Below are 57,671 nucleotides of genomic sequence, written 5' to 3'. Positions count from 1 at the left end.
ATAAAAAATTAAAAATAGGATATGGAGAAGTAAGGAAAAAAATGTCGTCTCTTACATCAAATATACATAGTACTCTACGGGTAATATTTTTTATAAAAGATAATGCTTTAGAAGATGAAAAAATAAAAAAATTTAACAAAAATAATAAGAAACTTTTAGATATTGAAAATAAAAATGTATTTAATATTTCTTCTCTTATATCTGGAATAAATTTTTATAATCAATTTACTCAGTTATTGGTTATATTTGTTGGTGGTTATCTCCATATAAGAGGAGAGATAAGTTTTGGAATTATGGTAAGTTTTATATTGTTAATAAATAGATTTAGAATATATTTACTTAGACTGATGAGTTTAGTTGATACATTTCAAAGAGGCGCATCTGGAATTAGTAGATTTATAGAGATTACGAGCATGGAGTCTCCAAGTACAGGAAGTATTATTTTAAGTAAACCTATAGAAAGTATATCAATAAAAAATTTAGATTTTTATTATAAGGGGGATCAGATTTTAAAAAATTTATCGTTAGAAGTGTATAAAGGTCAAAAAATAGCCTTTGTAGGTGCAAGTGGAGTTGGAAAAACAACTTTATTTTCTTTATTGAAGAAAAATTTAGTTCCGAACAATGGAAATATTTTTATAAATGGAGAATGTTTGCAGACTTTGAATAGTAATGATTATTTGGCTCGAGTAGGAATTGTAGATCAAAATGAACACTTGATAGATGATACAATATTAGAAAATATTAAAATTATAAATAGAGATGTAAGTGATGAAAAATTACAGCAATCATTAGAATTTTCATATATCAAAGATTTAATACAAGATTTAGAATTAAAAGAGAATACGAAATTAGGAGAAAATGGAATAAATTTAAGTTCTGGACAAAAGCAAAGAGTAGCATTAGCTAGGTTATTTTTAAAATCACCCGATGTAATTTTATTAGATGAAGCAACATCAGCTCTTGATAATATTTTAGAATCAAAAATTATAAATAATTTAAACAATGAATTTAAAGATAAAATTATAATCGCTATTGCACATAGATTAAATACTTTGAAAAATTTTGATAAAATATTTGTGCTAGGTAAGGATGGAATTTTAGAGAGTGGAAATTTTGAAGAGCTTTTAGATAAAAAAAGATTTTTCTATAATATGTACACTGGAATAAACACATAAATAAAAAAAACCAAGAATATTAATCCTTGGTTTTTTATATCTTTTTAAAACTTTTTAGTTCTAGCAATTCTTGAGTTATTTCTGATAAAGTATTTTTGCCATCATTCATAGCAACAGCAATGATTAATCCTTCTACTATCGGAGCATCTGCTATAACGACTTTCTCTTTATTATAGTTATCGCCTAAAAATTCAATGGCAATTTCTGAATTTAAGATAGAACTTCCTAAATCTGCAAATATCAAAACTCCATTTTCAGAATAAGCTTTTTCAATAGCACTTTTTATGATTAAAGGATCTGAACCTAAATGATCTCCTTCAACCCCACTGCCATTTATAACTTCGAAGTCATATTTTTTCATTTCATTGCATAATTCTATTATTTCGTGAGCTAACTTTTTACTATGAGAGACAACTACAATTCCGACCATTTTTTCTCCTTTTAAATCTCTTCTTTTATTGTTTCTAATATTAAGTACGACGAGACCGCTCCAGGATCTAAAGTTCCAATACTTCGATCTCCTAAATAGGAAGCTCTACCTTTTGTAGCTTTTATATTTTTTGTATATTCCATGCCTTTTTTTCCAGCAATATAGGCCTGTTGAAAACATTCTTCTAAATTACATCCTTTTTCAGCTGCCATATTAAACGCTTCGGAGGCTGGAACTAATGTATCTAACATAGTTTTCTCACCTACGGTTGATTTTCCTCTTTCTTCAATACCTTTAATCATAGCTGAAAAAGTTTCTCCTATAGTTTTTTCATTAATTGTATCGCAATTTTTTAAATAACTTGCACCTCTCATAAGGGCCGTTGAATAAAGTGCTCCAGAAGCACCGCCTACATTGGACAATAAAAGCATGGCTATTTTATTTAAAACTTCATATTCTTTAAGGTTTTCAAAACTGGAAATGTTTTCTTCCAATTTTTTACCACCTCTTGATAAATTGACACCGTGGTCTCCATCTCCAATTTCTCTATCTAAATCGGTTAAATAGTCTTTATTAATTTCTATTTTATCTACTATTTTATTAATAATCTGCACTAATTTATTCATTATAATCCTCCTAGAAAGATTTGAACGCTATTGTATTAGATTTTGAATTTAAAAATTCTTTGGTCTCATTATCGAGTTTTAGGATACTTATAGAGAAGCCACCCATATCAAGTGATGTCATATAATTTCCAACGTAAACATTTGTACTTTTTACACCCTTTGAATTTAATATATCAATTACTTTATTATTAATAATACAAAGTTCCATAAGAGGAGTTTCTCCAAGACCATTTACTAAAACAGCAACTTCGTCATTTTCTTTTAGTTGAATTTCTTTTAAAATTTTATTAAGCAAATCCTCGGCATGTTCATCGGCAGTTTTTAATTTCTCTCTATGAGTACCAGGTTCCCCGTGTATTCCAAGTCCAATTTCTACTTCATCCTCTCCTAGTGTAAAGGATTCTTTTCCAGTAGTTGGAAGTATACATGGTTTTATTGCCATACCCATAGTTCTTAAATTATCAGTTACTTTTTTACCTAATGTCTTTAATTCATCTAATGAATAACCTTTTTCACTTGCAGCTCCGATTATTTTATGAACAAATACTGTTCCAGCAATACCTCTTCTTCCGATTGTATAAGTACTGTTTTCAACAGCAATATCATCAGCCACAATTAATTTATCAACTTTAATATTTTCCATGGCTGCCATTTCTTGAGCCATTTCAAAATTCATTATATCTCCACTGTAATTTTTTATAATAAGAAGAACTCCTTCTCCAGTATCAACAGCTTTTATAGCCTCGTAGACTTTATCAGCACTAGGAGATGTAAAAACTTCTCCAGCCACAGCAGCATCTAACATTCCATATCCAACAAATCCAGCATGAGATGGTTCATGTCCACTTCCACCACCACTAACAAGTGATACTTTTCCAATTTTTTTATCTTTTCTAACTATAATAGGTTGTTCATCTAATTTTTTAACAATATTTCCATGAGCCTTTGCTATTCCATTAATCATCTCTGTTACGATATTTTCAGGCTTGTTTATAAGTTTTTTCATTGATTATCCTCCCTATAGTATTTATTTTCCCATTATTGATATATACTTTTATAATTAGTAAATGTCAATATATAAATAAAAAATGATATTAAAAATTTGAAGGAATTAATGGAATTTGTTATAATATATAGTAATAATAATTTTTATTAGGGTGAAACTATGAAAAGAAAACTTTCAATCATACTTTTGATATTCACATTAGCAATTTTTGGAAATTTTAAAGATGAATTTCAACAAAAAAGTTATATGTATCAAACTGAGAATTCCATAATAAGAGAATCAAAATCAGAAAAAAATAACGAATATATCTCTATAACTTCATTAGATAATCAGACATTTTTAAAAACAAATCAAAATCAAAATAACAGTAATTACTTAAGTTTTAACCTTTCTCCGTTAATAAAAGTAATTAGTTTTAATGAAACTGTAATAGATATTAGCTACAAGATTTCTTTTATCTATTCAATTTTAGAAAGAGATGCAAAACGTGTGCTTAGAAATTAGAAACTTCCAGATATAAATAAGATTAAAAAGTATTTGTAAAATGGAGGAATTGATTATGGAGAAGTTATTATTGAATGATGAAGGTTTTGAGGATAAAGTATTAAAAGTTGTATGCATATATTTTTTAGTTGGATCATATACTTTGTTTGGTCTACTGATGGCTTATAAATTTTTTGAATATATTTTATAATTGGTTAAAAGCTGTTGACAAAAGAAATTTGTCAACAGCTTTTTTTTATTTACCCATAAACATTGACATTTAGAATTAATAAAGTATACTTGGTACTGAAAATTAAAAAATAATATAAAATAGCAGAGAAGAAAGAGAGCGCTATTCAATAAAAAAGTTTTATATTTTTTTTGAATCTCTCTTTTTTTTTATAAAAAAATTAATTTTAGGAGGGGATTGTATGAAAAAGGGGATTTTAAAAGTTTTAATGTTAGTTCTAAGTATTTTTTTAATTGGATGTGGAGGGGACAAAGAAAAAAAAGATGGTGGACAAACTAAAGCACCTGAAAAAAAAATAATAAAAATGAGTATGAAATTTGTTGATGATGAACAAACTGCTAAAACATTACATGAGGTAGCTAATAAAATAAATGAAAGATTAAAAGACAATCTTGAAATACAAGTATTTACAGGAGGGCAACTACCTATAGGGAAGGATAGTATGGAGCAAGTTGTTGGAGGAGCAAACTGGATATCAGTAGATGGAATAAATTTCCTAGGAGATTATATTCCTGATTATAATGCTGTAGTTGGTCCTATGCTATACAATACGTTTGATGAATATTTAGCTATGACTAAGAGTGATTTAGTAAAAAATTTAAATACAGAAGCGGAGAAAAAAGGTATTAAAGTTTTATCGTTAGATTATTTATTTGGATTTAGAAGCATGTTAACAGAAAAAGAAATAAAAACTCCAGAAGATTTAAAGGGATTAAAAATTAGAGTTCCTAACAGTCAGTTATATATGTTAACTTTAGAGGCTATGGGTGCAAATCCAACTCCATTACCATTTACAGAGGTATATAGTGGAATTCAACAAAAAGTTGTAGATGGATTAGAAGGATCTTTAATGACAATATATGGAACTAAAATTTATGAAGTAAGAAAACAAGTTTCTTTAACAAATCATCTTTTAGGAGTATCTGCGATAACTATATCAAATAAAGTTTGGAATGAATTAACTGATGATCAAAGAAAAGTTATTGAAGAGGAAATTTATAACGGAGGTATTTATAATACTAGTGAAACTGTTAAGTTAGAAAAAGAATATCAAAAAAAATTAGAGGAATTGGGAGTGAAATTTAATGAGGTTGATTCAGTAGCTTTCAATAAAGCAATTGAAAAAATTTATAGTCAATTCCCAAAATGGACTCCAGGAATTTATGACCAAATAATAGTTGAGTTAAATAAAATCAGAAATAAGTAAATTTGCTAGTTTGGAGGCTTACATGGAGAATGAGTTCTTAAAAAAAATAAAAGAAGTAGAGTTTGAAGCTTTGATTGGAAGTATAGCCATCAGTATAACTGTAATCCTTGTAATAGTAAATGTATTCCTAAGATATTTCTTAGGAATACAATATTCTTGGATAGAAGAAGTTTCAGTTGGATGTTTTATATGGACAGTATATTTAGGGGCAACAGCTGGATATAGAAAGAAAGGACTTATAGGAGTGGATGTTTTAACAAAAATTTTACCTCTTAAGGGAAGAAGAATTTTAAGGGTTATAACAAATACATTACTTTTAGTTTTATCGGCATCAATGTTTTATTTAAGTTATAACTACACAGCTTCATCAGATAAGATAACATCGGCACTAGAAGTATCATATGTATATATAAATAGCTCTTTACCAGTGGCATTTGGATTAATGACAGTTTATTCAGTTTATTTTTTTATCTATGATATTATTAATTTCAATGATTTAGAGATAGAAGCTATCGAAGAAAAAGAGGAATTTGAGTGTCAGATAGAGGATGTGATGATGTAATGGAGCCATTTATACCAGTTATTATTTTATTTGTATTATTTTTTCTAAATATTCCAATTGCTTTTGCTCTTATAGGGGCATCGTTATATTATTTCATATTTCAAAATAGCATAATGTCGGTTAATATGGTTATTCAGCAATTTGTAACTTCGGTTGAATCATTCCCATATTTAGCGGTTCCATTTTTTATAATGGTTGGATCTGTTATGAATTTTTCAGGAATTAGTTCAAGTTTAATGAAGATGGCAGAAGTATTAACAGGGCATATGATAGGTGGATTAGCTCAAGTAAACGTTATATTAAGTGCCATGATGGGTGGAATTTCAGGGTCAGCAAATGCTGACGCAGCAATGCAGTCAAAAATATTAGTCCCTGAAATGGTAAAAAGAAATTTTTCGAAGCCTTTCTCAGCAGCAGTAACAGCAGCATCGTCTTCAATAAGTCCGGTTATACCTCCAGGAACAAATTTGATAATTTATTCGTTAATAGCTAATGTGTCAGTTGCGAAAATGTTTTTGGCAGGTTATACGCCTGGAATTATGATGACAATAGCTCTTATGTTTGTTGTAAATATAATTTCTAAAAAAAGAGGTTATGCATCAACAAGAGATAAAAGGGCAACAATAAAAGAGATTTTATTTCAAGTAAAAGATTCTATATGGGCACTATTAATTCCTTTTGGAATTATTTTAGGGATGCGTATGGGACTTTTTACACCCACAGAAGCGGGAGGAGTTGCGGTTCTATTCTGTTTTGTAGTTGGAGTTTTTGTATACAAAAAACTTAAATGGGAACATGTTCCTATAATTTTAAAAGATACTGTATATGGAACAGGATCAGTTATGTTGCTTATAATAGGTGCAAAAGTTTTTGGATATTACTTAACACTGGAAAGAATACCACAAATGATAACAAATTTATTGGTAGGATTTACAGATAATAGATACATGTTATTGTTTATTGTAAATTTATTGTTACTTTTTGTTGGAATGTTTTTAGAAGGAGGCGCAGCTTTAGTAATACTTGCACCACTTTTAGTACCAGCAGCTTTAAAGGTTGGAATAGACCCAATACAATTTGGAGTCATATTAATTGTTAATATTATGATAGGAGGGATAACACCACCTTTTGGTTCAATGATGTTTACTACATGTACTATAGTTGGAGTAAAACTCGATGAATTTATAAAGGAAATTATGCCTTTTATATTAGCTCTTTTAGTGGTTTTAGCTATTTTAACTTATTCGGAAACAATAGCACTATATATACCAAATCTATTAATGTAAACTAAGGGGGTATTAAATGAAAGCGAAAACATTATTAGCGTTAACTATGGTAGGATTATCTTTAGTTACTTTTTCAAAAGATGAAAAAAAGATTATTATAGCCCATAGAGGAGCTAGTGGATATTTACCTGAACATACGCTTGAATCAAAAGCTTTAGCCTTTGGACAAGGCGCAGACTATCTAGAACAAGATTTGGTTATGACTAAGGATAATAAAGTAGTTGTGATTCATGATCACTTTTTAGATCAACTATCAGATGTGGCTAAACAGTATCCAAATAGAGCTAGAAAAGATGGAAGATACTATGTAATGGATTTTACTTTAGATGAGATAAAAGGTTTGAATATGACTGAGAATTTTACTACAAAAAATGGGGAAGAAAAACTTGTATATGAAGGAAGATTCCCTTTATGGAAATCGTCATTTAAGATTCATACTTTACAAGAGGAGTTAGAATTTATCCAAGGATTAGAAAAAACTACGGGAAAAAGAATTGGTATATATCCAGAGATAAAAGCACCTTGGCTACATCATCAAGAGGGAAAAGATATAGCTAAAGAAACTTTGAAAATTTTAAAAAGTTATGGATATACAAGTAAAGAAGATCCAATATATTTTCAAGTTTTTGATTTCAATGAACTAAAAAGAGTTAAAAATGAGCTTATGCCAGAGATGGGAATGAACTTAAAGCTAGTTCAATTGGTTGCTTATACTGATTGGAATGAGACTATGGAAAAAAATAAAAAAGGTGAATGGGTAAATTATAACTATGACTGGATGTTTACTCCAGAAGGAGCAAAAGAGATATCTAAATATGCAGATGGAATTGGACCAGCATGGTATATGTTAATAAATGAGAAAGAATCTAAAAAAGGAAATGTAAAACTAACTCCGTTAGTGGAATATATTGGACAAAATAATTTAGAATTACATCCATATACAGTTAGAAAAGATGCTTTGCCAGATTATGTAAATAATATTGATGAGATGTTTGATGTTATATTTAATAAAACTAACTCAACAGGTGTATTTACAGATTTTCCAGATTTAGGAGTTAAATATTTAGAGAACCAAAATAAATAAAGCTGAAATGAGGTTATAATATGAGTGGGTTGGGGTCAACAGAAATATTATTTAGATTAATAGTTTCTTCAATATTGGGGGGGTGTATAGGACTAGAAAGAGAATTAAAGAATAAATCAGCAGGATTTGTAACTTTAATTTTGGTATGTTTAGGTTCTACAACAATAGCACTTTTACAAGAAGAACTATTAATCAGACAAATAAACTTAATAACAGCTCAGCCTAATCTCATAGAGAGTTATAAATTGGATATAACAAGACTGTCAGCTCAAGTTATAACGGGAGTAGGATTTATAGGTGGAGGAGCTATAGTTTATTCAAATGATAAAGTTTCAGGAATAACAACAGCGGCTACTTTATGGATAACGGCAGCTATTGGGCTAGCAGTAGGTTATGGTTTTATTTTTCTATCCACAGTATCTTTTTTAATAGTAGTTTTAACTTTAATAGGTATGAAAATATTAGAAAGAAAAGTTATAACAATGGTGAAAAATAAAAAAGCAGTTAAATATAATTTGGAAAAAGAGGGGCAAAAAATAGATGAAAGATTATAAAGGATATCTATTTGATATAGATGGAACATTACTTTTGGGAGATGTTTTAATATCTGGTGCCAAGGAAAAAATAGAGGAGTTAAGAAAAAAGGGAAAAACGATAGGTTTTTACACAAATAACTCATCTAAAAATCCGAAAAGTTATATAGAAAAATTTAAAAAATTAGGAATCGATATTGAGTTAAAAGAGGTGATAACAGCAGGAGTAGTATTAGCTGATTATCTAAAGAATAGTTGTAAAAATAAAAAGATATTTATAGTAGGAACAAAAGATTATAAAAACTATTGCAAAAATTTGGATATAAATATAGTTGATGAAAATGATGAATTTGAATTTTCTGAAATAGATATAGTTGTTGTAACATTAGATTCTGAATTAAATTATAAAAAATTAGAAATTGCTTGTGAACTTTTACATGGTGATGTAGAATATTTAGCAGCGAATGAAGATTTAGTATATCCAGTTCAGGGAGGGATATTCTTACCTGATTGTAGAGCTATCTGCAATATGATAGAACTATGTATAAAAAAAACACCTAAGTATTTTGGAAAACCTAAAAAAATTATGCTAGATTACGCATTAAAGAATTTAAGTTTAGAAAAAGATGAAGTGGTAATAGTGGGAGATAGACTATACACTGATATAGCTTCAGGGAATATAAATGGTTGTAATACTATCTTAGTTTTAACAGGAGAAGCAACAAAAGATAGTGAAAGTATATATAAACCAATGTATACCATAGATAGTGTTGCTGAGATAAAAATATATTAATGATATGGAACTAATATTTGCTTTTATTTTGAGAGGGATCTTAGATTTATTCTAGGGGTCCTCTTTTTTAATTTTAAATATTTAATAAATATTTAATAAATATAAAGGTATTAAAATAGTTCCGAAAAAAGTGAAATGAAATTATAGTTGAACAAAATAAACTTTAAAAGTATAATTTTAGATATAAAATTATAAACTTGGGAGGAACAATGTCTGATAAAATCAATAAAATAAGCGGTTGGGAATTTTTCCAAAATTTGGGAAAAACTTTCACATTACCAGTAGCGTTATTAGCTGCAATGGGAATATTCTTAGGAATAGGATCAGCATTTACAGGTGGAAAAACTATTGAAATGTTTCCATTCTTAGGGAATTCATTTTTACAACTATTATTTAATTTTATGATAAAAATAAGTTTGGTTGCATTTAATTTTTTACCTTTAATGTTTGCGGTAGCTATTCCATTGGGACTTGCTAGAGAAAATAAAGAAATAGCTGCATTTTCAGGACTTTTAGGTTATATATCTATGCAGTTAGGAACAAATTTCTATCTTTCTAGTAAGGGAATAATGGCTGTTACAGATACAAAGATGATAATGGGAATACAAAGTATAGATACAGGAGCTTTAGGTGCTCTTATCTGTGGAATTTTAGTTTTCTTAATACATGAAAAATTTCAATATGTTGAATTACCAGATGCTTTTTCTTTCTTTGGAGGAACTAGATTTGTAGCTATAGCTACAGTTGTATTGATGTCAATAGTTGGTTTAGCAGTTCCACTTATTTGGCCTTACTTTGCAGCTGTTATCAACCAAGTTGGAGCAATTATACAAAAATCTGGAAATTTTGGACCATTCTTATTTGGAGATGGAGAAAGATTATTATTACCGTTTGGACTTCATCATATTTTAGTTGCTACGATGAGATTCACAGAGGCTGGAGGAAAAATAATTACAGAATCTGGAGAAACTATAACAGGAGCACTAAATATATTCTATCATCAATTTTCTAAAGGGCCTGAATTTGTATCTCCAGAGTATACAAGATTTCTTTCTCAAGGAAAGATGCCAACGTTTATTTTTGGTCTTACAGGGGCAGCACTAGCTATGTATAAGTCAGCTTTTGCAGAAAATAAAACTAAAGTAAAAGGGCTTTTAATTTCAGCGGTAGTTGCAGCAGCAGTAGGAGGAATAACAGAACCTATTGAATTCATATTCTTATTTATTGCACCTGCTCTTTATGTATTCCATTCAATTATGACTGGACTTGGATTTATGGTAATGGGAATATTAAAACTTATAATTGGAAATACAGATGGAAATATAATTGACTTTTTAATATTTGGAGTTTTACAAGGTACTTGGACAAAATGGTATCTTGTACTTCCAGTAGGAATGCTTTGGTTCACTGTTTATTATGTAGTATTTAAATGGTATATTGAAAAATATAATATTTTAACTCCTGGAAGAGATAATTCAGAATTAGCTAGAGAAGCTGTTAGCAGTGGAGATATCGGAGGATATACTGCTAAAATTATGTTAGAGGCTCTTGGTGGAAAAGATAATATAGTGACACTTGATAATTGTATAACTAGATTAAGACTTGTTGTGAAAGATGCGAATCTTGTTGATACAGATGCCGTAAAAGCAGCTGGAGCAGTTAATGTAGTTAAATTAAACGATACGAATGTTCAAGTAATAATTGGAACAAAAGTTCAGATTCTAAAAAAACAACTGCAAAAATTAATTTAAAACTTTAAAAAGGTGGAAAAAATGGATTTTAATAAAGTAATAGATAGAAGAGGTACTTTTTGTACTCAGTGGGATTATATAGAGGACAGATTTGGTAAAGGAAATGGAGATTTAACTCCATTTTCTATATCAGATACAGATTTTCAAGCTGCTCCTGAAATATTGGAAGAGATTGTAGAAAGAACTCAACATGGTATATTTGGATATTCTCGTTGGAACCATACTGAGTATAAAAGTTCTATTCAAAGCTGGTTTGAAAAAAGATATGAAACTATAATTAAAGAAGATTGGGTTATATATGCTCCGTCAGTTCTTTATTCTATAAATTTACTTTTAGAAATTTTATTGGACAATGATAGAAAAGTTATGACACACACACCTAGATATGATGGATTCACAAAATTTTTATCTAATTATAATCTTTATGAGATTGAGTTAAAAGAGATTTCAAAAGGGAATTATGTAACTGATTTTGAAAAAATAGAAGAAGGATTTAAAGATGGAGTTTCAGCATTTTTACTTTGTAATCCAGAAAATCCTGTGGGAAAAGTGTGGACAGAAGATGAACTTATAAAACTTACTAAGCTTTGTAAAAAATATAAAGTATATTTGATATCGGATGATATTCATATGGATATTACAAGAAAGAAATATACCCCTGTTTTAAAAATTGACTCTGAGTATAGTATAATTTTAAGTTCTACATCAAAAACTTTTAATATACCATCTCTTGGAGGATCATATGGAATAATTCCTCAAGATGAAATTAGAGAGAAATTTTTACATCATCTTAAGAATGTAGATTCAGTTTCTTCACCAACAATATTCTCAGTTTTATCTACAATAACAGCTTATAATAAATGTGAATATTGGGTAAATAGTTTAAATGAATATATAGATAAGAACTGTGAGTACGTTATGAAGGAGCTAGATGGATATAAAGGATTAGAAGTTTATATACCAGAGGCTACATATCTTATGTGGATAGGATTTAAAAATTTAAATATTTCTCAAGAACAATTTCAAAAGGCCCTTATAGAAGAAGGGAAAGTTGCAATAATGTCAGGTGAGATGTATGGAGATAAGCATAAAATAAGATTGAATGTTGGATGTCCTATGGAAAAAGTAAAAGTCGGAGTAAATGGTATAAAGAGAGCTATTGAAAAACTAATGAATTAAGGTTATAATAATTCTAGGTGATGACATGAGTTTAAAAAGAAAAGATATCGATGTTTTGTTAAAAATAAATAAAAATTTAATATCAGTGAAAGAGCTTTCTATAGCTACTGAGATTAGTGAAAGAAACCTGAGATATATTGTAGAGAACTTAAACCATTATTTAGAAAAAATACTAAATAAAAAAATAGTAAAAGAAAAAATGAAAATGTCCATCTCCTTAAGCCAAGAGGAAATGGACATTTTTTTGAATTATGTTTATAACGATATATATGTAATGGAACAAGAGGAGAGAATAGAAGATATTTTATTGATTTTTTTATTCAAAGATAAAGTTACATTAAGTTCGATAGAAAGAAAACTGGATATAACTAGAGGAACATTAAAAAAGGATATTATTCAGCTTAATGAAAATATTGAAAAATATCAAATTAAATTGGAGCTAAAAAATAATTATTTTATGATTTGTGGAAATGAAAAAAAACTGAGACATTTAAAAATGATGAAAATCTTAGAACATTTCCAAATAAACAATTTATTTATAAAAGAGAGGAAAACTTTTGATATAAATCATAAAAAGAAATCAGGAATAATATTTGACTGGATAGAAATATCAAATTTAGCACAGATAATAAATACTATAGATATTGTGGAAAAATCATTAGAATCAAAATTTGAAGAGAGTTTTAAAGAAATAATGATTTTTTATCTTTTAGTAACTTTAGAAAGAATAAATTCTAAAAAATTTATTGAGAGAAAAAATAATCAAAATTATTTAATAACTCTACCTCAATATGAAATTGTAAAATCTTCATTAAAGGACCTAATATCAGAGAAACTAACCTTCGAATTATTACATCTAACAGAATATTTTATAAGCGGATCACAATCAAAAAATCTGCAAGAAGAAAGACTCAATATAGAGTTATTTACAAAAGATTGTTTAAAAAAATTATCTGTAACATTAAATACCAACTTTTTAAAATATGATGGATTGGCAGATGAAATAATAGAATACTTAATTCCAGCAATTTACAGAATGAAGAATAATTTCACTTTAAATCTAAATCTAATAAAAAATAAAATATATCCACATTTAAAACAGATAGCTAATGCCGATAAATATTTGAGTGAAAAATTCAGAGATGAAGAAATCTTATATATTTCTAATCTTATTCAAAGATATGATGAAAAATATTTAGATGAAAAGATAGATTTAAATGAATTTTTAAAAATAATTGAAGAAAATTCTAAAAATCCGTCATTAGATACTATTAAAGAAATTTTACTAGAAAAATATAATAGATTCTTTAGATAAAAAAAGGAAGGATATTCAAAATTAATTGAAATATCCTTCCTTTTTTTTATTTTCCTAAAAGAACTTTTTCTGCTGTTATTGGTAAGTTTCTAACTCTTACTCCAGACGCTTTATAAACTGCATCAGCTATAGCTGGAGCGGGAGAATTTATAACAATTTCTCCAATTGACTTTGCACCAAATGGTCCTGAAGCTTCATAAGAATCTACAAATTCAACTCTAATACTTTTAAAATCTTTTCTCGATGGAATCTTATATTGCATAAGTGTATCTGTCATAAGTTTTCCATTTTTATTAAATTGAATATCTTCAGTAAGAGCAAGGCCAATTCCTTGAACAGTTCCTCCTTCCACTTGAACCTGAGCAAGATTTGGATTAATTCTTGTTCCACAATCTACAACTGAAAGAAAGTCTAAAACTTCTATTTCACCAGTAAATGTATCTACTTCAACTTCAGCAAATCCTGCTATAAATGGAGGAGGAGATTTTGGTCCACCCCAAGTTCCTGTCGTAGTTATTTGATTCATTCCTTCATAAGAAATAAGTCTTTGTCCTAAATCCTCTAAAGAAAGATCTGAATAATTAATTTCATCTTCTGGAATATTTAAAAGCTTACTTGTGCCTTTTAAAATTTCATTTTTCATTTTTTCAGCAGCAATTATTACAGCATTACCTGTTACGTAAGTTCCACTTGAAGCATAAGCTCCAGGATCATAAGGTGAAATATCAGTGTCAGCTGAATGGATTATTATTTTTTCTAAAGGAACTTCTAGAATTTCAGCTGCCATTTGACTTAAAATAGTGTCGCATCCTTGTCCCATATCAGTAACACCAACGAAAAGGTTGAAGTCACCTCTATCACTAAACTTTATAGTTGCAGCAGCAGTATCAATACCACCGATACCTGAACCCTGCATAGTTACAGCCATTCCTGCTGCTCTAACTTTTCCATTTCCCATATCTCTGACTTTTGATTTTTCTTTCCAGTTGAAACTTTCTTTTCCAATTTCAACACATTTTTTAATATCACCACTTGTTACATATTTTTCTGGAGATGGTTCTACAAGATTTTTCAATCTTACTTCAGTTGAATCTAACTTTAACTCATGAGCAAGTTCATTTATTGCGGATTCAACAGCAAAAGTCCCCTGTGTTGCTCCATACCCTCTAAAAGCTCCACCAACTGTAGTGTTTGAATAAACTATAGTTGCATTCAATCTCATAGGTACTTTGTCATACAGAGGGAATGTTTTAAAAGCTACAAGAGGTGTAACTGTTGGAGCATGTTCTCCATAAGCTCCCGTATTTGATAGAGTATTAATATCGATTGCTTTAATATTACCCTGTAAATCAGATCCAATTTTTACTGTTATTCTCATAGCATGTCTAGTTGTTGTACAAGTATGAGTTTCCCTTCTATCATATATAATTTTTGAAGGTTTTCCTGTTTTTAGAGTAACAAAAGCAGAGTATATTTCAGTAGCTGCTGTTTGTTTTCCTCCGAATCCTCCACCTATTCTAGGTTTGATAACTCTAATTTTTCCTGCTGGAATTTCAAGAGCTCTAGCTAAATGTCTTCTCACATGGAAAGGAATTTGAGTAGAAGAGATAACTGTTAATCTTCCATTAGTATCTAAATAACTTAAAGAACGATAAGTCTCCATCATAGCATGAATTTGAGGTTGAGTGTAGTAAGTTCTTTCAATAACTACATCACTATTTTTAAATCCATCTTCTACTCCAGGTTTCTCTTGAAAATATTTTGAAGCTATATTTTTTTCCTTCTCTAATCCAATATCGAAATTTGTAAAAACATCTTCAGGATGCACTATAGTTTTAGATTCTGTAGCTTTTTCATAATCTATAACAGCGTCCAATATTTCGTATTCAACTTTTATTAATTTCATGGCTTTTTTGGCAGATTTTTCATCTTCAGCAGCTATTATTGCTACAGCATCTCCAACATATCTAACATATTCGTCTAATATTCTTCTGTCATATGGAGACGGCTCAGGATAACCTTGTCCTGCAAGAGTAAATCTAGTTTTAGGAGTATCGAAATGAGTGAATATAGCTTCAACTCCTGGAACTTTTTTAGCTATATCTGTATTTATACTTTTTATTTTTGCAAAAGCATGGGGAGATCTCAATATTTTTATTATAAGTGGATTATTATTTAAACATAAATCATCAGTATATGATGGTATTCCAGTAATAACTCCGATACTATCGACTTTTTTAATAGATTTATTTACTATTTTCATTGTTTTTTTCTGCCTCCAAGAAATTTCTAATTGCTCTAAGCTGAGATACATATCCGCTACATCTACATAGAGTTCCATTTAAATAATGTAAAATTTCTTCATCTGTTGGATTTGATAATTCCTTTTTCATAGATAGAACTGTCATTGTAAAACCTGGAGAACAAAATCCACACTGTTCAGCTCCCTCTGTAGCCATAAAATTTGCAAATTTTTTAGCTTCTTCTTGAAAAGCTTCTATTGTTTCAATTTTTTTATTATTAGCTCTCATAGATAAAGTACTGCAAGAAAGGATAGGTTTTCCATCTAATACAACTGTACAAAGTCCACATGATCCAGTATCGCATCCTCTTTTAACGCTTAAATAACCTGCTTTTCTTAATGTATCAACCAAGTACTCATCAGCAGAAACTATTAGTTCTTTTTTTCTTCCATTTATTGTTGTAGTTAAAATCATATTATAGTACCTCCTGAAGGGCTCTTTTAAGCATTACTTTGCAAATTGCACGACGATACTCTTCTGAAGCTCTCATATTGCTTTCGAAAACGATTTCATTGCTTAAAGTTTCAAATAATGTATCTGAAATCTCTTGAGTAGAGTTTAAAATATCCATAGTTTTTTTAGCTAAAACAGCTTTTCCTGGTCTTGCACCAACGGCTATTTTAAATTTATTTTCAGAGTTTTTAGTTAGCACTAAATTTAGTACTGCATAATCACTTTTAGTTCTTCTTATAGTTTGGAAGTTTCCAATAGAATTAGATTTTTTTATTTTTATTTCTACAAGAATATCTCTTCTGATAGTATCTTCTTTTAAGAAATCTTCCAGTTCTATCTCTCCTCCACCTTGTAGAACAACAGTTGTTTCTAAAGCTAAAAGAACCGGAATTAAATCTGAGAATCCATATTTAGAGAATACAGTAGCTCCAACAGTAACGTTATTTCTAAACTGTACTCCTAGGATATTTTCTACACATTTAGAGATGATTCCACTAAAATGGCTTTTTAGAATTGGATTTACTTCTAAATCACGAAAAGATGTCATAGCTCCTATATGTAAAAAATCTCTTGCCTCATTAATATAGGAAAGAGATAAATTACTAAGATCTATGGCCGTATTAAATTGAGTGTCTCCCATTCTTAAATAAGAAGTACCACCCAAAATAATATTTTTTTTATTTTTTACAAGCTCATTGTAAGCTGAGTCTAAAGAGTCAGCTAAGAGATAATTAGAAAATTGTAACAAAATAAGACCTCCAGATATATCTATTTTAATTTTTATTAAGCTTCTTGATTTTTTAATTCTTTAAAAGATTTTGTTTCTTTTATCTCATCCTTAGGAAGAATAAGATTTAAAATTACAGCTATAGCTCCAGATACAACAATTCCAGAACCTCCAAATATTAATTTAACTCCTTCAGGGAAAGTTGCCAAAGCATCAGGAACATTTCCTAATCCATACCCTAATCCAAGAGAAACCGCTAAAATAATTGTATTTCTTCCAACTAATGGTTCTTTAGTTATAAGATTGATTCCACTTATAGAAATCATTGCAAATACCATAACTAAACTTCCACCGATAACACTTGAAGGAACTATAGTAAAGATGGCTCCAATTTTTGGAATGAACGCTCCAAGAATTAAGAAGCAAGCTCCAATTCCAACAACGAATCTACTCATAATACCAGTCATTGCAATAATTCCTGTATTTTGACTAAATGAAGTAGTTGGTAGTACTGAGAAACATGCAGCAAGAGCACTTCCAAGTCCATCCGCTAAAATACCACCAGATAATTCTCTATCAGTAGTTTCTCTTCCAGCTCCTCCCATTGTAACTCCAGACATATCTCCAACAGTTTCAACAGCAGATACTATAAACATAAGTACCATCGCAAGGATAGCATCTAGATGGAATGAGAATCCAAACATTAATGGTCTTGGGATACTTAATAACGCTGCATCATTTAATGGTGCTAAGTTTACCTTTCCCATAAGTAAAGCTACAATGAAACCAACGATTGTACCAATAAATATTGAACCAGTACTAAGTATACCCTTAGTAAATTGTTTGAAAAATACTACAGTGACAAGAACTACTGTTCCTATTGCTAGGTTTTCAAGAGAACCAAAATCTGGTGCTCCAACTCCACCTGCAAAACTTTTAATTCCAACAGGAAGTAAAGATAAACCTATTGATAGTACAACTATTCCTGTAACAATAGGTGGGAAAAATTTTCTAACTCTTTTAATTATAAGTCCTAGAAGTCCTTCGAAAAGTCCTCCGATTAGAGCAGCTCCAAGAACACCCTCAAATCCGTACTTTACACCAATAGAAATTGCTACAGGGACAAATGCAAAGCTAGTTCCAACAACAATAGGAAGTCTTGCTCCTATAGGTCCAAGTGTATAAGCTTGTACAAGTGTATTTAATCCAGCCACAAACATAGAGGCTTGAATAAGTAATGTCTTTTGTTCAGCAGAGATTCCTAAAACTCCTGCAACTATTATAATTGGAGTAATATTACTTACAAACATAGCTAAAATATGCTGTAGACCAAGAGGAATTGCAGTTTTTAAACTAGGGATTCCGTCTAAATCATAAGGGGATTTGTTTTTTATCATGTTATTAAAGCCTCCTAAAATTTGGCTCATACTAACCCTTATATTATCGAGAGTTATTTGTAGAAAACAAAAAGGATTATCTCCCTTCATTTTCTACAAGTGAAAGAAAATAATCCTATTATACAAAATAATAGAAATCATTTTTAATCACTCATAGTGGTTAATTTAAAGGTTAACCGTAGAAACTCCCGACCATATTCCGGGTATATATGAGCAAATATTTATAATTTTTTATGTTAATAAATAGTATCATAATTTTAAAATCATTTCAATAATTTTTTAGAATAAGTTTCTCAAATCGTAATGAATAATATTTGAAAATTTATTTTTTAGAATAGTTTTAACTATATCTCTTTCATCATCATAAAATGTAGTAGAGTTATTAGTTTCTGTTTTAAGAGTATAATTTTCACTAAATTCAAAATACTTAATAGCAGGAATTGTATTTTGAGAATAGACTTTATAGTAGCCACTAACAGTAATTCGTTTCTTTACTATAAAAATCTTATGATTATCTTTTGTCTCTTCTTTAGTTTCTATAACTCTGATATAAACATTAGAAAAATTAAAATCAATGAAATAGTTATTAAAGTTAGGAGATATAAAATCATTATAACCTTTGAAAATAATATAATTTCCTAAGTTTCTATTTGGATTCATATCAGAAGCTTGCATTAAACTGTTTGTTACAAGAGAATCTAATCCAGAAAAACCTCTAAAAGATGAGGTGATATAAAGGTTGATAGTTACATCATTTTGTAAATTTAATATAATATTATTAATGAGATAGCTATTTATATATTTGTTTAATTTTTTATAAAAGTTAATATTATCTATTTTTTGGTTACGACTAATATTTAATTTTTCATCTTTTGATACAAAATTTTCGAAAATTTTTATGATTTCAAACTTGGATCTATTAAAATCATTATAATCAATTGCTATAGTAGGAATTTTTGGCTGTATTTTTCTAAATTCTTCGATTGTTAGAAGATATAGATTTAAAGCATTTAAATCTTGTTGATTAAAATTTTTCTTTTTTACAATAGTATTTTTAAGTTGAGTTATCTCTAAATATTGTTTTCGGTATTGATTTATTCCAATTTGAGATTCGGGATAATATTCTAATCCTGAGATAAGTTGTAAAGTTCCGTCAGAGGTAAGCCCACGGGTGCTATAGATATTAATAGCATCATCTACTTTGCTATTTCCGATAGAAGTCATGAGAGCACTACAACCAGTAATAAATACAAGAAGAAAATAAAAGATTCCTTTTTTTAAAAAAGATGGGATTTTCATAAAATACTCCTTCTAATAGAAATATAATTTCATTTAATTGTAACATATACAACAAAAAAAATAAACAACCTCAGTTTCCTAAAAAAAGGACTTCGGTTGTTTAAGATTCGATATTATTTCTATTTCATTTCCATTAATTCTAAAACTACTCCGTCCCTAAGGATAAAAGCAATTGTACAGTTTTCATTTAATACTGTGGGTTCCAATAAAACCTTGTCACAAGTCGCTAAAATCTCATTTATATTATCAACTTCAACTGCGATATGAGGTTGTGTTTGAATTTCCTTTGCCATCCAAGAATCTTTTTCAAATCTTAAATATTCAAATTTAAATTCATCTTTCTCCGGGTCTGAAATCCATAACTTCATATCTTCACAGTACTCTTCTCCGGGCATTTTTTTGTCAGTAGGAACTCCTATATGAACAAATTTTTTAAACATTTTATTCCTCCTTATCAGTTATTTACAAAAATATGGTGTCTTTGCAAAAGAGTTCCAATACTTCAATAGCTCATCATCCATTCTAGCTATAAACATCTGGAATCCAGCTTGTTCTTGGACAGTTAGAATTTCTCCAACCATGTTTGCAACAACCTCTATTTCTAATTTTTCTAGATATTTTACACATCCACGGAAAAGTATTAACTGTTCCATTAATGTAGTTCCTCCTGAACCATTTATAATAACCATTATTTTTTCTTTTGGTTTTATATCTAAATCTTTAAGAAGAGCTCCCATCATTATTTCAACAGTTTCATCTGCTGATTTCATAGGTTGGCGTCCACCACCACCCTCTCCGTGTTGTCCCATACCAATTTCCATGTCGATATCTCCTAGATCAGCAAAAGGTGCACCAGTTTGAGGATGAGTTGCTTCACGGGCTGCAACTGCAATTGTTGCCATATTATCGACAAATCTTTGAGTTATATTTGCAACTTCTTCTAAACTTTTTCCAGCTTTAGCTGCTCCTGCTGCGATTTTGTATGTAGGGATACAACCAACAAGGCCTCTTCTATCATCACTATTTTCTCTAGGAGCATTAGAGACATCCTCTTGAGTTACAACTTTTATAACATTTAATCCCTGTTTTCTCACTTCTTTCATTGTTAAATTAGCTGTTAGCATATCTCCAGAATGATTTAATACAACAAATAGTACCCCATGTCCTTTATCTGCCAGTTTTATAGCATCTATGCATGCTTGCGGTCCAGGAGCCGCAAATATATCTCCAACAACCGATATATCAATCATTCCCTCTCCAACAAATCCTGATAAAGCTGGTTCATGTCCAGCACCACCCAGAGTTACAACTGTAACTCTATTTGCATCTTTTAAAGATTTTGAAACAATTAAATTATTAGGTTTTAATTCCAGTATATCTTTATTTGCTAAAGCTAAACCTTCTAGTAATTCTGATGTTAACTTTGATGGATCATTAATAAATTTTTTCATTTTCATTAAAAACTCCTCCTTCATATAAACCTAAAAATATATATGTACAACTTGTTGCTCCAGCATCTGGTGTTCCTATAGTTTGTTCCTTGTAACTTTTAGCTCTTCCAAACTTACTAATAAACTCTTTACTTTTTTCTGCACCTTTTAATGCTCCGTCTTTAGCTTTAGTCACAATATCAATTATGTCATCACTAGCTTTTAAAGCTGCTTCTGTTGCTGGAATAAGAGTATCCATCATAGTTTTATCTCCAACTTTAGCTGTGGTCAAATATTGTAATTCTGTTAACCCTGAATTTAGTATTTTTTTTAATTCTTTTCCATCCACTTCAATTATACTCTCATCTAGTTCTTCTCCTAAGCCACTAAAATATGTTCCATAAAGAGGACCTGCAGAACCACCATTTATATTTGTTATTGTATTCCCTATATCTTGGAAAAAACTTTTTAAAGATTTATTATTTCCCTTCCACTCCTCGCTTTTATTTTTTAGTACCATTCCTATTCTTTCGATTGTAATTCCGTGATCACCATCTCCAAATGTAGCGTCAATTGTTGATAAAATATCTTTATTTTCTATCATAAGTTTTGAAATATTTTGAAAAATGGAAATCCATCTCTCTTTTGTTATGACCATCTCTCCTCCTTATAAAAATAAATTTTTTTCCAAAAAAAAACTTCCAAGTCAGATAATTTAATATTACCCCAACTTGGAAGTTTACACAAATATTTAATTGGATTTAAATTTATTATTTTGATTAGATTTTTTTTATATATTTTATTATTGCTTCTGTTGTTTTAATAAGTTCTCTGGTATCTAAAGATTCATTAACTGTATGGACATTTTCCATTCCAACACCAACAATTATTGAGTTATATCCTTTTTCTGCAAAGATATTACTATCAGATCCACCACCTATGATTTGAAGTTTTGTTGTAACTCCTAGGTCTTCATAAATTTTAGCAAATTTATTAGCAAATTTTAAATCATCCAGAGGCTTTAATGTTGGAAAATCACAAATTTTCTCAAAACTATATTCTCCACCAAAAGAATTTGTAGCAACTGAACAACACTTTTCATAGATGTCTAATGTTTCTAAGATAGTATCAATTGAATGGCCTCTTATTTCACCTGTAACAACACAAAGATCTGCTACAACATTACTAGGGAACATTGATTCTATACTTCCTAAATTTGAAGTAGTTAATTCATCTATTCTTCCCATTTTCATAGTAGAAATTGCTATTGAAGCCAATTGAATTGCATTTATTCCTTTTTCTGGTTCTATTCCAGCATGAGCTTTTCTTCCTTTAAATATAATTTTGAAATTATATCTACTTGGTGCTGTGTGCGCAATTAGTCCCGCTTTTCCTGAATTATCAATCACTATGACATCTTTAGCTGGAATCATATGCTTAGGAACATTATCCCAATTTATATTTTTAGATCCTAACATTCCGTTTTCTTCACAAGGTGTCAATATTAAATAGATGTCTTCATGTTCTATATTTTCTTCAATAATTGTTCTTAATACTTCGATAATAGAAGCTATTCCAGCTTTGTCATCTCCGCCTAGAGTTGTTGTTCCATCTGTTTTTATTATATCCCCATCTATTAAAGGATTTGTATTTTTAGAAGGCTCTACAACATCTGTATGAGCAGCTAATGTTATTCCTTCGCCAGTTGTTTGTCCTTTTAGTTTAGCAAATATAGTTGGAGCTGTTCCTCCGTATACTTTGTATCCTTCATCTAAATATATTTCAAGCCCTAATTTTTTTAAAATTTCTATTAAGTAATCTGAATACTCTTTTTCCCCTAATGATGGAGAGTGAATTTTTACCATTTCTATAAAATTAGAAATCATTCTATCTTTATTCATCTAAATATCTCCTCAAATTAAGCCTGTATTTTATTGTTCATAAGTGTTTTAGCATAGTAAATTGTTGAGAAAACTGCAACCAATGTTACTAAGAATGCTGGCTTACCGGGTATAAAATCAACTACTTTCATCATTATAAATGAAACTACTAGTGAGAATACGGCAGCTTTTGGTGATTTTATAGCAAATTGTGTAAATACTCCTCCGAATAATGCTGGAATTATAAGATTTAACATTCTCATAAATGAAGGAGGTAAAGCTGAAAGTAGAGTTTCTCCTGCAATAATTGAAAGGATTAAAAAGAATGCTCCTACCCATATAGATACTCCAATACCGATTGTTCCCATAATTGACCCTTCATCTGTTCCCGCTAAATGACCAGACGCCTCTTGAGCCGAAATTGCTGCTGGTATTCTCATGTTCACAAGATTTCCAGATAAGAATCCCATATAAAGTCCAGCTCTTCCAACTATTGGATAATAACTGATAGGTTCACTAAACCAAAATGCTCCTGAAACTGAAATTTGCGATATTGCTCCTGCAGCTATAGCTGCTAATCCAGGATTGAATCCAAAATAAAATGTCATTAAAAGTGCTGGAGCTAATGAAGCTAAAACACCTATTAAAATAGTAACTCTTCCAATTTTTGTAACTTCATCTATATACTTATCATAAATATTCATAATATCCCCCGTTTATATTAAAAATGTTCCAACAAAAGCTCCACCAAACATAGATATAGTTAAACTCCATTCTTTTAACCATCCTATATTCTTTTTAGTTCCTACTTCCATTGAGATAAACATTAAAATAGCTCCTGTTATAGCCGACACTGTTATATTTGGATTTTTATTATACTGCATTAAATTTCCAACGTTGAAAAATGCAAAAGAACCAAGCATAGCTCCTAAACCAATTGCTGGAAGTAGAGCTTTTCTTCCGTTTGTTAAAAGCCCATTTACTTTATCCATTTTATGTGCAAAGAAAAATACAAAGATTAAACAACCTAATAACCCAAGAGCCATTGTCCAAAGAGCATTTGTAAATACAACTGGGAACATATTCATACTTAATTCTTGTCCCATAGCTTTTGCTCCAAAGTTGGCAGCCATAGCTTCGTAATTTGATCCACCAATCAAACTTAATCTTACAAAAGAAACAGCTGATCCCATAGTAACTATAAGTGCTAGTAAACTTCCAACAACTCCCATAGCAGGACCAACACTTGCTAAAGCACTAGTCTTTATTCCCTTTTTCATAGCCTCATCTGTTATTCCTAATTTTTTTCCAGTTACAAGGGACTTTTTTATGATAAGTCCTGATTGTATTAAAACTAATGCCACTCCAAAAATAGCTACTGACCACATCAGATAATGTGTAGCATACTGCATATGACCTAATTTACCCATGATTCCCCCTCTTAAGCGTCCTAAATACGCCCTTAATTATTCGTACTTAAATTTATACTTCATATGCCTTGTAATGTCAATATTTTTTTGTAAAAAATCCATTTTGTATTCATATGAATCACAAATTTAAAAATAAAGAGCATCTTTTAATTAAAAGATGCTCTTGAAATGCTCTGTTTCTATAATTTCATTTCTAAACCAATTCCTAAAATTGTTTCTTTTCTCTTAGTTTCAACATCACTATTAAGAATTTTACCATGATCAGTTTTATATAGATTCATTCCTCCAACAACAGAAATAATGGTTGAATTAGAGTAGTTATATTTTACTCCTATTCCAAATTGTTGGCTACTTAGTTGAGTCATATCTCCTGTTGTATGTCCATTTGTACCTCTATCAGTATAACCATATCCCAATATTCCTGTGAATTTTGAAGATAACTCTTGTTCAAACCCTATAGAGTATTCATGGGTATCTTTGTATTTGTGATAAAGTTCATTGTCTATAGTTTTATCACTTTCAAAAATCCAATTATATCCTAAAGATAATCTTTGGCGATTATTAAAATGATAAAGTCCTCCTAAGGATAAGACTGCTGGAAAATCTTTCCGATGATCTACAGAATATTTTCCAAATACTGTTGTTACAATATTTTCAACTCCTTGTTTAACTTTTCCATTGTAATCTAACTTAGTTTTTGCTAAATATTTTAATCCTAAATTAATATCTTTAGTTGGTGTATAGAAAAAAGAAATCTCAGGAGCTACACCCACAGTTTCTATATAGGATTTAAAAGAATCTCTATCAAGAATTTTACCTTCTGCTTGAAGTCTAGAATATATAATTCTTCCGCCAAGAGAAACTGAAATTTTATCATTTAATTTAAAGGCACCACCCAGAACTATTCCTGGATATAAAACAGTTAGATTAAAATTATTTATAGCATCATACGAAACATTGTATTTGAGAAATCCTCCCTGTCCAAGAGTACCAGAAGCAAAATAAAAAGAGTAGTTAGTGGTTTTATGAGTATATGCAAAGCTTGGAACTGGTTGAAAAGTTGTTGTTTTTAAAAAAGTTGAACCGTTAATATTAGTTTCATATTCCGGGAATATGCCACAAGCACCTAAATAGAGATAGTCTCCATTTTCTAAAAACATTGTGGCGCTGGGATTATAAAACGGTGCTTCAGATGTTATATTTGCTGTTTGTGCTGGATTTGAAATAGAACTAGTAGAGGGTGATGTTCCAATTTCAATTCCACCTAAGGCAAAAATTAGCTTTGAAAACATAAAAAATAATAGAATCTTTTTCATTATTTTTCTCCCACTTTTCTATTTATTTCCCCTACTGTTCGTTGGGTTCTACTATATTAAACCAAAATTTAAAATTATCCAGACTATTTTGTAATTTATTTACATCTTCTATATTTGTTATCTGTATTGTATTTTTTTCTACCTCATCTTTAAATGTTGTTTCTCCTAAAAGAATCTTACCGAATGTTTCTCTTGTTAAAGTGATTTCACTTGTTGGATTTTCTTGTGGTTTATTATAAGAGTTAAGAACACTATTTTTTAAAACCATTGAATAGTCTTCATTTAAATCTGTGAATTTAATATTAATTTTTAAATCTAGTCCATTTGCTTTTTCAGGATTTATTCTAACTGCCAGATAGTCTAAGAAGTTTAGAATTGGAAGTCCATTTATCATATCTTTAGATAAAGTATTTGTTGTAGGCAGTTCAACAACTCCATTTCTTAATTCTTGTGCTCCTGTTAGGAAATAAGCTCTCCAAGGTCCAGATTCAGACTGATATCCAAGCTGTTCCATAGCGTCGGCAGATAAATCTCTTGCTTTCTGATTTTTAGGATTTGCAAATACAACTTGATTTAAAACTTCAACTACCCATCTATATTCTCCTTTATCATAAGAAGCTTGGGCTTTTTTTACAACTTCATCCTCTCCTCCCATAAATTCAACGTAATTTTTAGCTGCTTCAACAGGAGGTAATTTATATAAGTTAGCTGGATTTCCATCCCACCAAGCTCCAAAATACTTGTCATAGACAGCTTTAGTATCATGGCTTACTGTTCCATAGTAACCTCTATTATAAAACTCTCCATTTAGAGCATCGGGAAGTTTAATTAATTCTGAAATTTCAATTGGAGTTCGTCCTTGATTTGCAAGTCTCAAGGTTTGATCGTGAATATATTTGTAAGCGTCTCTATGATTTTCTAACATCTCCTTTATATCCTTTTGTCCCCATTTTGGCCAAAAGTGAGGTGCAAACATGATTTCAGCTTGATTTCCATATATTTGAACAACTTCATCGATTGTTTTCGCCCACTTAAGAGCATCTCTTGTTTGAGCTCCTCTTAGCGTTGAAATATTATGAAGAGTTCTATTTATAACTTCTGCTCCACAAAGAGCTTTATATTTTGGTATATAGAATATAAATTCTGAAGGTGCTTCTGTTCCATTCGCCATTATAAATTCAACTTCTATCCCATCGATTGTTACTTTTCCTCCAGTTTCCTCTATAATTTTACTGGGTTCAAGAATCGTATTTGTTCCTACAGAAACTCCTTTTCCTAATCCAGCATCAACAGTTCCCTTTTCATCTTTAGGTAAAATACTTCCATACATGTACGAAGCTCTTCTACCCATTGCATTTCCTGCCATTAAATTCTCTGAAACTGATTCTTCAAAGAAGCCTTCTGGTGCCACAAATGGAACTTTACCGCTTGTTATATCTACCTCGCTAACTATTCCTTTTATTCCACCGAAATGATCTATATGGGAATGTGTTACAATAATTCCTGTAATTGGTAAATTTTCTACATTCTTTTTTAAAAGTTCATATCCTGCTTTAGCAATTTCAGTAGTTGTGCATGTATCAATAACTATCCAACCTTTGTCACCTCTGACAAAGGTTATATTCCCTAAATCAAATCCTCTTACCTGATATATTCCATCCGTTACTTTAAAAAGTCCATTTATTTGATTTAATTGTGCATTTCTCCAAAGAGATGGATTAACAGTATCAGGAGATTTTTTTTCTTTATCAACTTCTAAAAAATTAAAGCTTTCGAAATCCCAAACAACATTTCCATTTGCATCCAAAATTTTATTATCTGGCCAAGTTGCTATAAAACCTTTTCTTGCCTCTTCAAAATCTTTTTTGTTTGAAAAATCAAGTTGGGTTTCAATTTCTTTGTTTTTATCAATTGTAAATTTAGTGGCATCCTTTCTCTTTGAATAATCTAATTTGGATTCTCCCAAACTCATTATACAAAGAGAGAGAAAAATACATATCAAAATTCCTTTTCTTTTCATTGATTATCTCCTTTAATCTTTTTAATTAAATAATCAGTAGAAGGTATCGAGTAATTTTGGACACACAGTTTAGTTTAAGTTAGATACAAATATTAATTCTTCTTTCCTCTTTTATAATCTCATGGTTACTCCGGTACTTATAACAATTTCCTCTCTTTTACTTTTTAGTTTTGTGTTAAAAATTGGTACTGACTCACTTTCATATCTTATTTTTCCAACTCCGATTGTTAAATCAATATTTTCGGTAGCTTTATAAGTTCCACCTAATCCTATTTGATGAGAACTAAGCTCTGTAAAATCAACAATTGCATCTTTATTCTTTCCTCTATCAGAATAACAATATCCAAGAGTTATTTTGAATTTTGGGTTTATTCTCTGTTCAAAAGAAATTGCATATTCATAGGAATCACTATACTCATTTTCCTCTAAAATCCAGTTGTATCCAAAATTTAATCTTTGATTTTCATTTAGTTCAAAACTACTTCCTAAAGAAAGCAAGCTTGCAAGATTGCCGTAATCGAGCTTAGTTTTATGAAGATACTTAGCACTTAAGCTTATTTTACTATTAACTTTATAATATGTACTTATCTCTGGAGCAATTCCAAATGAATCTTTTTCATTCTCAATTTTTCCTCCAGCAATAGTTCCATCCATAGTTGTTTTTGAATAGGTAATCTTTCCTCCTAAAGATAGGCTTAGATTTTCTTTGTAGAGATAACTCACTCCGAAACTTCCACCACCATAAATTATGGTAGAATCTAAATCCTCAATAAGAGAAGTGTTGTTATCAAACTTTAATACTCCTCCTTGACCTGACATTCCCATTCCCATGTAATATGATATTTTATCTTTTTTATAGATATATGAAAAACTCGGAATAAATTGAGGAGTAGTAGTTTCTAAATAGCTATTTCCAACTTCGGCTCTATAATCGATATTGGCGTAATAACCACCAAAGTATAAATTGTGTTCTCCTTCTAAAAAGCTTATTGCTGCGGGATTATAAAATACGCTTTCTGAAGATATTGTGGCTTGCATTGCTGGATTTGAAACTGATCCTGCACTCACATTAGTGAGAAGTTCTACTCCGCCGACAGCATACATATTTTTAGTAAATCCAAGTATCCCAATTATTGCTAAAAATTTTAGTTTTTTCATTTTAGTACTTCCTATTGCACATTAGGTTCTACTATATTGAACCAAAACTTAAAGTTATCAAGAGTACCTACTAATTTATTTACGTTCTCTGGATTTGTAACTTTAATATTATTATTTTTTATCTCTTTTTCAAATGTTGTTTCCTTTAAAAGCATCTTATTAAAAGTGTCTCTAGTTAGAATAATTTCACTGTTTGGATTCTTTTGTAGTTTATCATAAGAGTTAAGGACACTATTTTTTAAAACTACAGAATAATCCTCATTTAAATCTGTAAATTTAATATTTATCTTTAAATCTAGTCCGTTTGCTTTTTCAGGATTTACTCTAACTGCTAAATAATCTAAGAAATTAAGAGTTGGAAGTCCATTTATCATATCTTTAGATAAAGGATTTGGTGTGGGTAGCGCCACAACTCCATTTCTTAACTCTTGCGCACCCGTTAGGAAATATGCTCTCCAAGGTCCAGATTCAGCTTGATATCCAAGTTGTTCCATAGCATCGGCAGATAATTCTCTCGCTTCTTTATTTTTTGGATTTGCAAATATAACCTGGTTTAAAATTTCAACGACCCATCTATATTCTCCCTTATCATAAGAACCTTTAGCCTTCTCAATAACTTCGGTCTCTCCTCCCATAAATTCAACATAATTTTTAGCTGCTTCAACAGGTGGTAATTTGTATAAGTTAGAAGGATTTCCATCCCACCAAGCTCCAAAATATTTATCATATACAGCTTTTGTATTATGACTAACTGTCCCGTAGTATCCTCTATTGAAAAACTCTTTATTTAAAGCATCTGGAAGTTTTACCATTTCAGATATTTCAATAGGCGTTTGTCCTTGATTTGCAAGTCTTAAAGTTTGATCATGAATAAACTTATATGTATCTCTGTGTTTTTCAAGCATATCTTTTATATCTTCTTGACCCCATTTTGGCCAGTAGTGAGGAGCAAAAATAACTTCAGATTTATCTCCGTATAGCTGAACTGCTTGATCTATAGATTTTGACCACTTAAGAGCATCTCTTGTTTGAGCTCCTCTTAGTGTTGAAATATTATGAAGGGTCCTATTTATAACTTCTGCTCCACAGAAAGCTTTATATTTTGGTATATAGAACATAAATTCAGACGGAGCTTCTGTTCCATTGGCCATTAGAAAATCAAATTCGATTCCATCAATAGTTAATTTTTCTCCTGTTTTTTCAACAACTTTACTTGGTTCTAATATTGTATTTGTTCCTACTGAAACAGCTTTTCCTAATCCAGCATCGACAGTTCCTTTCTCATCTCTAGGAAGTATACTTCCATACATATATGAAGCTCTTCTACCCATAGCATTTCCTGCTATTAAGTTTTCTGAAACTGATTCTTCAAAGAAAGTATCTGGAGCTATAAATGGAACTTTTCCACTTGCAACATCTTCTTTACTAACCACTCCTTTTATTCCACCGAAGTGGTCTAGATGTGAATGTGTAGCTATAACTCCTGTAATTGGTAAATCTGCAACATGAGTTTTTAAAAGTTCATATCCAGCTTTAGCTACTTCGACGGTTGTACACATATCTATAACTATCCAACCTTTATCACCTCTGACAAAGGTTATATTTCCTAAGTCAAATCCTCTTACCTGATAAATTCCATCAGTTACTTTAAAAAGTCCATTTATTTGATTTAATTGTGCATTTCTCCAAAGGGATGGATTAACAGTGTCTGGAGATTTTTTATTATCCTCAACTCCTAAAAAGTCAAAACTTTCAAAGTTCCAAACGACATTTCCATTTTCATCTAAAATTTTATTATCTGGCCAAGTTGCTATAAAACCCTTTCTTGCTTCCTCAAAGTCTTTTTTGTTTGAAAAATCGAGTTGTCTCTCAATTTCATTGTTTTTTTCAATTGTAAATTTTGTAGCTTCTTTTCTCTTAGAGTAGTCCAATTTTCCTTCAGCTGATACAACCGCACAAAGTGATAAAAATAGGCTTACTAAAATTCTTCTTCTCATATGTTTTCTCCTTTAATATTTTTTTGATTTTTTCTATTATAAAGGAACTAATTTTGAAAAAAAAGAATGAAGGCTTCATATATGAACTCTTCATATATATATTTCCATGGTATAATTGAGAAAAAATTGGAGGATGATTATGAGAAAAGGAATGATTGCTCTTATATCCGCTATTACAAAGGAGATTGATTATAAGTCTGTTGAAATTTTATATGATTTAAATATCACTAAGATGGAGGCTGTTTACCTAAGAATTATTCATGAATACCCAGGTATATCTCAGTATGAAATTGCTAAAAAACAAAATACTGATAAAACTTTGGTTATAAAGCATATTACAAATTTGGAGAATAAAAATTTTATTATAAAAAAAGAGATTGACTCTCGAAAAAAAGGAGTTTATTTGACTGTGGAGGGCGACAAAGCTGTAAATTTTGTCAATGAAAATTTAGAAAATTTTGAAGAAGAACTTTTTAAAGGAGTAGAGGAAAAAGAAGTGGATCTTCTTTTTAATATGATGACTCAATTAAAGGAAAGATTGGAACTTTCTAATAGAAGAGATCATTTTTCATATAATTTTAAAAAATAGAGGAAATAAATGAAGTTTTTAAAAGACTAAATAAAGATTATATAATTAAATATTAGGTGGTGAGTCTTTATGAGTTTTAATATTATTTCTAAAATATCTATTTTTATTGGAATTTTATCAGCTCTAATTATATTGGTTGATATTCTAAAACACCCTCAAAAAGAAATGAAAATTATGAATCTGGTTTGGCCTATCAATGGACTATGGGCAGGGATATTTGGACTATGGGCTTATTTTACTATCGGAAAGCATAGAGGAATGAATATGGATATGTCTTCTTCAGATAACAAGTATTCTAAATTTTGGCAAGGTGTGGTGGCTGATACCTTGCATTGTGGTGCTGGATGTTCTTTAGCTGATTTAATTGGGCCTTGGATTTTTTTATCTTTTCCTTTTATGATTTATAATAATTTAACTTTTGGAGAATGGACTTTAGAATATATTTTAGCCCTAATAACAGGGGTTACATTCCAATATGCTGCTATTTCTCCTATGACAAAAGAAAAGGGTATTGGAGTATGGTTAAGAGCTTTAAAAATAGATTTTCTCTCGTTAACGTCTTGGCAAGTTGGAATGTATGGTTGGATGGCTTTAGTTATTTTCGTATGGTTTGGTAGACTATCTCCTTTTTCTCCGGAGTTTTGGTTTATGATGCAAATTGCAATGGCTTGTGGATTTATAACGGCATATCCTATAAATTGGTGGTTAGTAAAAACTGGTATAAAAATGGGTATGTAATAGAAATAAAAAAATGCTATAATACATTAAATTAAATTACTGAAGGAGTTGCAATGAAAGAAATAAGAACAGAAGATGCTGCTGGAATGATTCTTTGTCATGATATAACTAAAATTGTACCTGGAGAATTTAAAGGAGTTGCCTTTAAAAAGGGACATCTAATAAAAGAAAGTGATATTCCAGAGTTATTAAAACTTGGAAAAGATCACATATACATATGGGAAGCAAAAGAGGGAATATTACACGAAAATGATGCTGCTATAAGAATAAAAGACCATGTTTCTGGAGAAGGATTAACTTTTTCAGAGATAAAAGAAGGGAAAATAGATTTTATATCTGATATAGATGGGCTTTTAAAGGTAGATGTTGAAGAGCTTCTAAAAATAAACTCTTTAGGAGAGATAATTATTGCTACTCAACATAACAATACACCTGTAAAAAAGGGAGAAAAAATAGCCGGAACAAGAGTAATTCCATTAGTAATTGAAGAAGAAAAAATAAAAAAGATGGAAGAAATTTCAAATAAAAATATAATAAAAATTATTCCGATTTTACCAAAAAAAGTAGCAATAATAACAACTGGAAATGAAGTTTATTATGGTAGAATTCAAGATAAATTTGGTTCGATTCTATCGAAAAAGGTAGAAGAATATAATTGTGAAGTTATTAGTCATGTTTTTTCATCTGATGATAAAACTATGATAAAAGATAAACTAGCAGAAGCTCTTGCTTCAGACGCAGAGCTTATTTTATGTACTGGTGGAATGTCTGTTGACCCAGATGATAGAACTCCATCTGCAATAAAGGAGATGGGAGGAGAGCTAATAACATATGGAACTCCTGTTCTTCCTGGAGCTATGTTGCTTTTGGCATATCATGGAGATAAGGCTATTTTGGGCCTTCCTGGATGTGTAATGCATTCAAAAAGAACTGTATTTGATTTAGTATTACCTAGAGTTTTAACAAATGAAAAGATAAGCTTTAAAGATATAGCTAATTACGGACATGGTGGTCTTTGCTTGGATTGTGGTATTTGTACATTTCCACATTGTTCATTCGGAAAATAATGAGGAGAGATAAATATGGAAATTCAAATTATGAGGGAAATTGCTAATAGAGTAGAAAAAGGTGAAAATGTAGCTTTAGTTACCCTTATACAAGTGGATGGCTCAAGTCCTGGAAAGAAAGGAAACCTTATGGCAGTTTTTGAAAATAAGAAAATTTTAGGGACTGTAGGCGGTGGTAATTTAGAATACACCTTAATACAGGAAGCTATCAATTCGATGCAAAGTCAAGAGAGCAAAGAGTTAGAATTTGATTTGATAGAGGACGCTGCTCTTCATATGAAGTGTGGAGGAAAAATAAAAGCGTTCATTAAAGTTTTTAAAAAAAGAGATAAACTTATAATAATTGGTGGCGGACATGTTGGAACTGAACTTTATAACTTAGGGGTTTTTTTAGAAATGGATACCGTCATCTTTGATGATAGAATAGAATTTTGTAATGATTCTAGATTTCCTCAAGCTAGTGAATTAATTTTAGGTGAGATAGATAAAAATTTAGAAAATTATAAATTAGATAAAAATTCATATATAGTAATCGTTTCAAGAGGTCATTTACAAGATAAAGCTTCATTGATACAAGTACTTAAACAGGACACTGGTTATATTGGAATGATTGGAAGTAGAAAAAAAATTATAGAGACTTATAAGGAAATTTTAGAGACCGGAGAAAGCATTAAAAAATTAAAAAATGTTTATTCTCCAATTGGACTAGATATTTCTTCTGGGTCACCGAAAGAGATTGCCATTAGTATAATTGCTGAAATTTTGACCGTTAAAAATAAGCTCACTGGAAAACATATGAGAGATGTGAAGAAAATTGAACTTTTATAAAAAATTTAATATTGTCCCTAAAGATATAGTAACTTTTACAGGAGCTGGCGGAAAAACTTCTCTGATTTTTAAATTAGCTAATGAACTCAAATCAATAGGAAAAGTCCTAATAACAACGACAACTAAAATGTATATTCCTGACATTGAAATGTATGAAAATTTAATTTTACAAAATAAATCATCAAATCTATCAAAAGGAAAAAATAATAATATAGATATATTAGCTAAGGATATTAATTTTGAAACTAATAAAATAATAGGCGTAGATGAAGCTTTTTTAAAAAAGCATATTCAAAATTATGACTATATATTAATAGAGGGAGATGGAGCAAGTAGAAAGCTAATAAAAATCTGGAGTGAATCAGAACCAGTCATTCCAGTGTGCTCAACTAAAGTTATAGGTATAATAAATATAGATGCTTTAAACAAACCAGTTTCCGAGTTTGCGCATAGGACAGAATTATTTTGTAAAGAATTTTCTTGTAAGGAAACTGACGTAATAAGTATAGAAACGATGTTAAAATATAGTAATTCACAAGATTTTTTTAAACTTTATTCTGGGAAAAGATATGTCTTTATAAATGGAGTTGAAAATTTAATTGGATTTGAGACTGCTCTTCATATTGCAATAAACTTAAAATTTGAAGTTGTAATAGGATCTATATTTAAAGATGAAGCATATAAGTATAAAAGAATAGCAGCTGTTATTTTAGCATCAGGATTTTCAAAAAGAATGGGCAAAAATAAATCAAAAATTTTATATAAAAAAGAAACTTTATTAGAAAACATTTTAAATAAAGTTCAAAATATAGATTTTAAATATTCTTTAGTTGTTGTAAGAAATGAAAATATTGAAAACTTAAACCAAAATAAATATAAAAACTTTAATTTTATTTTAAATAATACTCCTGAAAAAGGACAGAGTCAATCAGTTGTTTTAGGAGTGGAATATTTGAAAGAAGCCAATGTTGATGGTTATATGTTTTTTCCATGTGACCAACCATTTTTAAAAAAAGAAAGCATTTTAAAGTTGATATACTACTTCATGAAGAGAGACAAAATAACTATGCCGAGTATAAAAAATAAATTTTTTTCTCCTGTTATTTTTCCAAAGAGATATTCAGAGCAATTATTATCTTTGACCGGTGATAGAGGCGGAAAAAGCATAATAATGAGTGAAAAAAAGAAAATAAAAGTTAAATTTAATGAGTTTTTAGAATTTCATGATATAGATTCAGTTAAAGACTTAGACATTTTAAAAAAAGTTGAAGGGGAAAATAATGGAAATTATAGTTGTTAGAGGAGGGGGAGATATAGCTTCTGGTGTGATACAAAAGCTGTATAGAACTGGTTTTAATGTTGTAATAACAGAAATTGAGAAACCAAATTTTATAAGAAGAGACGTTTGTTTTGGTCAAGCTATTTACGATAAAGAAAAAACTTTAGAAGGGATAACTTCTATATTTTGTAAAAATGAAAACGAAGTAATTTCAGCACTGAATTCAAATAAAATTCCTGTAATAGTAGATTCTAAGTTAGAAAAAATAGAAAGTTTTAAAAATTTAAAATTAACAGCTGTAATTGATGCTATAATTTCAAAAAAAGAAAAAAATTTAAAAGATAAGTATCCGATTACCATAGGATTAGGCCCTGGATTTGAAGCTGGAAAGAGTGTTGATTTAGTAATTGAAACTATGAGAGGTCATAATTTAGGAAGAATAATTTTCGAAGGTTCAGCTCTTCCAAACACGGGAATACCAGGAACAATAAAAGGGGTAGCAGAGGAACGTGTAATTTATTCTCAAGATTCTGGTTATTTGACAATAATAAAAGATATCGGAACTTTTGTTAAAAAAAATGAAATTATTGCAACTATAGATGGAAAAAATGTTTACTCTACTATTGATGGAATAATTAGAGGGATGATAAACAATCAATATTATGTGAAAGAAGGATTGAAAATTGCAGATATTGATCCAAGAACTGAAGAACTGGAAAATTGTTTCACTATTTCAGATAAAGCAAGAGCAATTGGTGGATCTGCGTTGGAAGCTTTATTAATCCTTAAAAATAGAATTAATAATTAATTTAAATAATAATTAACCAGATTTTATATCCTTCATATAATGCTGATTATATACCAGTTACAAAATATTTGTCTGATATTAATAATTATTTATAGTAGCTCGTAATTTTGAATATAAGTGATTTTAAAACACCTTCCTATACATTTATATAGGAAGGTGTTTTCTTTAAAATTTAGCAAGCAATGCTTCAATTTCATTTTTTTTATGTAAATTATTATACCAATTTTTAGCAAATTCGGGATATCCCTCTTCTAAACCAACAACTAATGCCAATATACCTGATCTAGCATTAGAATCTCCATCAAAAATTGCATTATACTCAAACATATCAATCGGTGAATTCCAGAATTTAAGAAGTAGATATATAACTAGAGGACCTGATCCATCTATTTCACAGTATGTTGGAACTTCAGACTCCATCAGTTCCTTCCATGAATACTGGCTCATTTCAATTCCAGCATCTATATATTTTTTACAATGAGGGTAATTATTTTTTATTTTCTCTATTGACTGTAATAAATCACCACCACTCGATAATTCATGAACTAAATTAACAATAAATTTACCATAATCTATTACTTCAATATTATTGTGAGTAACCTCTATGTATTCAGATACATTTTTCAACATTTCATTTAAAGTTAATCCTTTTAATAAGAAAAGAGGTGCTATTCTACTAACTGGGCTTAAATCGTTAGAATTAGATCCTTTACCAGATGCAAGTGTCGTTTTAGTGGCACTATCTATCCATTCGTTGTAATCTTCTGTCCAAAGTTTTTTCCACGTATTTTTAAAATCTATAACGTCAAATTTTTTATTTCTACTCAAAGAATCTAAAAGTGCTAATCCTTGATCTTCATAACTACCAAAATCTCCCGCAGTTCTGTTTGGATGAAATTTTTTGGCAAGAGGATTTATTAGTTCAAGGTTTGTTTTAGAGAATTGCTCCAAGTTCTCAGTTATATCATAGGTCCATTGGTATCCGAAAGCAAAGGCTCCTGCTCCAAAATAGAATCTAACCATATCTTTTAAATTTTCCATTTTTTCCATGTGATAACCTCCAAAGGCATATAATTATTAATTTAACTTACAAATATATTCTTTGGTATGAAATGAAAAAATCCTCTTATTTTTTAAAATAATAAAAGTCCTAGTAATCCAGATCCTAAAAGAATAAATATAATATTAATTTTTAGTTTTTTCATTAAAAGCACTGTTATAAAAAATATAATAAAAGCTTTTAATCCTAAAATTAAATTTCCTGTTAAAAATGTAGGTTCACCTATTAAGTATCCTGCATATGCAATTAATCCCACAGTTACAGGTTTTACTGTATTAAAAAAAGCTTTTTTATAAGGACTATTTTTAATTTTGTCGTAAATTACTGCTACAATTAAAATTATAATTAAAGACGGCAGAGATGATCCTAAGGTTGCTGACATTGCTCCTGGTATTCCGGCTACTTTGTATCCAACAAAGGTTGCTGAATTTATTGCTATTGGTCCGGGGGTTATTTGAGATATAGAAATTATATCTAAGAATTCAGTTTCATTTAACCACTTATATTTAAAAACAGCTTCTTTTATTAATGGAAGCATTGCAAGCCCACCACCAAACGAAAAAAGTCCTATTATAAAAAATACATAAAATAACTTTAATAAAATCATTTTTTACCCTCCAAAAAATCTAAAAATTTCTCTTTAAATATACAATATAAAATCAAAGATCCCAGTCCAAAAATTAGTATTAAAGCTATTGGCGATATCAATGAAAATAATAAAGAAATAATTGTAATTAAAAAAATTAAGATTCCACTTAAATTTTTAACTGAGCTTTTATATAATTTTTTTACAGACATAAAAATCATAGCAGTTATTCCTGCTCTCAATCCTATAAAAATTTTTTGAATATAAATATTATTAAAATCTTTATAAAAAAATGCTGCAATTGTAGTAATTATTAAAAGAGATGGTAAAACAACCCCAAGTGTTGCTGCTATAGCTCCAGTTACTCCACCCATTTTTCTGCCAATAAATGTAGCCGCATTTATTGCTATTGGTCCAGGAGTTATTTGAGATATAGAGATAATCTCCAATAATTCATCTTCAGAAATCCATTTTTTTTCTTCAATGGCTTTTTTTTCTATAAGTGGAATCATGGCATACCCACCACCAAAAGTGAATAGCCCTATTTTAAAAAAAGTTATAAATAAATCTAATCTCATATTTCCTCCATAATTCAAAAATTATATCAAAAATTATACCATGACTAGAAATAAAAGGAAATAATCTTTAGTTATGTATATTATTATATAAATGTTTTAGGGGGAATATTATGAAAATAAAAAAAATTATTTTATTTTTGTTTTTAACAATCTTAGCGGGGTGCTCAAGTTTTAAAGCTGCCGTAGAAGATCCAGATACCATTTTTAACGGTCCAAAAGATGGAGCAATAGTTCAAGAATTTACAAATACAAGTAAGACAGGAAGAGGAAATGAAAGTACAATGTTCTAAAGCTCAATTAATAAAACCATCAGTTTTTTATAAAGATTCTTTCATTAAGGGATATTTGGAATTTCAAAAAGAAGGAATGAATATTGAAGCCGAAATTGAGTATATTGACAGTCATTTTTTAGAATTTACAAATGCTCTTACTAATTTTTCTAAAAAAAAATGGTATAATCCTTGGTTTATACCTGAAACTATTTATTGGTTAGTAGAAAATGAGAAGTTTTTAGGAAGAGTAAGTATAAGACATCGTTTAAATAAAAACTATTATAATTTTAAAGGGCATATAGGTTATGCAGTTATTCCAAGCCAACGTAATAAAGGTCATGGAAATACAATTTTACGACTAGCTCTTATTGAAGCTGAGAAATTGGGTATGACCAGAGTTCTAGTTACATGTGATTCTAATAATATTTTTTCTAAAAAAATCATAGAAAATAATGGTGGAGTATATGAAAATTCAAAAGAAGATATCGATAAAACCATAAAATTAAGGTATTGGATAGAAATAAAAAATGTCAGTAATCTTTGATAAGATTACTGACATTTTTTTATATTAAAGAATTAATAAGTACTATTCCAAGTAAAACTGGTCCAATATATCTGATTGAAAAAATCCAAACTTTTCCAAGACCAAATTTTAATTTTCCATCATTTGTAATTTCTCTTAATGCTTTTTCAGGACCCCAAATATATCCTACAAATAAACAAAGTAATAATCCACCTAAAGGTAGGAAAATATTATCAGTGAAGAAACACATTAAATCAAAGAAATTTTTTCCAAAAAACATCACTTCACCTAAAACTCCATTTGCTAGTGATGAAGGAACTCCCAAAATAAAGGCAACAGAAGCTAAAATAACAACAGCTTTTTTTCTATTCATTTTCAATTGATCTACAACTAGAGAAACTGAAGCTTCCAATAAAGAGATAGAAGATGTCAATGCTGCAAAAAGTACTAAGACAAAGAAAATGAATCCAAAAAATTGTCCCATAGGCATTTTATCAAATACTGCTGGTAGTGTTATAAACATTAACCCAGGTCCTTGACCTGGTTCAAATCCAAGAGCAAATACTGCTGGTAGTATTGCAAGACCTGCTAACATAGCTATTAACGTGTCTATAAATGGAATTGTCAGAGAATCTTTAGGCATATTTCCATCTTTTTTTAGATAACTTCCATAGGTAACCATAACTCCCATTCCTAAACTTAGAGAAAAGAATACTTGCCCTAAAGCTGCCATAAATGTTGAAATGGTAATTTTAGAGAAATCTGGTTTTAAGAAAAAACTTACGCCAGCCATAGCTCCTGGTAAAGTTAAAGATCTTATCATAACCATAATTAGAAGTATAAATAAGGCTGGCATCATAAATTTACTAGCTCTTTCTATTCCTTTCTCTACTCCACCTAAAACAATTAAAGCTGTTATTAACATAAAACCTAGATGATAAACTAATGGTTCTAATGGTTGAGAAATAAGGTTTACAAAAAAATTCGAGCTTTCATTTGATGAAATTCCAGTAAAAATATATGTTCCAATATATTTTAATACCCATCCACCGATAACACTATAGTATGATAAAATTATAAAACTAGTTAAAATTCCTAAAAATCCAATAAATCCAAATTTTTTATCTATAGTTTTAAAAGAACCATAGGCATCGCTTTGTCCTTTTCTTCCAACAGCCATTTCTGCTAAAATCAAAGTAAAACCTACTATAATAATTAATGATAAGTACACTATAACAAATGCTCCACCACCATTTTTTCCAGCTAAATATGGAAATTTCCAAAGATTTCCAAGTCCGATTGCTGATCCGGCCGCAGCCATTACGAAACCAAATGTTGATTTCCATTGCCCTCTTGATTCAACCACTTGAGTACTAGAATTTAATTCACTCATAAATTTTACCTCCTCTATTGTCTATTTTTTTGTTATAGTAATACTAACATTTTTTTACAAAAAAATATATACCTAGAGTGATTCAAATTTTATATACTACCTATATCTTATAATTATAGTATTTCAGGACTTAATTTTTGATACTCTTCATTCTCAGAAGATAATAGATTTTCATTATTTTTTATTCCAATTGCCCCTAAAGGTGCAGTTACAAGAACGCTCAATATTGCTATAGCTTGCATGATCTCTCCTCCAGCAACACCATTTTCTAAAGGTATTCCAGCCTTAGCTGACTGTACTGTTGCTTTTGGTAAATAAGCGATAACACAAAATAACTTCTCTTTAGTAGTTAAATTAGTTCCTATTAATGATATTAAAACCCCTAAAGATCTAATTGAAAGAGAAAAAAATAAAATAATTATACCTATAACAAAATAATTTCCAACCAATGTAGGGTTAATTGCCATTCCAACCAAAGAAAATAAATATAATTTCCCATATCTCCAAATATTATTCATATATTTTAAAATTGCTTCCGCATCTTTTTCTAAATAACTTCTTATAAAGAATCCAAAAACCATAATTGATAAAAGAGAATTGAAAAAACTTAAATGAAAAGATTTCTCAATTACTCTCATACCTAAACAAATTAAAAATACTGCTAAAGTTTTAAATAAATGTCCTTTTATATATTTTAAAAATAGCTTACTTACATAAGATACAGATGCTCCTATAGCTATACTTAAAATTAAAGCTAATGGAATATTTATAATATCCCTTAATATGTCTGAACTATGATTACTAAATTTATTCAAATATATACCTAAAAATGTTGTAAATAATGTTATAGCTATCGTATCATCTGCTGAAGCGCCAACCAAAAGCATCTGAGGAATGGCTTTATCTTGACCTTTTTTTCTATCTATTAACGAAATCATTGATGGTATTAAAACAGCTGGACTAACTGCCGCAATTATAAATCCTAAAATAGCTCCTTGTATAAAAGTGAAATTTAGAAAAATTGTTGATAACCAGGCGATTGTAAACCCTTCAAATAAAGCTGGAATTGTACTTAATAATATAGCAGGTCTTCCTATACTTTTAATCTGCTTCATACTTATTCCAAGACCACCAATAAATAGAACGGTAACTAACGCAATATCTTTTATATCTGGAGCTATTTTTATTATACTTTGAGGTATTATGTTCAAAAAAGATGGTCCTAAAACCATTCCAAGAATCATCATTCCCAGAAGAGAAGGGAGCTTTATATATTCTATTACTTTCCCCGATAAAAATGACATTATCCCTAAACCTATAAAAAATCCAATAAAAATAAGTGTTTCCATTATTTCCTCCTAAAATAAAATAGACTCCTACCCTAAAAAGAGTAGGAGTCATTAGCTACAAGCGTTTAAAGGCGAACTCCATCGCCTATGTATTAATTTTAAGACATTATATCATTTTTTTACCATTTTGTAAACTTATTTGAGTCATTACATAAATTGACAAAATTCCCTTTCTACTATATCATTAGATTGGAGTATTTTATAACGAAATAATGGAGGGAGATTGACTTATGAAAATTTTAGACGAAGCTCAAAAGATTGGAAAAGCACTTATGCTGCCAATCGCCGTATTACCAGTTGCTGCATTATTACTTAGACTAGGGGTTCTTTGGAATCAAGCTCAAATGACTGCTGCTGGAGATGTTATTTTTGCAAATCTTCCAATGCTATTTGCGATTGGAGTTGCAGTTGGTATTGCCAAAGATGGAAATGGTGCTGCTGCTCTTGCTGGAGCTGTAGGAAACTATATTCTTGTTCAAGTTGCTACATCAATGAATGCTGATATTAAGATGGGAGTTCTTTCAGGAGTTATATCTGGAGCTGTAGCGGGATATAGTTATAATAAATATAATGAAATTAAACTTCCAGATTGGCTAGGATTCTTTGGAGGAAGAAGATTCGTTCCAATTCTAACATCAATTATTTGTTTAGTTATTGGAATTGCTTTTGGATATATTTGGCCACCTATACAAATTGGTATTGATGGAATTGGTCAATGGATTATTGGAGCCGGAGTATTTGGAGTATTTGTATTTGGAGTATTAAATAGAATACTTATTGCTTTTGGACTTCACCATATACTAAATAGTTTAGTTTGGTTTGTATTTGGAGAATATGGAGGTAAGACAGGAGATCTTAATCGTTTCTTTGCTGGAGATCCTACAGCCGGTGGATTTATGACTGGATTCTTCCCTGTTATGATGTTTGGTCTACCTGCAGCAGCTCTTGCTATGTATCTTTTAGCTAAGCCTGGTAGAAAGGCAAATATTGGTGGAGTTTTATTCTCTATTGCATTTACAGCTTTCTTAACTGGAATAACTGAACCTTTAGAATTTATGTTTATGTTCATCGCTCCAGGTCTTTACTTAGTGCATGCGCTATTAACAGGAGCATCTATGGCATTAACTTATGCTCTTGGTATTAAACATGGATTTGGTTTCTCAGCTGGTCTTATAGATTATTTACTAAATATGGGACTTGCGACTAATGGATGGATGTTAATTCCTGTTGGATTAGCTTTTGGAGTTGTTTACTTTATTTTATTCTACTTTATTATAAAAGCTTTCAATCTTAAAACTCCAGGAAGAGAAGATGCTGACAATGAAGAGATTGCTGATTTTATAGATTCTGAAGATATAATTACTAGTTATGCAGAAGCTTTAGGAGGCCTAGATAACCTAGTTAATATAGACTCTTGTATCACTCGTTTAAGATTAGAAGTTAAAGATGCTGGACTTTTAGACGAAAGTAAGTTAAAATTATTAGGAAGTAAGGGTGTTATCAAACTTTCATCTACAGCAGTTCAAGTTATAATTGGTTCTGCTGCTGAACAGATTGCTAATGGTCTTAAAAAACTAAAAAAGTAAAAGAGGAATAAAATGAAAAATAAAATATCTGCACTTGGACAATATATTGTAAAAAAAACTGGAAAGCCTTTTAATTTTAAACTAATAAAAGCTGATCCTATTTATAAGGGCGTTCTTTTTTCAATTGGAACTGACGACTACCTTGTAACAAATGATAGAGTAGAGTTACTTAGTACAATTGAGCTACTTTCTTTGAGAACTAGTAGAGATTATCCACCAAAGTTAATTAAAAGATACACTCATGCAAAATTTGAAAAAGTAAAAGATAAAAAAGAAGAAACTGTAGTTTTAAATGGAATTAGATATACTGTAATTCACCTTTAAAAAAAAATAAATAAAAAAGAGGAAATATTTGAAACTATCGTATAATACTTGCAACTAAGGTGCTTAAGGTATAAAAAATTAAAATTTAGTATTAGAATCAAAATTTGGAATTAGAAATTAAGATTAGAAGAATTTTAAGTTTTATATCATCAAAGTTTTTAGAAAATAGAAAATAAAAAATAACATTAAAAGTAGTAAATTGCAAAGTATTGAAGAGATTCAAGGTATTAAAAATTTTTAGAAGTAAAAATTTTCAATCATCAACTTAAGCATTTTAGTACATATAGTTGGAAGGTAACCTATCAAAAGGTTACCTTCTTTTTTTAGAAACATTAACTATTAAAACTTAACTCTAGCTCCCCCTGAAGCTTTCCAAGAGTTATCCTCTGAAAATATATACTTATACTCACCATAAAAAGATAATCCGTTCCATAGATTTCCAATCTCTGTTCTCACTCCTAACTCTTTAGAAAATCTATTTTTATTTTTTAAATCAATCTCTCCACTTTCATTTCCTAAACTGTTTATTTTAAATTTAACTGTGTCATCTAAACTATTAAGTTCCTGTTTTACTCCTAAATTTAAAACTAAATTTAAAGTACTTATTCCAACATTAAATATTTTTCCAACATCTGTTCCAATATATCCATTATTTAAAATTCCATTTAAGTTATCTAAATCTAGGTTATATGTTCCTCCACTTTCACTTATATCTCTTTGAAATATTCCAACACTTTCAACTCTCACAACTGGTTCTAAATATATCGAATCAAAGTTGTATCTCTTAGATATTTTTCCTAAGGCTCCAACATAATAGTTTTTAATATCTGAACTTAACTTTTCATTTAAACTTTCAAAAGTTATATCTGAAAAATTATCGTTATAGTCTAAATAATTTAGTTGAACATTTCTATGTAAATCTCCTTTAGAATATCCCGCAAAAAAACTTCCAAACCCATTTACAGTATCTTTGTTATAATTTAAATAACCTGCTCCTTGGAACATATTATCCTCTCTTTTCCCTTTATTATCTTCGAACTTAGAGTTTAATCTAGTGTAGCTTAAAATCCATCCAGAACTTAAACTCTCTTTTATTGGATAGTTTTTACCAATAAAAAAGCTATTTAATTCGTCTGTATATCCAAAAATATTTTCATAATTACTCTTTTTCATCTTTTCAAAAGAATAACCAAAAATATAACTCTCTTTATTTGTTGCTTGAGTTTTTTCAGATATCTGATTGAGAATAGTTTCATTTGTAAATACTATGGCATCATTTGTTTGGTATATTAAAGACGGAAAATACCCTCTACCAAAAATTTCATCTAAATACCATTCAAATTGAACATTATTTTCTGAAGATGTAAGTATATCAAAAATCTCATTCTTTTTAGTATTATTGGAGTCATAGTAAATATTCTCTAAGTATTTTCCTAAAATATCGTCTGTTAATATTTCAAAGTTATTTCTTTTAAATTCATAGATTCCGTTATTTTCAATTATTTCATACGATATACTGTTACTTTTTATATCTTTAAAATTGGTAGGGATTGATATATCTAAACTTAATTTCCCTGAGTCTGTATAATGATTTCCTGTATAGCTTCTTCCTATTAGAACTGTTCCAAAAGATTTTGTTCCCGAAGAATTAAGAGTTCCACCATCCTCCATAACCAACTTTCCATCGTAGGATATGGCTTGAGTATTACTTCCTAATTTATTTATAGTTCCCCAATTATAGACCGCCCCACCATAGTTTACCATTCCATATTCTCCTAAATTTATAACTCCTGTCGCCATATTTTTACCAATAGCACCTTCGGTTAAAAAATAAGCAAAATCTGTCGTTATTATTGAACCAGGTATTACATTATTAGTATACATATTTATAGTACCTTGATTTTCCAAAACTACAGCTCCTTCTCCTGTCATCGCATTAGTTGCTCTCATTAAACTGTTTAATTCTCCGATATTTATAACTCCCGTTTTAGAGTTAATAGCTGTTCCAAATCCATTTATAAACATAGCACCACTTGGAATCTCAATTGTATTACTTCCATTATTATAGCTTGGAGTGGTCATCGTTATTGTTCCGTTATTTACTATACTCCCATTTGTTGTCATCATAGCTGAATTTCCATCTAAAATTTTTATCGTTCCATTATTTATTCCACTTCCACCACCACTCACATAAATTCCCGCAAAAACTCCTAAAAGTGAAATATTACCAGTGGATGAATTTTCTATACTTCCACTTCCTGTAACTGCCATGGCATATCTTGCTGCTCCCAATATATTTCCTTTGTTTATAAAACTACCATTTTCTACAGTTGCACCAACTGTATATGAATTATATAAGTTTACCGTTCCATTATTTATACCCTTTCCATTCCCAAGAAGTTGTATTGCCACTGTATTATTTGAAAATGGCATGACTGCGTTTATAACTCCATTATTCTCGGCATATCCAGAGTTTAGGATACTCATTCCTATTCCACCATAGGACTCAATATTTATAACTCCACTATTTTGATTCTTTATAGTTCCTCCATTAGAACCTTGCATTCCTACCAGTGTTTGAATTGCAGGCAACTTATTTAAGGATATAATATTTTCATTTTCTATTGTATATCCTTCTTTTACACTTCCCATTCCTATTTTATTAGATGTATTTACATTTAAATCTCCACCTAATGGAGGGGTTCCAGTTTTTAAATCGATTCCTTCATAAAATTTATTATTATAAAATATATATTTTTCAACGGTTGGTTTTGGAGTCTCTGGATTTACTGGATTAGGTATAGGTTGTATTGGTGTAGGAGGTTTTACTGGTGGATTAATGGGAGGTAGCACAGGGTGGTGAGTTTCATTCTCTTTTCTCAAATACAAAGATCCATTTTTTAGATAATAATCTTCCTCTTGATTTTTAAAATACATAAAATCTGACCATAAAATTAGCCCTTTGTCTTGGGAAAAAACTTTTGTTACATGTAGAGCTAAAAGAAGTAGTAAGAATCTATACTTTTTCATGTTTTATCACTCCTTTTACAAATTTACATGCTTTATACAAAAAAAGTCTTTTACTCCCTTTTTTATGATTGCTGCTTTAAAGAAACATAAGAAAAAATGGTAGAAAAATCTGAAGATTTTTCTACCATTTTTTATATTTTTCTTTTTATCATATTAAATTCATCTTTTAGTGATCTATGCTCCACAGAACTAACATTAAAGTTTACCATTCTAAATGTAGTTTGTATTATTATTCCAGTTAATAACGTGGCAGCTAGTGTTCCAACTCCTGTATATCCACCTAAAAAATACCCAACCGTTAATGCTGACATTTCTAATATATTCCTAATAAATTTTACTGATAATTTAGTTCTTTGTGTTAATGCAACCATCAGTGCATCTCTTGGACCACATCCAAGCCCTGAAGAAATATACAAATAACATCCATAACTAAAAATAAACAATCCTATAATCATCATTAATATCCCGGTGAATACAACATTTGAAGTTGGAATAATCTTTAAACTAGATATTACATCTAGAAATATCCCATAAAAAACCATATTTATTATGGTCCCTACTCCTAATTTTTGTCCTAAAAATATATCTATGGTTATTATGACTATTCCAGTTAAAATACTTGCTTGTCCCAATGTCACTGGAAAAATATTGGTTAATCCTTGATGAAAAACATCCCAAGGAGAAAGTCCCAAATTTGCATTAATAATGATAGTTGTTCCAAATGAACAAATAAAAATTCCAACAAAAAGTTTTAGATATCTTAAGATCTCTTTTTTCATTTTTACACACTCTCTCTATAATTTTATTTATGATAGATTATAGCACAAATAAAATAAGTATAAAGGATTTTTTAACTTAATTTTGAATTAATATATGTCATAAATTTAACATGTTTAAAATAGGAGGATTTAATATGAACGCTAACTTATATTTAAGAGTATCTTAAAAAAAATCTGATAATTTATCTGAATTTTTTAAAAGTGTAAACTTTAATGTATTACCTAGAATTGGTGAAGAAATCGTAGAAATTTCTGAAAATAATATGCAGTACTACAAGGTTGAAAAAATAGTACATAATCTTGAAAGACACACCTCTGACTTTGTAAATATTTTCTTAAAAGATATCTGTGTTGACACTTTAGATGAAAAAGAAAAAATCGAATCTATTTTAAATGGATATGATTGGACAAATGAAAAATAAAATATAAATATTTTATTTTTGAATTTTCCCAATATAATGGTATATTTCTAATATTGAAGACAATATATTGGGAGGAAAAAGTGAGAAAAAATTTATTATTATGTTTTTTATTTGTTATTTCTATTTTATTTAAAGATTCAATATTTGCAAATCAAAAAAATGAGACATTGGTAGTAGCATTAGGATATAAACCTCGTTCTTTTGATCCACAAAAACATACTGATAGTTCGACTTTGGCTGTCACGAAACAAATTTATAACAATCTTTTTGTTTTGGATTCAAATGGAAAAATTCAACCTGAATTGGCAGAAAAATATAATGAGCTTTCAAATGGTTTTGTTAATATAACTATAAAAAAAGGAATAAAATTTCACGATAATCAGGAGTTAACTGCTCAAATAGTAGCAGATAGCTTGAATAGAAATATTTCTATTCCAATTTCCAAGGTTCTAGTAGAATCTATTAAAAGCATTGAAGTTGTCGATAGATATAACCTAAAAATTGAACAAAAATATGCTACTTCTATTTTATTACATAATTTTTCTCATTCATCCCTAGCAATAGTTAAAGAAATAAAATCCAATGATGAAGGGATTAATTTAGTAGGAACAGGAGCTTATAAAATAAAAAAATGGGGAATAGGAGAAAAAGTTGAACTTGAATCATTTGATAATTATTTCAAAGGTCAAAGTTCAGTTAAAAACTTAGTCTTCAAAACTATTCCTGAAAATACTAGTAGATTTATAGCACTTGAAACGGGAGAGGTAGATATAGCTTATGATATTTCTTCTATTGATATAAAATCATTTAAAAATAATAAAAATTTAGATTTTATTAGCAAACCATCTTTAGGAACTGACTTTTTATCAATTAATACTGAAAAAGGAATTTTATCAAATAAAAATGTTCGAAATGCAATTAAATATGCAATAAATAAAAGAGCAATCTCTGAAGTAGCCTTCGAAAATAATGCCGAAATAGCTCACTCCATATTGGCTCCTAGTGTTTTTGGAATAAATAATGATTTAGATAAAAATAGTTACAATATAAAAAAAGCTAAACAACTTTTAGCTGATTCAGGAATTAAAACTCCAATAAAATTAAATCTTTGGATTTATGAAGATAACTCAAAATATCAAACAGCACAAATTATACAATCAAATTTAAAAGAAATTGGGATAGATATAAATATTGAAGTTTTAGAGTTATCATCTTTTTTAAGTTTTACTGCTCAAGGAAAACATGATATGTTAATTGGACTTTGGTATGCTAGCACAGGAGATGCTGATTATGGTCTTTATCCTTTAGTTCACAGCTCATCTCATGGTTCAGTTGGGAATAGAAGCTTCTATACGAATAAAGATGTAGATAAGCTTTTAGATGACTCTAAAATAGAAAAAGATTTAAAAGTAAGAGAAGACAACTATAAACAAGTTCAAACTATCTTACAAAATGAAAATCCTATTATCCCATTAATTTATAAAACTTATAATATAGGTTTAAATAAAAGAGTCCAAGGTTTCATCTTTAATCCAAACGGTAATCACATATTAGAAAACACTACAATTAATTAAAAAAGATGGGTAGTTGATTAAATATCAGCTACCCATCTTTTGATTTATCTTAAGAAAAAATCAATTGATGTAACAACTCTTACCTTTTTATCAATAGTAACCGTATCACCAGAAATACTATCAGGAGAAGTTATAGTAAAAACTCCTTGGCTGGCATGCTTTATTCCCGATATCTTGCTATCAGTATTTTGAGCAAAAGTTTCTGCTGCACGTTTAGCATTTTGAGTTGCTTCATTTAGCATTTTTTCTTTTATGGTATTTAAATTTGTATAAAAATAATTGATATTACTATAAGTAACAATAATACCTTTATTAACTAATTCTCCAGAATTTTGACTACTGTTATAAACCAAATCTACATCTGGAGTACTCAGTGTTATAGAACCTGTAATTGTAAAACGTGGAAGATTTGAACTTGTATTTCCATAATTATTATTCCAATTATCTTGAGTCATCAGTGTTCCAATCTGAATTTCATCGTTTTTAAACCCTCTAGATATAAGGAATTCTTTAATAACGCTTTGATTTTCACTAACGTTATCGTAAAGATCTTTTAAATTATCTCCAGAAACAGTAAAATTAATATTCCACGTAGCTAAATCTGATTTTACAATTTCTTCAGAAAGACCTTTTACAGCCACAGATCTATCATAACTTTTAAAATATTTAATACCAGAATTAACAAAAAATCCAGCAGAAGAGATTCCGACTGCTAAAATTAAAGCAGCTAAAGTCAAATTTTTATTTTCAATCATGGAACAATATCCTCCTCTTACGTTTACTTTTTATAAGGTAAATCAAAATCCTCATATTCAAATCCATTTTTTATACAAATTATTTTAGTTTTAATTATTTTATCCAGTTCATCAGAATTTATTCCAATTTCATCTATCTTTTCCTTTATCTCATTAAAATTAGTTAATGATCTTTCAAACACAATCGATGCTCCTCTTAGATTTCTATTTCTCCAATGGTGTGCTCCAACTGCAACTAATAATAATTTAATAGCTGGGTGTATTTTAGTTTTACAACCAGTTTCCTCAATCCAAATATCTTCAAGAATTTCATGGCATTTAAAATAATCTCTACCTTCATGAAACTCTTGGATAAATTCTAAATATTTTTGAATATTTTCCATAATTAGTTACTCATTTCATACTTTTTTATTTATTGATAATTCATTAAAACTCCGCCTATTATAAATAAAGATCCAAAGAAAAATAAAATAAGTTGGAACTTTATTTGATATTTAGCCCATTTTCCCCATTCAACTTTTGCAATTCCTAATATAGCCATAAGAATTCCAGAAGTTGGAACTATCATATTTGTAAATCCATCTCCTAATTGGAATGCTAATACCGCAACTTGTCTTGGAACTCCTACAAGATCTGATAATGGTGCCATAATTGGCATTGTTAAAGCAGCCTGTCCAGATCCAGAAACTACAAAGAAGTTAAATATAGATTGGAAGATATACATCGCAAATGCGGATACCGTTGCATGCATTCCTGATAATCCGTTAGCTACCCAGTTAAGAACTGTATTAAGAACAGTTGGACTTCCTGCATCTGTTCCACCAAGAACTAATACAATACCTTTAGCCATTCCTACTACCAAAGCAGCTCCTATTAAATCTTCAGCTCCTTTTCTAAATGATGTTCCTATATCATTAACAGTCATATTATTTAATTTAAATATAACTCCTACAATTCCCGCTGAAACTCCCATTATAACAAATTGTGTTGCTATTTCAGGTAAATAATATCCAAATACAACTACACCATAAACAATCCATGCCATTCCAAAGAAAATAATAGCAAGAACTAACTTGTGACCAAATGTGAATGGAATATCTGCTTCCTCATCACTTTTGAAATCATTTCTATAATCTTGATCACTTTCATAAGATATTGAAAGTTCTGGATTAGCTTTTATTTTTTTTGCATAACTTAATGTATATAAAACTCCAAATCCAGTGAAGAACACCCACATAGCTATTCTATATCCAGCACCAGAGAGCACAGGAAGTCCAGCAACACCTTGAGCTACTGCAACACTGAATGGATTCATCCAAGATGTAGCAAAACCAATTTGAGTAGATATGTAGCAAATTAAGATACCAGTTATAGCATCATATCCCATTCCAACAACTATAGGAATCAAAATCATTGCAAAAGGAATTGCTTCCTCTCCCATTCCAAAAACTGCTCCTCCTAATGAAAATAAAACGAATACAAGAGGCAAGAGTAAAACTTCGGACCCTTTCGTTTTCTTTATCATATGCATAAGACCAGCTTCAACTGATTTTGTTCTTAATATAATTCCAAAAGCTCCTCCTGTTATTAAGATGAAAGCAATTATTCCAACTGCTGTTCCCCACTTGTCTCCACTTACTAATCCTTCAAAAACATAATTCGATACTCCAATCTCTCCTCCTGGAGCAAAGAACGGTATTCCCTTTGTTAAAGGTTGTCCTGATTCTGTAAGTTCATAATGGAATGTCCCTGGAATAGGTACTGTTCTTGTTTTTTCTGCACCTGTTTCTGTTAAATAACTAACTTTATGCAAATCAAAATTTCCAACCGGTACTACATAAGTTAAAAATGCCGCAAAAAGTACTACAAAAAATATAATGATGTAAGTATCTGGCATTTTAAAATTTTTTTTCATTTTTCTCCCCCTTGAATATATTTTTGAAAGTTATTATGAGTATATGACATATTTTTAAGTATTTCAACTATTTTTTTATTGTACTTTTAGCTATAAAAATAAATGGAATTATACAAATTAGGATTATTCCAGTTATATAAAAGATTTGATTCATTCCCATAGTGGCAGCTTGGTTTGTAACTTCCTGATTTATTATAGCTAATTTGTCTTGGTATGTTCCTGGCAAAGTACTCATATAAGAGCTGAAATTTGGATTGGAACTGTTTATACTCGATGCTAATTCTGAATGAAAAAATGATACCTTGTTATCCCAGTAGTTTACTGATAGAGCAGTTCCAAAACTTATCCCCATATTTCTCATAAAATTAAAAATCCCAGAAGCATCTGCAACCTTATCTTGTGGTATTCCTGAGAGCGCTAAAATATTAGCTGGAACAAAGAATAATGCCATTCCAAAACCAAATAAAAATCTTGTGTATGAGATATATCCTTGAGAAGCATTAGGTGGATAACTTATAAATATTGCAACAAGTCCCATTATTAAAAATCCTAAAGACATAGCTTTTCTAGCATCGATTTTAGATCCATATTTTCCCAATATAGGCGCAAAGAATAGAACAGGAAGAGCTTGATAAAATAACGTCAATCCACTTTTAAACGCTGTGTATCCCATATATTCTTGTAACCATAATGGAAGAACTATAACCATTGCATATATAACTGCAACCGCAGCAAAAAGACAAAACGATCCAACTAAAAAATTCCTTCGTAAAAATAATCTTACATTTACAACTGGGTTATTATTGTCCCATTCCCAAATTACCATTATTATTAAAAATACAAATGCTGACAAAGCCAAAACAACAATAGTCATATTAGAAAACCAATTATATTCATTTCCTTTATCAAGCATAATTTGTAGTGACCCAACTCCTAGGGCAAGAAAGATAATTCCCCACTTATCAACAGATGTTTTGGACGTCTTATCATTTATATCATATTTTTTATAAATCAAATGAGCTATATAGGTAGAAACTATACCTAATGGTAGATTTATATAAAAAGCCCATCGCCAATTTAAATTATCAGTTATCCATCCTCCTAAAATCGGACCTACAATAGGTGCAAAAACAACAGTCATAGACCAAATACCTAGTGGAAAAGATCTTTTTTCTGGTGGATATAGTGCTGTCATTAAAGTTTGAGAAAGTGGAATCATACTAGCTCCAACAACCCCTTGTAAAACTCTAAAAAAAAGCATGGTTTCAAAATTTGGACTTATTCCACAAAGTGCACTTATGAGTGCAAAAATAACAGTAGCGCAAAGATATTGCTTTATAATTCCAATTCTACTCGATAACCATCCAATTAATGGTAAAAGTATTGCTTCAGATACAGCATAAGATGTTATAACCCATGTCCCGTCTGATGTTGCAACCCCAAAACTCCCAGCAATATGAGGAATAGAAACATTTACTATTGTTGTATCAAGTAGATTCATAAATGCCCCAGTGCACAAACAAATCATAAGTATTATTTTGTCTGTTTCTTTCATAGGCTATTCGCCTCTATTATAGATTTTATTTTTTCGTTTATACTTGCCTCATCTACTGAATATAAAGTAGATACTTTAACTGGATATGGTTCCATATCTTTTTCGAATTCTTTTGTTTTTACTGTTGCTACAACTGAAGTTCCAATGGGTATTGTTCCATTTTTTTCTAAACTATTTTTTTTAATTGCTACTCTGATTGGAACTCTTTGAACAATCTTTATCCAGTTTCCAGTTGCATTCTGTGCTGGGATTAAAGAAAGAGCTGATCCACTTCCAGCTGATATACCTTGAATATATCCCTCATATATTTTACTATTATAATCACTTTCTAATTGAACTAAATTTCCAATTTTAATTTTATCCATTTCAGTTTCTTTTGCATTTACGTTAACCCAAATATCTTCTAAATCTATAACTGATGCCAAATTTTGTCCAACAGATATTTGTTGTCCGAGATACACTGATTTTCCAACAATCTTTCCATCAACAGGCGAATATATTCTTGTTCTCAAAAGATTTATATATGCATTTTTATAATTTGTAATTGCACCAGCTACCAATGGGTGGGTATATATATTTTGAGAACTTAGTTGAATTTCTGAATTTTTTAAAGATGTTTTCATATCTTCATATGAAGCTCTGGCAGCTTCTAAACTATTTTTTGAATTTTCCAAACTCTGTTTACTTATCAACCCAACCTGAAAAGATTTTAAATCTCTTCTATAAGTTTCTTCCGAGTTTTTTAAATTACTCTCCTCTGATTTTAAACTATCTTTATTTTGATTTACCTGAGCCATTAAAGAGTAATATGATTTTACTGATTGACCTAAATTAGCCTCAGCTTGAGCTAACGACAATTTATAATCCACATCATCAACAATAGCAATTAGTTCTCCTTGTTTAACAATTTGTGTATCTTCAATCATAATTTCTTTAATAGTTCCACTCACTTGAGATGTTATAGAATTTTGATTTCCAGCTGAATAAGAATCTGTAATTTCTATATGAAATCTTCCATATAACAAAACATAAAGTATATACAACAATACTACAATAAAAGTAACTCCCACAAATATCATTATTTTTAATTTTGTCTTACTTTTTTCCATAATCTCCTCCCACATAATATCCACCTAAGGCATTTATAAGATTAATTTGTTGAAGATATCTATTATATAGACTTTCTTCCTTTGCTAAAGTTATAGTCAATAAATTATATTTAGCTACAAGATAATCATATTTTGAAGAACTTCCTAAATCATATCTTTCTTTTTCACGAAGGTATATTTTAGTAGATTTATTTAAATTTTGATTTGATAAGTTTAAAATCTCATTTGCAGTCTTTGCTTTGATGATACTGTTATTTACATTATTAAATGCATTTAAAAGAGTTTCATTGTAATTTTCTATAAAAATATTTAAATCTACACCCCCAATTTTATAATTACTTTTTATAGCTCCACCATGAAATATAGGAAAAGTTATTCCTGATCCTATAAGCCCAGATAAACTTGATTTTTCAAATAAATCACCAATTTTTACGGAATCAAATCCATATCGACCATTTATAGAAAATTGTGGATAAAAATCTGCTTTTAAAGATTTCAAATGTTCTTGTTGCCCCTTAATAAGGCATAGATAATATTGAACATCAGGTCTTTTTTCAACTACTTCAGATGATACTTCGTTTATATTTAAATTTTTATTTAATAAGGAAATATCTGAATAATTTTCGTTATTATTTAGTATCTCCTCAATATTTTTAGTAGCTTTAAAACCAGTTAATAAATTTAAATTATTTTTTATTTTATTTCTTTCGTAATTATTTTGTTTTAAGGAAATATTTAAATTTGATAAGTCATTTTGAATAACTAAAAGTTCATCTATTGTTCCTGTGCCAATTTTTATTTTTTCCTCAAGCATCATTATTATTTCAGATAACAAATACCGTCTTTCATTTATATTCTTTTCTACTAATTGTAAATATAAATATTCGCCATATAATTGTGATACTTCTGTAGTTATAGTGAGTTCAACCAATTTTGAATTTAGAATCATCGCATCTTTTTGATAATTAGCTTCCTTAACTAATGCTTTAAATTTTCCAAACAAATCAAAAATATAGTTACCTCCCAATTCAAGTTGACCAACATCTGTATATCTATATGGATTCAAAACTCTACTTGGGGATGCATATCTTGATATTTTTTGTCTTTCAAGAACCCCATTCAAATCAATATTAGGGCCATTTTGCGATTTAGATAAATTAATAATTTCAGAAGATTTTTCTATATTCAAGAAGGCTATTTGAAGGGTTTTATTGGTTTCTAACGATATATTGATAAGTTTATTAAGATTTTCATCACCATATACTTCCCACCAATTATTTTCCGTAAATTTTAATTTAACTAAATTACTTAAATTCTGATCTTTAGAAATAGTTTCAATATTATTTATTTCTAATTTTGGTACTCTCATGCATCCAAGATAAAATAGCATAAATCCAGAAACTAAGAAAATTCTTTTATTTTCCATATTCCCCCCTAATTAAATATTATTTTTCTACTTTGTTCGAAATTATTTAAAAAAATCATTTTTATTTTTTAATATTCTATACGTCTTGACTTTTAACGAACAAAAATAGTAAAATAAAGACCTTATTGACTATTTAAAGAATAGTATTTTGTCCCATGCTAAGAAGGAGTTATCTAAATGAATCATTTAAATTATAAAGATATCAATATTATCAAGTACTTTCTCAATAATGATAGAGTTTATATAAAGGATCTTATAAAAGAATTTCAATGTTCTGAAATGACTATTCGAAATCAATTTAAAAAAATAAATAATTTTCTTTCTGAACATTCAATTCCCCCAATCTCAAAAATAGATAATTACTATGTATTTTCAGAAACTAACTATGAACAAGTTCTAAAAAAGATTTCTACTATCGATAATTTCTCATCAGAGGAAAGATTCCAATATCTAATTTTAGACTTAATCTTTAATGATTTCACTACATTGTTGAAAGTTTCTAAAATTTTTGATGTAACCAGACAAACACTATTTAATGACATCATAAAAATAAAAAAATTTTTAAAACCATTTGGATTAGAGATAGAAAGTACATCATATAAAGGGATTTATCTGAAGGGAGATTTGTCTAAAAAAATTGATTTTAGTATAAAATTTTTATTAAAAAGGCTCTTGGAAAGAGATTTTAATCCTAATACTGAAAAACTCTATAATAATAAGGTTAATCCCAAAATTATAGAACTTTTAAGAGAAGTAGTTTCAGAAGAATTAGAAAGTACATTTTATAATTTTACTAGAAATATTTGTAGCTCTATTCCGGAAACAATCGGAATCTATCAATTTAATTCTATAGTAGCTTTTTTAATTTTTTTAAAATCTAAAAATAATACAAATATTATTAACTTTATTCCTTTCGACCACTATCCTTCTGAAGTTACAGACGAATATAATAGGTATTGGGAAATCATAAAAAATTCAAAATATTTTAAAGAATTGCAATTTCTTGGTAAAGATTTAAAAATAATTGCTTTTA

56 protein-coding genes and 2 riboswitches (2 of these 58 only partly in view) are annotated in these 57,671 nt (G+C 29.4%); of the genes, 25 read left to right on the top strand and 31 right to left on the bottom strand.

Annotated features, from left to right (window positions below):
• On the top strand, nt 1-1,178 hold the 3' portion of the coding sequence (locus H3N56_RS01720) for an ABC transporter ATP-binding protein (protein WP_185879617.1). 523 nt of this gene lie to the left of the window's left edge; only the last 1,178 of its 1,701 coding nucleotides appear in the window; its start codon lies off the left edge, out of view; its stop codon occupies nt 1,176-1,178.
• Nucleotides 1,179-1,212: 34 nt separating this feature from the next.
• On the opposite strand, the gene dhaM is transcribed toward H3N56_RS01720, so the two are convergent.
• Genes dhaM through dhaK form a run of 3 tightly spaced genes read right to left on the bottom strand, consistent with a single transcriptional unit; the run spans nt 1,213 to nt 3,240 of the window.
• Nucleotides 1,213-1,608, bottom strand: coding sequence for a dihydroxyacetone kinase phosphoryl donor subunit DhaM (dhaM, locus tag H3N56_RS01715; RefSeq protein WP_185879616.1), 396 nt, complete (start codon nt 1,606-1,608; stop codon nt 1,213-1,215).
• An 11-nt stretch (nt 1,609-1,619) separates the two neighbouring features.
• Nucleotides 1,620-2,234 (bottom strand): dihydroxyacetone kinase subunit DhaL, encoded by a 615-nt coding sequence (gene dhaL, locus H3N56_RS01710; RefSeq protein ID WP_185879615.1) that lies wholly within the window; start codon nt 2,232-2,234, stop codon nt 1,620-1,622.
• Nucleotides 2,235-2,244: 10 nt separating this feature from the next.
• Complete coding sequence (dhaK, locus tag H3N56_RS01705; protein WP_185879614.1) at nt 2,245-3,240, bottom strand: dihydroxyacetone kinase subunit DhaK; 996 nt, start codon at nt 3,238-3,240, stop codon at nt 2,245-2,247.
• A gap of 159 nt (nt 3,241-3,399) precedes the next feature.
• Between dhaK and H3N56_RS01700 the strand changes: the two genes are divergently transcribed.
• The 11 genes from H3N56_RS01700 (at nt 3,400) to H3N56_RS01655 (ending at nt 13,683) form a co-directional block, all read left to right on the top strand.
• Nucleotides 3,400-3,744, top strand: a complete 345-nt coding sequence (locus tag H3N56_RS01700) for a hypothetical protein (protein ID WP_185879613.1) — start codon at nt 3,400-3,402, stop codon at nt 3,742-3,744.
• A gap of 55 nt (nt 3,745-3,799) precedes the next feature.
• On the top strand, nt 3,800-3,934 hold the full coding sequence (locus tag H3N56_RS13270; protein WP_255492122.1) for a hypothetical protein: 135 nt from the start codon (nt 3,800-3,802) through the stop codon (nt 3,932-3,934).
• 220 nt (nt 3,935-4,154) lie between these two features.
• A complete protein-coding gene (locus H3N56_RS01695) occupies nt 4,155-5,180 on the top strand; it encodes a C4-dicarboxylate TRAP transporter substrate-binding protein (protein ID WP_185879612.1) in 1,026 nt (341 codons plus the stop codon).
• Nucleotides 5,181-5,202: 22 nt separating this feature from the next.
• Nucleotides 5,203-5,742 carry a TRAP transporter small permease gene (locus tag H3N56_RS01690; RefSeq protein ID WP_185879611.1) on the top strand — a complete coding sequence of 180 codons (540 nt, stop codon included), beginning with the start codon at nt 5,203-5,205 and terminating at the stop codon, nt 5,740-5,742.
• Nucleotides 5,742-7,028 carry a TRAP transporter large permease gene (locus H3N56_RS01685; protein ID WP_185879636.1) on the top strand — a complete coding sequence of 429 codons (1,287 nt, stop codon included), beginning with the start codon at nt 5,742-5,744 and terminating at the stop codon, nt 7,026-7,028. Before H3N56_RS01690 ends, H3N56_RS01685 begins: the two co-directional genes overlap by 1 nt.
• A 16-nt stretch (nt 7,029-7,044) precedes the next feature.
• Nucleotides 7,045-8,112: a glycerophosphodiester phosphodiesterase gene (gene glpQ / locus H3N56_RS01680; RefSeq protein ID WP_185879610.1), complete on the top strand. Its 1,068-nt coding sequence runs from the start codon at nt 7,045-7,047 to the stop codon at nt 8,110-8,112.
• 20 nt (nt 8,113-8,132) lie between these two features.
• Nucleotides 8,133-8,666, top strand: coding sequence for an MgtC/SapB family protein (locus tag H3N56_RS01675; RefSeq protein WP_185879609.1), 534 nt, complete (start codon nt 8,133-8,135; stop codon nt 8,664-8,666).
• Nucleotides 8,653-9,438, top strand: a complete 786-nt coding sequence (locus tag H3N56_RS01670; RefSeq protein ID WP_185879608.1) for an HAD-IIA family hydrolase — start codon at nt 8,653-8,655, stop codon at nt 9,436-9,438. Before H3N56_RS01675 ends, H3N56_RS01670 begins: the two co-directional genes overlap by 14 nt.
• Before the next feature lie 209 nt (nt 9,439-9,647).
• The gene (malX, locus tag H3N56_RS01665; RefSeq protein WP_185879607.1) at nt 9,648-11,189 is read left to right on the top strand and encodes a maltose/glucose-specific PTS transporter subunit IIBC; all 1,542 of its coding nucleotides are present in this window, start codon (nt 9,648-9,650) and stop codon (nt 11,187-11,189) included.
• 21 nt (nt 11,190-11,210) lie between these two features.
• Complete coding sequence (locus H3N56_RS01660; RefSeq protein WP_185879606.1) at nt 11,211-12,368, top strand: MalY/PatB family protein; 1,158 nt, start codon at nt 11,211-11,213, stop codon at nt 12,366-12,368.
• Nucleotides 12,369-12,393: 25 nt separating this feature from the next.
• Nucleotides 12,394-13,683 (top strand): helix-turn-helix domain-containing protein, encoded by a 1,290-nt coding sequence (locus H3N56_RS01655; RefSeq protein ID WP_185879605.1) that lies wholly within the window; start codon nt 12,394-12,396, stop codon nt 13,681-13,683.
• Between the two features lie 46 nt (nt 13,684-13,729).
• On the opposite strand, the gene H3N56_RS01650 is transcribed toward H3N56_RS01655, so the two are convergent.
• From H3N56_RS01650 to H3N56_RS01580, 15 genes are all read right to left on the bottom strand, one after another.
• Entirely contained in the window at nt 13,730-15,946 is a 2,217-nt protein-coding gene (locus H3N56_RS01650) for a xanthine dehydrogenase family protein molybdopterin-binding subunit (RefSeq protein ID WP_185879604.1), read from the bottom strand.
• Nucleotides 15,930-16,400: a (2Fe-2S)-binding protein gene (locus H3N56_RS01645; protein ID WP_185879603.1), complete on the bottom strand. Its 471-nt coding sequence runs from the start codon at nt 16,398-16,400 to the stop codon at nt 15,930-15,932. Before H3N56_RS01645 ends, H3N56_RS01650 begins: the two co-directional genes overlap by 17 nt.
• Nucleotide 16,401: 1 nt before the next feature.
• The gene (locus H3N56_RS01640) at nt 16,402-17,187 is read right to left on the bottom strand and encodes a xanthine dehydrogenase family protein subunit M (RefSeq protein ID WP_185879602.1); all 786 of its coding nucleotides are present in this window, start codon (nt 17,185-17,187) and stop codon (nt 16,402-16,404) included.
• 35 nt (nt 17,188-17,222) lie between these two features.
• Nucleotides 17,223-18,563, bottom strand: coding sequence for a uracil-xanthine permease family protein (locus H3N56_RS01635; protein WP_185879601.1), 1,341 nt, complete (start codon nt 18,561-18,563; stop codon nt 17,223-17,225).
• Nucleotides 18,564-18,697: 134 nt separating this feature from the next.
• A riboswitch (purine riboswitch) is annotated at nt 18,698-18,796 on the bottom strand.
• A 46-nt stretch (nt 18,797-18,842) separates the two neighbouring features.
• A complete protein-coding gene (locus H3N56_RS01630) occupies nt 18,843-19,862 on the bottom strand; it encodes a hypothetical protein (RefSeq protein WP_185879600.1) in 1,020 nt (339 codons plus the stop codon).
• A gap of 119 nt (nt 19,863-19,981) precedes the next feature.
• Nucleotides 19,982-20,302, bottom strand: a complete 321-nt coding sequence (locus H3N56_RS01625; RefSeq protein WP_185879599.1) for a hypothetical protein — start codon at nt 20,300-20,302, stop codon at nt 19,982-19,984.
• Between the two features lie 18 nt (nt 20,303-20,320).
• Nucleotides 20,321-21,319, bottom strand: coding sequence for a dihydroxyacetone kinase subunit DhaK (locus H3N56_RS01620; RefSeq protein ID WP_185879598.1), 999 nt, complete (start codon nt 21,317-21,319; stop codon nt 20,321-20,323).
• Nucleotides 21,297-21,950, bottom strand: coding sequence for a dihydroxyacetone kinase subunit L (locus tag H3N56_RS01615; RefSeq protein WP_185879597.1), 654 nt, complete (start codon nt 21,948-21,950; stop codon nt 21,297-21,299). Before H3N56_RS01615 ends, H3N56_RS01620 begins: the two co-directional genes overlap by 23 nt.
• Before the next feature lie 121 nt (nt 21,951-22,071).
• Nucleotides 22,072-23,193: a M20/M25/M40 family metallo-hydrolase gene (locus H3N56_RS01610; protein ID WP_185879596.1), complete on the bottom strand. Its 1,122-nt coding sequence runs from the start codon at nt 23,191-23,193 to the stop codon at nt 22,072-22,074.
• Nucleotides 23,194-23,210: 17 nt separating this feature from the next.
• The gene (locus H3N56_RS01605) at nt 23,211-23,876 is read right to left on the bottom strand and encodes a hypothetical protein (protein WP_185879595.1); all 666 of its coding nucleotides are present in this window, start codon (nt 23,874-23,876) and stop codon (nt 23,211-23,213) included.
• 12 nt (nt 23,877-23,888) lie between these two features.
• The gene (locus H3N56_RS01600) at nt 23,889-24,602 is read right to left on the bottom strand and encodes a DUF5058 family protein (protein ID WP_185879594.1); all 714 of its coding nucleotides are present in this window, start codon (nt 24,600-24,602) and stop codon (nt 23,889-23,891) included.
• Between the two features lie 179 nt (nt 24,603-24,781).
• Nucleotides 24,782-25,918 (bottom strand): OmpP1/FadL family transporter, encoded by a 1,137-nt coding sequence (locus H3N56_RS01595; protein WP_185879593.1) that lies wholly within the window; start codon nt 25,916-25,918, stop codon nt 24,782-24,784.
• A 31-nt stretch (nt 25,919-25,949) separates the two neighbouring features.
• Nucleotides 25,950-27,938 (bottom strand): alkyl/aryl-sulfatase, encoded by a 1,989-nt coding sequence (locus tag H3N56_RS01590; RefSeq protein WP_221893419.1) that lies wholly within the window; start codon nt 27,936-27,938, stop codon nt 25,950-25,952.
• Between the two features lie 111 nt (nt 27,939-28,049).
• Nucleotides 28,050-29,096 carry a transporter gene (locus H3N56_RS01585; protein WP_185879592.1) on the bottom strand — a complete coding sequence of 349 codons (1,047 nt, stop codon included), beginning with the start codon at nt 29,094-29,096 and terminating at the stop codon, nt 28,050-28,052.
• Nucleotides 29,097-29,107: 11 nt separating this feature from the next.
• On the bottom strand, nt 29,108-31,093 hold the full coding sequence (locus tag H3N56_RS01580) for an alkyl/aryl-sulfatase (protein WP_185879591.1): 1,986 nt from the start codon (nt 31,091-31,093) through the stop codon (nt 29,108-29,110).
• Between the two features lie 139 nt (nt 31,094-31,232).
• On the opposite strand from H3N56_RS01580, the gene H3N56_RS01575 reads away from it, so the two are divergent.
• The 6 genes from H3N56_RS01575 to yqeB all read left to right on the top strand — a co-directional run bounded on the left by H3N56_RS01575 (nt 31,233) and on the right by yqeB (nt 36,402).
• Nucleotides 31,233-31,682 carry a MarR family winged helix-turn-helix transcriptional regulator gene (locus H3N56_RS01575; protein ID WP_185879590.1) on the top strand — a complete coding sequence of 150 codons (450 nt, stop codon included), beginning with the start codon at nt 31,233-31,235 and terminating at the stop codon, nt 31,680-31,682.
• 69 nt (nt 31,683-31,751) lie between these two features.
• Nucleotides 31,752-32,420 (top strand): DUF4396 domain-containing protein, encoded by a 669-nt coding sequence (locus H3N56_RS01570; protein WP_185879589.1) that lies wholly within the window; start codon nt 31,752-31,754, stop codon nt 32,418-32,420.
• Nucleotides 32,421-32,473: 53 nt separating this feature from the next.
• Nucleotides 32,474-33,487: a molybdopterin-binding protein gene (locus tag H3N56_RS01565; protein ID WP_185879588.1), complete on the top strand. Its 1,014-nt coding sequence runs from the start codon at nt 32,474-32,476 to the stop codon at nt 33,485-33,487.
• A 15-nt stretch (nt 33,488-33,502) separates the two neighbouring features.
• The gene (locus H3N56_RS01560) at nt 33,503-34,315 is read left to right on the top strand and encodes an XdhC family protein (protein WP_185879587.1); all 813 of its coding nucleotides are present in this window, start codon (nt 33,503-33,505) and stop codon (nt 34,313-34,315) included.
• Nucleotides 34,302-35,615, top strand: a complete 1,314-nt coding sequence (gene yqeC, locus H3N56_RS01555) for a selenium cofactor biosynthesis protein YqeC (protein WP_185879586.1) — start codon at nt 34,302-34,304, stop codon at nt 35,613-35,615. The genes H3N56_RS01560 and yqeC overlap by 14 nt, the downstream gene beginning before the upstream one ends.
• Nucleotides 35,596-36,402 (top strand): selenium-dependent molybdenum cofactor biosynthesis protein YqeB, encoded by an 807-nt coding sequence (gene yqeB, locus H3N56_RS01550; protein ID WP_185879585.1) that lies wholly within the window; start codon nt 35,596-35,598, stop codon nt 36,400-36,402. The genes yqeC and yqeB overlap by 20 nt, the downstream gene beginning before the upstream one ends.
• Before the next feature lie 165 nt (nt 36,403-36,567).
• Here yqeB and H3N56_RS01545 read toward each other — a convergent pair whose 3' ends face one another.
• The 3 genes from H3N56_RS01545 to H3N56_RS01535 all read right to left on the bottom strand — a co-directional run bounded on the left by H3N56_RS01545 (nt 36,568) and on the right by H3N56_RS01535 (nt 38,626).
• Nucleotides 36,568-37,452: an ADP-ribosylglycohydrolase family protein gene (locus H3N56_RS01545; protein WP_185879584.1), complete on the bottom strand. Its 885-nt coding sequence runs from the start codon at nt 37,450-37,452 to the stop codon at nt 36,568-36,570.
• A gap of 83 nt (nt 37,453-37,535) precedes the next feature.
• On the bottom strand, nt 37,536-38,069 hold the full coding sequence (locus H3N56_RS01540; protein WP_185879583.1) for a chromate transporter: 534 nt from the start codon (nt 38,067-38,069) through the stop codon (nt 37,536-37,538).
• Nucleotides 38,066-38,626 (bottom strand): chromate transporter, encoded by a 561-nt coding sequence (locus H3N56_RS01535; protein WP_185879582.1) that lies wholly within the window; start codon nt 38,624-38,626, stop codon nt 38,066-38,068. Before H3N56_RS01535 ends, H3N56_RS01540 begins: the two co-directional genes overlap by 4 nt.
• A gap of 110 nt (nt 38,627-38,736) precedes the next feature.
• Between H3N56_RS01535 and H3N56_RS01530 the strand changes: the two genes are divergently transcribed.
• Nucleotides 38,737-38,916, top strand: a complete 180-nt coding sequence (locus H3N56_RS01530) for a hypothetical protein (protein ID WP_185879581.1) — start codon at nt 38,737-38,739, stop codon at nt 38,914-38,916.
• The gene (locus H3N56_RS01525) at nt 38,897-39,442 is read left to right on the top strand and encodes a GNAT family N-acetyltransferase (protein WP_185879580.1); all 546 of its coding nucleotides are present in this window, start codon (nt 38,897-38,899) and stop codon (nt 39,440-39,442) included. The genes H3N56_RS01530 and H3N56_RS01525 overlap by 20 nt, the downstream gene beginning before the upstream one ends.
• 19 nt (nt 39,443-39,461) lie before the next feature.
• Here the strand turns inward: H3N56_RS01525 and H3N56_RS01520 are convergent, their stop codons facing one another.
• Nucleotides 39,462-40,814, bottom strand: a complete 1,353-nt coding sequence (locus tag H3N56_RS01520) for a sodium-dependent transporter (protein ID WP_185879579.1) — start codon at nt 40,812-40,814, stop codon at nt 39,462-39,464.
• Nucleotides 40,815-40,927: 113 nt separating this feature from the next.
• Nucleotides 40,928-42,163, bottom strand: coding sequence for a sodium:proton antiporter (locus tag H3N56_RS01515; protein WP_185879578.1), 1,236 nt, complete (start codon nt 42,161-42,163; stop codon nt 40,928-40,930).
• Nucleotides 42,164-42,198: 35 nt separating this feature from the next.
• Nucleotides 42,199-42,258: riboswitch (Fluoride riboswitch) on the bottom strand.
• A gap of 135 nt (nt 42,259-42,393) precedes the next feature.
• Here H3N56_RS01515 and nagE point away from each other — a divergent pair.
• A complete protein-coding gene (nagE, locus tag H3N56_RS01510) occupies nt 42,394-43,749 on the top strand; it encodes an N-acetylglucosamine-specific PTS transporter subunit IIBC (protein ID WP_185879577.1) in 1,356 nt (451 codons plus the stop codon).
• A 12-nt stretch (nt 43,750-43,761) separates the two neighbouring features.
• Nucleotides 43,762-44,073 carry a hypothetical protein gene (locus H3N56_RS01505; RefSeq protein ID WP_185879576.1) on the top strand — a complete coding sequence of 104 codons (312 nt, stop codon included), beginning with the start codon at nt 43,762-43,764 and terminating at the stop codon, nt 44,071-44,073.
• Nucleotides 44,074-44,412: 339 nt separating this feature from the next.
• Here the strand turns inward: H3N56_RS01505 and H3N56_RS01500 are convergent, their stop codons facing one another.
• Nucleotides 44,413-47,103, bottom strand: a complete 2,691-nt coding sequence (locus tag H3N56_RS01500) for an autotransporter domain-containing protein (RefSeq protein ID WP_185879575.1) — start codon at nt 47,101-47,103, stop codon at nt 44,413-44,415.
• Nucleotides 47,104-47,234: 131 nt separating this feature from the next.
• Complete coding sequence (locus H3N56_RS01495; protein WP_185879574.1) at nt 47,235-47,882, bottom strand: YitT family protein; 648 nt, start codon at nt 47,880-47,882, stop codon at nt 47,235-47,237.
• Between the two features lie 263 nt (nt 47,883-48,145).
• Between H3N56_RS01495 and H3N56_RS01490 the strand changes: the two genes are divergently transcribed.
• The gene (locus tag H3N56_RS01490) at nt 48,146-48,304 is read left to right on the top strand and encodes a hypothetical protein (RefSeq protein WP_185879573.1); all 159 of its coding nucleotides are present in this window, start codon (nt 48,146-48,148) and stop codon (nt 48,302-48,304) included.
• 80 nt (nt 48,305-48,384) lie between these two features.
• Nucleotides 48,385-49,878 carry an ABC transporter substrate-binding protein gene (locus H3N56_RS01485; RefSeq protein WP_370521039.1) on the top strand — a complete coding sequence of 498 codons (1,494 nt, stop codon included), beginning with the start codon at nt 48,385-48,387 and terminating at the stop codon, nt 49,876-49,878.
• A gap of 44 nt (nt 49,879-49,922) precedes the next feature.
• Here the strand turns inward: H3N56_RS01485 and H3N56_RS01480 are convergent, their stop codons facing one another.
• From H3N56_RS01480 to H3N56_RS01455, 6 genes are all read right to left on the bottom strand, one after another.
• Nucleotides 49,923-50,633 (bottom strand): SIMPL domain-containing protein, encoded by a 711-nt coding sequence (locus H3N56_RS01480; protein ID WP_185879572.1) that lies wholly within the window; start codon nt 50,631-50,633, stop codon nt 49,923-49,925.
• 23 nt (nt 50,634-50,656) lie between these two features.
• Nucleotides 50,657-51,016: a DUF309 domain-containing protein gene (locus H3N56_RS01475; RefSeq protein WP_185879571.1), complete on the bottom strand. Its 360-nt coding sequence runs from the start codon at nt 51,014-51,016 to the stop codon at nt 50,657-50,659.
• 29 nt (nt 51,017-51,045) lie between these two features.
• Entirely contained in the window at nt 51,046-52,548 is a 1,503-nt protein-coding gene (yfcC, locus tag H3N56_RS01470; protein ID WP_185879570.1) for a putative basic amino acid antiporter YfcC, read from the bottom strand.
• Between the two features lie 67 nt (nt 52,549-52,615).
• A complete protein-coding gene (locus tag H3N56_RS01465; protein ID WP_185879569.1) occupies nt 52,616-54,103 on the bottom strand; it encodes a DHA2 family efflux MFS transporter permease subunit in 1,488 nt (495 codons plus the stop codon).
• Nucleotides 54,100-55,212 (bottom strand): HlyD family secretion protein, encoded by a 1,113-nt coding sequence (locus H3N56_RS01460; protein WP_185879568.1) that lies wholly within the window; start codon nt 55,210-55,212, stop codon nt 54,100-54,102. The genes H3N56_RS01465 and H3N56_RS01460 overlap by 4 nt, the downstream gene beginning before the upstream one ends.
• Nucleotides 55,199-56,638 carry a TolC family protein gene (locus H3N56_RS01455; RefSeq protein ID WP_185879567.1) on the bottom strand — a complete coding sequence of 480 codons (1,440 nt, stop codon included), beginning with the start codon at nt 56,636-56,638 and terminating at the stop codon, nt 55,199-55,201. The genes H3N56_RS01460 and H3N56_RS01455 overlap by 14 nt, the downstream gene beginning before the upstream one ends.
• Nucleotides 56,639-56,815: 177 nt before the next feature.
• Here H3N56_RS01455 and H3N56_RS01450 point away from each other — a divergent pair, with 177 nt between their 5' ends.
• Nucleotides 56,816-57,671, top strand: partial view of a helix-turn-helix domain-containing protein gene (locus H3N56_RS01450; protein WP_185879566.1) — the 5' portion only. The gene runs 623 nt beyond the window's last position; 856 of the gene's 1,479 nt are visible here — the first part of the coding sequence; the start codon lies at nt 56,816-56,818; the stop codon falls past the right edge of the window.

The sequence above is a fragment of the Cetobacterium sp. 2A genome (genome assembly GCF_014250685.1).
Taxonomy (GTDB): Bacteria; Fusobacteriota; Fusobacteriia; order Fusobacteriales; family Fusobacteriaceae; genus Cetobacterium.
This window is presented reverse-complemented; position numbering and strand designations above follow the sequence as displayed.

Coding starts and splice junctions, on each gene's coding strand:
- H3N56_RS01570 (WP_185879589.1), top strand. CDS start 31,752: ATGAGTTTTAATATTATTTCTAAAATATCTATTTTTATTGGAATTTTA.
- H3N56_RS01590 (WP_221893419.1), bottom strand. CDS start 27,938: ATGAAAAGAAAAGGAATTTTGATATGTATTTTTCTCTCTCTTTGTATA.
- H3N56_RS01565 (WP_185879588.1), top strand. CDS start 32,474: ATGAAAGAAATAAGAACAGAAGATGCTGCTGGAATGATTCTTTGTCAT.
- H3N56_RS01675 (WP_185879609.1), top strand. CDS start 8,133: ATGAGTGGGTTGGGGTCAACAGAAATATTATTTAGATTAATAGTTTCT.
- dhaM (WP_185879616.1), bottom strand. CDS start 1,608: ATGGTCGGAATTGTAGTTGTCTCTCATAGTAAAAAGTTAGCTCACGAA.
- H3N56_RS01535 (WP_185879582.1), bottom strand. CDS start 38,626: ATGAGATTAGATTTATTTATAACTTTTTTTAAAATAGGGCTATTCACT.
- dhaK (WP_185879614.1), bottom strand. CDS start 3,240: ATGAAAAAACTTATAAACAAGCCTGAAAATATCGTAACAGAGATGATT.
- H3N56_RS01545 (WP_185879584.1), bottom strand. CDS start 37,452: ATGGAAAAAATGGAAAATTTAAAAGATATGGTTAGATTCTATTTTGGA.
- H3N56_RS01695 (WP_185879612.1), top strand. CDS start 4,155: ATGAAAAAGGGGATTTTAAAAGTTTTAATGTTAGTTCTAAGTATTTTT.
- H3N56_RS01505 (WP_185879576.1), top strand. CDS start 43,762: ATGAAAAATAAAATATCTGCACTTGGACAATATATTGTAAAAAAAACT.
- yqeB (WP_185879585.1), top strand. CDS start 35,596: ATGGAAATTATAGTTGTTAGAGGAGGGGGAGATATAGCTTCTGGTGTG.
- H3N56_RS01700 (WP_185879613.1), top strand. CDS start 3,400: ATGAAAAGAAAACTTTCAATCATACTTTTGATATTCACATTAGCAATT.
- H3N56_RS01670 (WP_185879608.1), top strand. CDS start 8,653: ATGAAAGATTATAAAGGATATCTATTTGATATAGATGGAACATTACTT.
- H3N56_RS01660 (WP_185879606.1), top strand. CDS start 11,211: ATGGATTTTAATAAAGTAATAGATAGAAGAGGTACTTTTTGTACTCAG.
- H3N56_RS13270 (WP_255492122.1), top strand. CDS start 3,800: ATGGAGAAGTTATTATTGAATGATGAAGGTTTTGAGGATAAAGTATTA.
- H3N56_RS01635 (WP_185879601.1), bottom strand. CDS start 18,563: ATGATAAAAAACAAATCCCCTTATGATTTAGACGGAATCCCTAGTTTA.
- H3N56_RS01585 (WP_185879592.1), bottom strand. CDS start 29,096: ATGAAAAAACTAAAATTTTTAGCAATAATTGGGATACTTGGATTTACT.
- H3N56_RS01455 (WP_185879567.1), bottom strand. CDS start 56,638: ATGGAAAATAAAAGAATTTTCTTAGTTTCTGGATTTATGCTATTTTAT.
- H3N56_RS01460 (WP_185879568.1), bottom strand. CDS start 55,212: ATGGAAAAAAGTAAGACAAAATTAAAAATAATGATATTTGTGGGAGTT.
- glpQ (WP_185879610.1), top strand. CDS start 7,045: ATGAAAGCGAAAACATTATTAGCGTTAACTATGGTAGGATTATCTTTA.
- H3N56_RS01515 (WP_185879578.1), bottom strand. CDS start 42,163: ATGGAAACACTTATTTTTATTGGATTTTTTATAGGTTTAGGGATAATG.
- H3N56_RS01600 (WP_185879594.1), bottom strand. CDS start 24,602: ATGGGTAAATTAGGTCATATGCAGTATGCTACACATTATCTGATGTGG.
- H3N56_RS01520 (WP_185879579.1), bottom strand. CDS start 40,814: ATGAGTGAATTAAATTCTAGTACTCAAGTGGTTGAATCAAGAGGGCAA.
- H3N56_RS01475 (WP_185879571.1), bottom strand. CDS start 51,016: ATGGAAAATATTCAAAAATATTTAGAATTTATCCAAGAGTTTCATGAA.
- H3N56_RS01595 (WP_185879593.1), bottom strand. CDS start 25,918: ATGAAAAAGATTCTATTATTTTTTATGTTTTCAAAGCTAATTTTTGCC.
- H3N56_RS01630 (WP_185879600.1), bottom strand. CDS start 19,862: ATGAAAATCCCATCTTTTTTAAAAAAAGGAATCTTTTATTTTCTTCTT.
- H3N56_RS01610 (WP_185879596.1), bottom strand. CDS start 23,193: ATGAATAAAGATAGAATGATTTCTAATTTTATAGAAATGGTAAAAATT.
- H3N56_RS01500 (WP_185879575.1), bottom strand. CDS start 47,103: ATGAAAAAGTATAGATTCTTACTACTTCTTTTAGCTCTACATGTAACA.
- H3N56_RS01465 (WP_185879569.1), bottom strand. CDS start 54,103: ATGAAAGAAACAGACAAAATAATACTTATGATTTGTTTGTGCACTGGG.
- H3N56_RS01560 (WP_185879587.1), top strand. CDS start 33,503: ATGGAAATTCAAATTATGAGGGAAATTGCTAATAGAGTAGAAAAAGGT.
- H3N56_RS01690 (WP_185879611.1), top strand. CDS start 5,203: ATGGAGAATGAGTTCTTAAAAAAAATAAAAGAAGTAGAGTTTGAAGCT.
- H3N56_RS01650 (WP_185879604.1), bottom strand. CDS start 15,946: ATGAAAATAGTAAATAAATCTATTAAAAAAGTCGATAGTATCGGAGTT.
- H3N56_RS01580 (WP_185879591.1), bottom strand. CDS start 31,093: ATGAGAAGAAGAATTTTAGTAAGCCTATTTTTATCACTTTGTGCGGTT.
- H3N56_RS01655 (WP_185879605.1), top strand. CDS start 12,394: ATGAGTTTAAAAAGAAAAGATATCGATGTTTTGTTAAAAATAAATAAA.
- H3N56_RS01540 (WP_185879583.1), bottom strand. CDS start 38,069: ATGATTTTATTAAAGTTATTTTATGTATTTTTTATAATAGGACTTTTT.
- nagE (WP_185879577.1), top strand. CDS start 42,394: ATGAAAATTTTAGACGAAGCTCAAAAGATTGGAAAAGCACTTATGCTG.
- H3N56_RS01615 (WP_185879597.1), bottom strand. CDS start 21,950: ATGGTCATAACAAAAGAGAGATGGATTTCCATTTTTCAAAATATTTCA.
- malX (WP_185879607.1), top strand. CDS start 9,648: ATGTCTGATAAAATCAATAAAATAAGCGGTTGGGAATTTTTCCAAAAT.
- H3N56_RS01685 (WP_185879636.1), top strand. CDS start 5,742: ATGGAGCCATTTATACCAGTTATTATTTTATTTGTATTATTTTTTCTA.
- yfcC (WP_185879570.1), bottom strand. CDS start 52,548: ATGAAAAAAAATTTTAAAATGCCAGATACTTACATCATTATATTTTTT.
- H3N56_RS01495 (WP_185879574.1), bottom strand. CDS start 47,882: ATGAAAAAAGAGATCTTAAGATATCTAAAACTTTTTGTTGGAATTTTT.
- H3N56_RS01625 (WP_185879599.1), bottom strand. CDS start 20,302: ATGTTTAAAAAATTTGTTCATATAGGAGTTCCTACTGACAAAAAAATG.
- H3N56_RS01605 (WP_185879595.1), bottom strand. CDS start 23,876: ATGAATATTTATGATAAGTATATAGATGAAGTTACAAAAATTGGAAGA.
- H3N56_RS01620 (WP_185879598.1), bottom strand. CDS start 21,319: ATGAAAATGAAAAAATTTATTAATGATCCATCAAAGTTAACATCAGAA.
- H3N56_RS01645 (WP_185879603.1), bottom strand. CDS start 16,400: ATGATTTTAACTACAACAATAAATGGAAGAAAAAAAGAACTAATAGTT.
- H3N56_RS01530 (WP_185879581.1), top strand. CDS start 38,737: ATGAAAATAAAAAAAATTATTTTATTTTTGTTTTTAACAATCTTAGCG.
- H3N56_RS01490 (WP_185879573.1), top strand. CDS start 48,146: ATGCAGTACTACAAGGTTGAAAAAATAGTACATAATCTTGAAAGACAC.
- dhaL (WP_185879615.1), bottom strand. CDS start 2,234: ATGAATAAATTAGTGCAGATTATTAATAAAATAGTAGATAAAATAGAA.
- H3N56_RS01525 (WP_185879580.1), top strand. CDS start 38,897: ATGAAAGTACAATGTTCTAAAGCTCAATTAATAAAACCATCAGTTTTT.
- H3N56_RS01575 (WP_185879590.1), top strand. CDS start 31,233: ATGAGAAAAGGAATGATTGCTCTTATATCCGCTATTACAAAGGAGATT.
- H3N56_RS01480 (WP_185879572.1), bottom strand. CDS start 50,633: ATGATTGAAAATAAAAATTTGACTTTAGCTGCTTTAATTTTAGCAGTC.